We start from the raw sequence: 57,108 nt of genomic DNA, 5'->3' as shown, positions 1-57,108 counted from the left end.
GCATGACCACGCTGCGCGCCTGTTGCTGAAGTCGCTCGATGACGGCCGCGCCGGCGTCGAGCTCGACCCCCTGCTCCCGGAGCAGGCGTGCATTGCCCAGCAGCAGCTCGTCGCCTTCCCCGGTGCGCGCCGTGACGCCGCCGCCTGTCACCGACTGGAAGTCGTGAATATCGGCGGCCTCAACATTCTGCTGTTCGGTGTAGGTCAGCAGGGCGCTGGCCAGCGGATGCTCGGAGCCGCGCTCCAGCCCCGCCACCAGGGCGAGCGCGGTGGCCTCATCGCCGGCGAGGATCTCGGCTTCGGTGACCCGGGGCCTGCCCTCGGTGAGGGTGCCGGTCTTGTCGACCACCAGGGTGGTCAGCCGGCTGGCGGTCTGCAGGGCCTCGCCGCTGCGCACCAGGACGCCGTGCTCGGCGGCCTTGCCGATACCGACCATGGTCGAGATCGGTGTGGCCAGGCCCAGGGCGCAGGGGCAGGCGATGATCAGAATCGTCGTGGCGGTGACCAGCATGTGAATCACCCGTGGCTCGGGCCCCAGGTTGAACCAGATCAGAGCGCTGAGCACGGCGAGGATCATCACCGCAGGAACGAAGACGCTGGCAATGCGGTCCGCCAGCCGGCCGATGGGGGGCCGGGAGTTCTGGGCATGGGCGACCTGCTCGGTGATGCGGCCGAGGCGGGTGTCGGCGCCCACCCGCGTGGCTCGGTAGATCAGCGCGCCCTTGCCATTGAGCGTACCGGCGCTGACCTCGTCGCCAGAGGATTTGGCCACCGGGATGGGCTCGCCGGTGAGCATGGATTCGTCGACATGGCTGGAACCCTCCAGCACCTCGCCGTCCACCGCGACGCGCTCGCCGGGGCGTACCCGCAGGTGCTCGCCGGCGCCTACCGCCTCGATGTCGATCTCCTGTTCTTCGCCGTCACGAATCACCCGCGCGGTTCGGCTCTGCAGATCGAGGAGGCGTCGCAGGGACTCACTGGTCCTGCCGCGGGCGCGCAGCTCCAGGGCATTGCCCAGCAGCACCAGGCCGATGACCATCGACGAGGCCTCGAAGTAGATGCCCCGTGCCGCTTCGGGCAGGGCGCCGGCGAAGGCCACCACCGCCATCGAGTAGAGCCAGGCGGTGCCGGTGCCCATGGCGATCAGGGTATCCATGTTGGCCTGCCGGTGGCGCAGGTTCTTCCAGGCATTGGCGAAGAAATGGCGGCCGGGCAGGATCAGGACCCCCAGGGTCAGCAGGCCGACCACCAACCAGTAGAGCCTGCCGCCGCCCACCGGCTGCGGGTGGAAGAACAGCATGCTGAGCATCAGTGGCACGGCCAGGGCCAGCGCGCCGCTGGCACCGCGCATCAGGCGTCGATACTCGGCCTGGTCACGCTCGGCGCGGGTCTTCTCCGCCTGGCGCATGTCGACCACCGGCTCGGCGCCATAGCCGACGCCTGCCACGGCCGTGATCAGGTCCTCGGTGCTCGCCGTACCCGTGACCCGGGCGGTATGGGTGCCGAAGTTGACGCTGGCCGCGCTCACGCCCGGGGTCTTCTCCAGGGCGCCCTGCACGCTGCGCACACAGCCGGCGCAGGTCATGCCGGTGATCGACAGTTGCTGCGTGGTGCCGGCATCCGCGCGGTTCGTTGTCGGCGGGTGCTCGTCATCGGGGACTGTCGCCGCGTCGTCCTCACGCGGCCCGGGCGGGTAGCCCGCGTCTTCGAGGGCGGCATCCAGGGCCTCGCCGCTCAGCGCGGTGGTGACCGTCAGCCGCTTGTCGGCGGGCTCGCCGTTGACTTCGGCGTCGGCGTCCTGCGCGTGGATGGCATGACGCATGCGCTCGACGCAAGCCTGGCAGCTCATGTCGGGAATCCAGCGCTCGAACAGAGTGCTCATGAGGATGCCTCCGGCCGTGTTTCAGCGTCGCCCGAAAGCGGCTCGGGGAAGCTCTCGATCAGCCGGCACAGACTATGGCCATCCGGTGTGCCATCCGGCATCTCGGACCAGGCCGCCAGCGCCTGCTCCATGCGCGCGGCCAGCTCCTCGAGTTCACGGATGCGGGCGCGGATCTGCGGCAGGCGCTCGGCCATCAGGTCTCGCACCAGCGGGCAGGGCGAATCGCCCTGATCGGCATGCTCGAGGATCTGATGGATCTCGGCGATGCTGAAGCCCAGGGTGCGGGCCCGCTGGATGAACTGCAGACGCTCCAGATCGGTGTGATCGAAGAGGTGATAGCCGTTGTGGGGATCCCGCTGCGGGGCCAGGAGCCCCTCCCGGGTATAGTGGCGCACCGTCTCGGCGGTGACGCCGGCCTTGCGAGCCAGTTCGCTGACTTTCATCTTGCCCTCGTCAAAGGATGGCGATGTCAGCAGTGTAAAACCTTTGGGTTACACAAAGGTCAAGCAAGACCGGCGCGGAGTATCGCGGCGGGCTAGCCGTCGGCGCGCGCCTGCACTCTGACCATGTGATAGCTGAGCGGCGGCAGTCGGCCTTGCAGCTTGTCCGCTGAGGTCGTGCCTGCGATGGCCAGGCCAGCGCCCGCGCTCGGACGGACATGCGTCGGCTGGGCCTCGGTGTTGGTGGCCTTCATGTCGCTGTGGTCGAGGGTCTGATGGTCCAGGATGCGGCAGTCGCTGAAGCCCTCCAGGGCGACATCGAGGTCGAGACTGTCATGCTGGTGGCGGTTGACCATGAACAGGCTGATCACGCCTTGTGGCTCGTCATGCACGGCGGCGACATCCAGACAGGCCACGTCGCCCAGTTCGCCGGCCGGGTAGGTCGGGCTGTCCACCGCGAGTTGCAACGCCTTGCCGCGCCCGAAACGGGACGCGAAGTACAGCGGATAGAAGATGGTCTGGCGCCAGGCCTCGCCGTCGTCGCTGGTCATGATGGGCGCGATGACGTTGACCAGTTGCGCGATGCAGGCAATGCGCACGCGGTCCGAGCGGCGAATGAAGGTATTGATCACGCAGCCGATCAGCAGGGCATCCTCGACGTTATAGACGTCTTCCAGGATGGGTGGGGCAAAGGGCCAGTCGCGGCCCTGCAGCACCTGCTTGTCCTGCTCGACACTGTGATACCAGACGTTCCATTCATCGAAGCAGATGTGGACGTCCTTGCGCGAGCGCTTCTTGGCCTTGATGTAGTCGATGACGCCGGCGATGGAGCCGATGTAGCGGTCCAGCCTCTCGCTGAGGGCCAGATACTCTCCCAGGTTGTCGGCATGGTTGGTGAAGTACATGTGCAGCGAGATGTAGTCCACCGTCTCGTAGCAGTGATCGAGCACCGTCGCTTCCCACTCCGGATAGCTGGCCATGTCGGGATTGGAGGAGCCGCAGGCGACCAGTTCCAGGTCGCTGTCATAGGCTTTCAGGGCCTTGCCGGTTTCATTGGCCAGGTGGCCATATTCAGCGGCGCTCTTGTGGCCGACCTGCCAGGGGCCATCCATCTCGTTGCCCAGGCACCACATCCGCACATTCCAGGGTTGCTGGCGGCCATTCTTGATGCGCAGATCACTCCAGGCGCTGCCCCCGGGGTGGTTGACGTATTCCAGGTAGTTGCGCGCCGCATCGATGCCGCGCGAGCCCAGGTTGATGGCCAGCATCATGTCGATGCCCGCCAGTTCACACCAGTCGGCGAACTCGTGAATGCCCACCTGGTTGGATTCGCGGCTGTGCCAGGCCAGGTCGAGGCGCACCGGTCGCTCCTCCTGTGGGCCGATGCCGTCTTCCCAGTTGTAGGCCGAGACGAAGTTGCCGCCCGGGTAGCGCACGATGGGCGGCGCCAGCTCCTTGACGAGCTCGAGGACATCCCGGCGAAAGCCGTTCTCGTCCGCGTCGGCATGATCCGGTTGGTAGATGCCCTGGTAAATGGCGCGTCCCATGTGTTCCAGGAAGGCACCGTACAAGCGATCATCGATCTCGCTGATGACAAAATCGCGGTGCAGGGTGACGTTGCTGTTCATGACGGATTCCTTGTGGTCTGGGGAAGGGGAGTAAACGTCAGGTGTAGGCCGGGGACGGATCATCCGCAGAGTCGGAAGGCGTCTCGTCAGCGGGGCGGCGTGCCTGGAGGTCGCTTCTTACCTCATCCATGTCGTCGTCATTCAGGCCGAACAGGTAGGTAGCCCAGAACATCAGCAGGCAGACGGCCGCCGGAATCAGGGTCAGCAGCAGGCTGATGACGAGTAGTGCCGAGTCGCTCTGTTGATCGACATTGGCCTGATAGCCACCCCAGGAGAGGAGGAAACCGATCATGCCCCCGGAGATTGCCAGCCCCATCTTGAGAAAGAAGAGGTTGCCGGCGAAGGAGACCCCGGTATTGCGGCGGCCCGTCTTCCATTCGCCGTAGTCCTCGGCGTCGGCCATCAGTGCCCAGGAAATGGGGGCACCGATGCCGTGCATGAAGCTGACCAGCACGAACAGCAGGCTCGCCACGATGGCCCATTGCCCGGGCACCAGGAACAGCAGACAGGATGCCGCGATCAAGGCCAGGGTGCTGGCCTGAAACACCTTGCGCTTGCTGAGGTGCTGGCTTAACCGTGGCGAGAGCGCGGTGCCGGCGATGCTGGCGAGTGCACCGGCGGTGATGAATGCCGAGATCCCCATGGCGCTGAAGCCCAGCACATAGGTGGCGAAGTAGATCGCCGCCCCCTGGCGAAGGAAGAACTGCAGCGCCTGCAGGAAGGTAACGCCGAGCACGATCCGCCACTTGATGTTGACCGCGAGAGCCTTGAGCTTGACGGACAGTTTTTCCTGGGTCTGCGGCGATGGGTGTACGCGCTCGCGCACGGTCACAAAGCAGAACAGGAACATCGCGACCCCGATGACCGACATGATGGTCATGCTGTACTGGAAGCCCAGGGCTTCGTCGCCGCCGCCGATCCACTCGACCATGGGCATCAGGCCGCTGTTCAGGATCAGGTAAGCCACGCCGACCAGAATGAAGCGCCAGGATTGAAACGACACGCGTTCGCGGTGATCGTCGGTGACCACGCCACCCAGAGCGCAATACGGGATATTCACGGCGGTGTAGAGCAGCGACATGATGAAGTAGGTCGCGAAGGCGTAGGCGATCTTGGCCGTTCCCGACAGGTCGGGGGTGGTGAACATCAGCACGCAGGCCACGGCCAGCGGTACCGGCATGAATAGCAGATAGGGCCGAAAGCGGCCCCATCGGCTGCGCGTCTTGTCGGCCAGGGCTCCCATCAGAGGGTCGGTCACGGCATCCACGAAACGCATGGACAAAAAGATGGTGCCGACGACGGCGGGGGAGATGCCGTAAACGTCGGTATAGAAGTAGGAGAGGTACATGACCACGGCGGCGAATGTCATGTTGTTGCCGGCATCGCCCATGCCGAAGCCTATCTTTTCGATGATGCTGAGTCTTGCACTGCTCATGATGGGGGCTCCGAGGGTTGTTTCTTATTAAGGGAAACACTGCTTAAATGCCTGCGCATGCAAATCGCCTCGTTACGCGGTGCTGGTGCGCCAGCCCGGTCGAAAGTCGCCTAACGATCTGTTATGTCTCGCTTTCTGTGCTCCGGGCGCCTTGCGCTTCACTATGCTCGCCGATTTATTCAGTGCTTCCTTAGTGCCTCGAAGATTAAGCAGGGTTTTGTATAGCGTCTAATGCATGAGTTTTAACCTGGCGATATATATATCGTTATGTTTTTTTCCAAAATCCCCGTCGATGGCGAGCCAGGATGTTAGCTTGAGAATTAATGCCATGACGAAAGTTGCATATCCCGGCTCGTTGTGGCGTTGGCGGCAATCGGGCTGCCCTGACATGCAAGTAGGCCGCCGATATATCCGCCCCGGGAGAAGGGTTTTAACTTTCTGTTATTGAAGATATTTTAATAAGGTGTGACTAAAGTATGAGAGTGTTTTGCTTTAAAACGAACGTTTGGACTTGATCCCTGGTACGAGTTTCGCAAACACTGAGGTCACAAGACCGCCTCGCGGCTAGCGTCATAACAATCACCTACCACGTCTAGGGATGTCTGCTCATGCATAACAAGCTCAACAAACTCACCGTTGCCGTGACCCTGGGTTCCGCCCTGCTGGCAGCCAGTCAGGCTTCGGCGTCCGGTTTCCAGGTTCGTGAACAGAGTGCCAAGGCGCTGGGTAACGCCATGGCCGGTGCGGCGGCCGGTGCCGAGGATGTCAGTTACATGACCTACAACCCGGCGGCCATCGGCAATGCCGAGGGCACTCAGTTGGCTGGCGGCATCTCCTTTATCGATGCCCAGTTCGAGTTGACCGATGCCGCGGCAAGCCCCGCCGTCTCGCCCGTCAGTTATGATCGGGGTGGCTCCCGCCAGGGTGGCGAGGAGGCCTGGGTGCCGAGCTTCGCCTTCAAGACCGACCTCAATGAGCGCATGGACTTCGGGCTTTCGGTCTCGGCGCCCTATGGTCTGTCGACCAAGTACGACAAGGACTGGATCGGTCGCTATCACGCCATCGAGACGGAACTGAAGACCATCGACATCCAGCCCACCTTCAATTATCAGGCTACCGACCGGCTCGACCTGGCGTTCGGCCTGCGGGCACAGTACGCCGATGCCACCCTGTCGAATGCCATCGATCTCGGCGCGGTGGGCGTGCAAGCCAATCAGCTGCCGCAGACGGCGATCGGCAATGCCGATGGCATGGCCGAGGTGACCGGCGATGACTGGGGCTACGGCTACACCCTGGGGGCGCTGTTCCAGGCCACCGAGCGGACCCGACTGGGCATCAGCTATCGCTCGGAAGTCGATCTGGAACTGGAAGGCGACGTCCGCTACCGTTCCGACAACCCGACCGGCCAGCAGGTTCTGGCCGGGGCCCAGGCCATGGGGCAGCTGCGTGATGCCGGCGGCACGGCGGACCTGACCACGCCGGCCAACATGAACCTGGGTATCTACCATGAGGTGAGTGACCGGTTTGCGCTGATGGCCAATGCCGAGTGGACCGAATGGAGCAGCTTCGATGAGCTGGTCGTCGAGTCCGGCGGTCAGGAGCTCAGCACCACCGACGAGAACTGGAACGATACCTGGGCCTTCTCGGTCGGTGCCAACTATCAGCTCAACCGGCAGTGGCTGCTGCGTGCCGGCCTCGGGGTCGACGAGTCGCCGGTGCCGGACGCCGAGCACCGTACGCCGCGCGTGCCGGATGCGGACCGCCGGTGGGCGACCCTGGGCGCGACCTGGATGCCGACCACCGACCTCAGCGTGACCGCGGGCTATATGCGGGTCTTCGGTGATGATGGCGACATAGACCAGAACGCCACGCCCACCAACGAAAACGCCAGCCGTGGCGATCTTTCCGGCACCTATGAGGTCGATGCCAATGTCTTCGCCCTCTCGGTAGGCTATCGCTTCTGATCCCGATCGACTCTCGAATGGAGATGAGGAACCCCGGTTTGCCGGGGTTCGTTATTTTCGGGGCGCGGTAGGGTGACAGCCGCGGGCTTCGGCTCAGGCGGCATGGTCGACGAAGGCGGCGCGCATCAGCTCCCGGGTATAGGCCTCGCGCGGGTTGGCGAAGACGCTTTCGGTGGCGCCCTGTTCGACTACCGCCCCGTCCTTCATGACCAGCACGGTATCGGACAGGGCACGCACCACGGCCAGGTCGTGGCTGATGAAAACGTACGTCAGCCCGTACTTGTCCTGTAGGTGACGCAACAGCTCGATCACCGTGACCTGAACCGAGCGGTCCAGCGCCGAGGTGGGTTCATCGAGCAGCAGGAAGTCGGGCTTGAGGACCAGGGCGCGGGCGATGGCGATGCGCTGGCGCTGGCCGCCGGAAAACTCGTGCGGATAGCGCTTGCGCATCAGCGGGTCCAGGGCGACGTCCTCCAGCGCCTCGATGACGCGGCGCTCGCGTTCCCGGCGGTCCAGCTCGGGGAAGTGCACTCTCAGTCCCTCGCTGATGATCTCGCCCACGGTCAGGCGTGGCGAGAGCGAGCCGAAGGGGTCCTGAAAGACCACCTGCATGCGTGAGCGCAGCGGACGCATCAGTGCCTTGTCGAAGCCCGAGATGTCCGTGTCCTCGAAGCGCAACTGGCCCTGGCTGTCGAGCAGCCGCAGCAGGGCGCGGCCCAGGGTCGACTTGCCGGAGCCGGACTCGCCGACGATGCCGACCGTCTGGCCGCGCTGCACGTCGAGCGTGATGCCACGCACGGCCTCGAAGACGTCGTCGGCCGCGAAGAGCCGTTTGCGAGTCGTGAAGTGCACCCGCATGTCCCTGGCCTGCAGCAACAGGGGCGCGTCCGCGGCCACCGGTGGCTTGTGGCCGCGTGGCTCGGCCTCCAGCAGCATGCGCGTGTAGTCATGCCGGGGGGCGGCGAAGACCTCGGCGGTGCTGCCCGACTCGACCAGCTCGCCATGACGCATGACGCAGACGCGCCCGGCGAACTGACGCACCAGCCCCAGGTCGTGGGTGATGAAGAGGATGGCCATGCCATAGCGCCGCTGGAGGTCGCGCAGCAGCTCCAGGATCTGCGCCTGCACGGTGACGTCCAGGGCGGTGGTCGGCTCATCGGCAATCAGCAGGCGGGGCTCGCAGGCCAGCGCCATGGCGATCATCACCCGCTGGCGCTGGCCGCCGGAGAGTTCATAGGGGTAGCTGTCGATGCGGCGTTGCGCTTCGGGAATGCCCACCTGCTCGAGGAGTTCCAGCACGCGGGTGCGTGCGGCCTTGCCACTCATGCCGCGATGCTTCTTCAGCACTTCGGCGACCTGGCGGCCGATGCGCTGCAAGGGATTGAGCGAGGTCATCGGCTCCTGAAAGATCATCGAGATGTCGTTGCCGCGCAGCTGGCGAATGCGTGATGCCGATGCCTGTGCCAGGTCCTCACCGGCGAAGCGTATCTTCCCGGAGATGCGGGCCATCTCGGGCAGCAAACGCATCACGGCGGTGGAGGTGACCGACTTGCCGGAGCCGGACTCGCCGACGAGTGCCAGGGTCTGGTTTTCGCCGATTGAGAAGCTGACGTCCTTGACCGCGGTGACGGGCCCCGTGGGCAGATCGAAGTCGACCCTGAGGTTATCGATCTCGAGCAGCGGTGTGGTCATCTCGGCCTCCCCTGGCGAGTGGTGTCGAACGGTACGGCTGGCATGGGCGTGAGGCGAACGCGCGGCTCAACGGGTGCGTGGGTCGAGGGCATCGCGCAGTCCATCACCGAGAAAGTTGAGACAGAACAGGGTCACTGCCAGGAAGACCGCCGGCACGATCAGCATCCAGGGCGCGCCCTGCATGTTGGCGGTGCCCTCGCTGATCAGTACACCCCAGCTGGTCAGCGGCTCCTGTACCCCGAGCCCCAGGAAGGACAGGAAGCTTTCCAGCAGGATCACCTTGGGCACGGTCAGGGTGACATAGATGATCACCGGCCCCACGGAGTTGGGGATCAGGTGGCGCAACACGATGGTCGAATCCCTGACCCCCAGGGCATGGGCGGCCTCGATGAACTCGCGGCGCTTCAGCGAGAGCGTCTGGCCGCGCACGATGCGCGCCATGTCGAGCCATTCCACGGCGCCGATGGCGGCGTAGATCAGCAGGATGTTGCGGCCCAGCACCACCATCAGCAGGATCACCAGGAACATGAAGGGCAGCGAATACATGATGTCGACGAAGCGCATCATCAGGCTGTCCACGCGGCCGCCCATGTAGCCGGCGATGGCACCGTAGAGCACGCCGATCACCAGGCTGACCAGGGTCGCCACCAGCGCCACCGACAGCGAGATGCGGCCGCCGTACAGGGTGCGGGTCAGCAGGTCGCGGCCATTGGCGTCAGTGCCCAGGAAGTGGTTGCCCTCGAGCGTCGGCGGGACACCGAAGGCGTTCCAGTCGACCTCGGCCAGTCCCCAGGGCAGCAGCCAGGGGCCGACGACGCAGGCCAGTGTCATCACGCCCAGCATGATCAGGCTGGCCATGGCGGCGCGGTTTTGACGCAGGCGGCGCCAGGCCTCGCGGCCCAGGCTCTCGCCGGCGACGGTGGCGGTCCGGTCATCGGCAATGGCGTTGGAAGAGGACGTCATGGCGCGCTCCGGTCAGTCGTCATAGCGGATCTGTGGGTCGAACAGTGAATACAGCAGGTCGACGATCAGGTTCATCAACACGATCAGCACGCCGTAGAAGACCACCGTGCCCATCACCAGGGTGTAGTCGCGGTTGAGGGCGCCCTGTACGAAATAGCGGCCGATGCCCGGCAGGCCGAAGATCTGCTCGATGACCACCGAACCGGTGATGATGCCGGCAATGGCGGGCCCCAGGTAGGAGAGTACCGGCAGCATGGCCGGCCGCAGGGCATGGCGCAGGATCACCTCGTGCTCGCGCAGCCCCTTGGCCCGAGCGGTGCGGATGTAGTGACTGCCCAGCACCTCGATCATCGAGGCGCGCATCATGCGCGCCACATAGGCGATCTGCTGGATGGCCAGGGCCACCACCGGCAGGACCAGGTTGGGCAGGGCGCCGCCGTTCCAGCCGCCCACCGGCAGCCAGCCGAGCAGCACCCCGAACAACAGCGCCATCAGCGGGGCGATCACGAAGTTGGGGATGGCGATGCCACCCAGCGCCACGCCCATCAGGCTGTAGTCCAGGGCGGTGTTGCGCTTCAGTGCGGCCATCACGCCCATCGGCAGGCCCAGCAGCAGGGCCAGGCCGATCGCCAGGGCACCCAGCTCGAGGCTGACCGGAAAGCCCTGCATGATCAGCTCGGTGACCGAGAAGTCCTTGTACTTGAACGAAGGCCCGAAGTCGCCCTGCAACAGGTTGCCCATGTAGCGCAGGTACTGCATCCACAGGGGCTCATCCAGGTGATAGGCGGCCATCAGGTTGGCTTCGATCTCCGGCGGCAACTGGCGTTCGCCATCGAAGGGGCCGCCCGGCGCCACCCGCATCAGGAAGAACGACAGCGTGATGACGATCCACAGGGTCGGGATCGCCATGGCCAGACGTTTGGCAATGTAGTTCAGCAAGGACTCACTCCTCGAAGCTGATCCAGCGCGAGGGATGGTCATCCTCGATGTTGTTCTGCCAGCCATCCAGTGCCGGGTTGACCAGGTTGCGGCTCACATAATAGAGCAGCGGTGCCACGGCATGATCCTGCATGGCCAGCGTCTCGGCCTCTTCCAGCAGGGCCTGGCGGGCATCGGCGTCCTGGGTCCGGGCCGCTTCTGCCAGCAGCTCATCGAATTCCGGGTTGGCATAGGCGCCGTAGTTGTTGCCCACGCCGGACTTCAGCAGAGTGAGGAAGTTCTCGGCGTCATTGTAGTCGGCGACCCAGCCGGCCCGGGCGACATCGAAGTCGCCTTCGGCGATGGTCTGGTAGTGCACCGTGGCCTCGGCATTGATCAGCTCGACCTCGACCCCCAGCGGCCGCCACATGGCGGCGATGGCCACGGCAATGCGCTTGTGCTCTTCACTGGAGTTGTAGCGCAGGCGCAGCTCCAGGGGGTTGTCGGGACCATAACCGGCCTCTTGCAGCAGCTTTCTGGCCTGCGCCATGCGGGCTTCCATCTTGCCGGCGGTGGGCGCCTCATCGACCCCTTCATAGTGGTTGACACCGGGTGGCACGAAGGCGTGGGCGGGCTCGAAGGTGCCCTGCATCAACTGCTCGGCAATGACCTTGCGGCGAATCGCCAGGCTGAGGGCTTCGCGCACCCGGGCATCACTGGTCGGGTGGCCGTCGCGGTGGTTGAAGACGTAGTAATAGCTGCCCAGGTAGGGCGCCATCCGGGTGGCCTCCGGCAGGTTCTCCTGCAGCCACTGATAGCGCTCCGAGGCATATTCGCGGACGATATCCAGCTCCCCGGCACGAAAGCGCGACAGCGCGGCACTGCGGTCTTCGCTGGTGTGGTAATTGACCCGCTCGAGGCTGATCTGCTCGGCGTCATAGTACTGGCTGTTGGGCTCCACGCTGATGCGCGACTGGGAGACCCATTCCACCGGCGTGAAGGCGCCATTGGTGGCGATATGCTCGAGGTCGATCCAGTCGCTGCCGTGTGCTTCGAGCAAATGGGTGGGCAGCGGGTAGGCCGTGTAGTGGGTCAGCAGCTGCGGGAAGTAGGGGGTGGAATGTTCCAGCTCGACGCGCAGGGTGCGCCCGTCATCCAGTGCCTCGACCCCCAGCTTTTCCGGGGGCATGTCGCCGCGGTTGATGGCCTCGGCATTGACCACCGGATACAGCATGTAGGCGTACTTGGAGGCGTTGCGGGGCTTCAGCAGGTGGCGCCAGCCGGTGACGAAATCCTCGGCGGTGACGGGCTCGCCATCCGACCAGCGGGCGTCCTCGCGCAGGTGGAAGGTGTAGGTTCGGCCGTCCTCGGATACCTCGTGATCCGTCGCCATGCCCGGCAGCAGCTTGCCATCGGGAGCGAGCTTGAAGAGCCCCTCGTAGACGTCCATCAGCACCTGGGACTCCCAGACGCCGCCCGCCACCTGAGAGGTGTCGAAGGACGCCAGCTCGCCCATGACACCGATGTCCAGCGTCTGTGCCTGGGTGGCGGAAGCGAAGAGGGTCGTGGTGGCCATGGCCAGGCCGAGCGCCAGGCCGGAAGCATTCCGTTGCAGTGGTAAGGCGGACATGAAGACTCCTGATCAGTGAAGCGCAGGCACGCAGCTGCGCCCCGCAGTGGCGGGGGCGCAGGTCGGTCGGCTCAGTTGGTTTCGTCGAGCGAGACGTAACGCGACGGATGCATGTCCAGGGCGTTGTTCTCCCAGCCGCTCAGGGCCGGGTCGACCAGGTTGCGAGCACTGTAGAGATAGATGGGCGCCAGCGGATAGTCGGCCAGCGCCATGGCCTCGGCGCGTTCCATCATGTCGCGCCGCACGTCGTCGTCCGACTCGCGATCGGCCTCGCCGAGCAGGCGGTCGAATTCCGGGTTGGCGTAGTTGCCGTAATTGTTCGTGCCTTCGCTGGAGAGCAGCTGAAGGAAGTTCTGGGCGTCGTCGTAGCTGGAGATCCAGGCGGCGCGGGCGACCTGAAAGTCGGCTTCCATCAGCTCGGAGTAGTGAATATTGGCCTCGCTGGCGCGCATCTCGACCTCGACGCCCAGCGGCTCCCACATGGCGGCCACTGCCACTGCGATACGCTGGTGCTCCTCGCTGCTGTTGTAGCGCAGGGTCAGCTCCAGTGGGTTGTCCGGGCCATGGCCGGCTTCCTGCATGAGCTCGCGGGCGCGGGCCATGCGGGTTTCCATGTCCTCGTCGAGCCCCGGCTGCACGGCTGGGGTGTAGTGGTTCACGCCGGTGGGCACCAGTGACTGGGCCGGGGTGACGGCACCGTCGAGCAACTGGTTGGCGATCACCTCGCGGCGAATGGCCAGCGACAGCGCCTCGCGGATGCGCTTGTCGGCGACCGGGGAGTCCTCGGCCAGGTTGAAGGCATAGTAATAGCTGCCCAGCGAGGGCGTGATCCGGGTGGCCTCCGGCAGGTTGTCGTTGAGCCACTGATAGCGGGCCGCCGGGAAGTCGCGCAGGATATCCAGCTCGCCGGCCCGGAAGCGCGAGATGCCGGCGTTCTTGTCCTCCACCGGGAAGAAGTTGACGCCCTCCAGGCTGACGCTGTCGGCGGCGTGATACTCCGGGTTGCGGACGGTCTCCAGGCGGGTGTTGGCGACCCGGCTGACGGGCTTGAAGGCACCGTTGACGACGATATTCTCCGGGCGGCTCCAGTCATCGCCGTGCTCCGTGACCACGTGCTCGGGGAGCGGGTAGCCGAAGGGCAGGATCAGGGTCTTGAGGAAGTAGGCCGCGGGTTCCTCGAGGTGGATGACCAGGGTGCGGCCGTCATCCTGGCTTTCCACGCCGAGCGCATCCAGTGGCTTGTCGCCGGCGTTGACCGCTTCGGCGTTGACCACCGGATAGAGGCGATGGGCATAGTTGGAAGCGGTTTCCGGGTTCACCTGGCGGCGCAGGGCGAACACGAAGTCCTCGGCGGTCAGCGGTTCGCCGTCCGACCAGCGAAGCTCGTCGCGCAGGGTGAAGGTCCAGCGCTTGCCGTCCTCGCTGACGGTCCAGTCACTGGCCGCGCCGGGGATCATCTCGCCCTGGGCATTGACGGCGATCAGGCCCTCGAAGATGTCGCGCAGCACGTCTTCCTCCCAGACACCGCCGGTGATGCGCGAAGGATCCAGTGAGCTCGGGTCGCCGCTGATGCCGATGTCCAGGGTCTGCGCCGCCACGGGCGACGCCAGCAGGGCAGAAGCAAGCGCCATGGCGCTCACCAGGGGAATGCGGTTATGCATCGTGTATCTCTTCTTGGCTGATGTTGTTGTCGGCGGGCAAGGGCCTGCATGGCCTGACAGCGTGCCACCGGCCGGTCCGCAAGGCGACATGACGCCAGGCTGGCGACGGGATGACGCTGTGACGGCATTTGGCTACAATGCTCTTCCCTTCCTTGGCCGCTGGCACGCTGGAGGCCGCGGACATTCTCTGAAAATTAGGCGAGCGTCATGCAGGAAGTCAATCCTATCAATCACCTCATCAAGGACCTGTCTGAACGGACAGACGTCCTGAGGGGGTATCTTTGACTATGCCGAGAAGAAAGAACGGCTAGAAGAAGTCACTCGCGAGCTCGAGGACCCCAACGTCTGGAGCGACCCTGATCATGCCCAGAAACTGGGCAAGGAGCGGGCAACCCTCGAGATGGTGGTGGAGACCATCGATGAGCTGGAACGCGGCCTGAACGACAATCGCGACCTGCTCGAACTGGCCGAGATGGAAGAAGACGCGGATACCGTCGAGGAGGTGGGCCGCGAGCTGGAAAACCTTCAGGCCAACCTCGAGAAGCTCGAGTTCCGGCGCATGTTCTCCGGCGAGATGGACCCCAACAACGCCTATCTGGATATCCAGGCGGGCTCCGGTGGCACCGAGGCTCAGGACTGGGCCAACATGCTGCTGCGCATGTATCTGCGCTGGGCCGAGCACCACAATTTCAAGGCGGACATGATCGAGCTGTCGGCCGGTGATGTGGCCGGCATCAAGTCGGCCACCGTGCACATCCAGGGCGAGTATGCCTTCGGCTGGCTGCGCACCGAGACCGGCGTCCATCGTCTGGTGCGCAAGAGTCCGTTCGACTCCGGCGGCCGGCGTCACACTTCCTTCGCCTCGGTGTTCCTGTCGCCGGAAGTCGATGATAGCTTCGAGGTCGAGATCAATCCCTCGGACCTGCGCGTCGACACCTATCGCTCCAGTGGCGCCGGTGGCCAGCACGTCAACACCACCGACTCCGCGGTGCGTGTGACCCACGAGCCCACCGGTATCGTAGTGGCCTGCCAGAGCCAGCGCAGCCAGCACGCCAACCGCGACTTCGCCATGAAACAGCTGCGGGCGAAGCTGTGGGAGCTCGAGATGGAAAAGCGCAATGCCGCCAAGCAGGAAGCCGAGGACTCCAAGTCCGATATCGGCTGGGGCAGCCAGATCCGTTCCTATGTGCTGGATGATCAGCGCATCAAGGACCTGCGGACCGGCGTTCAGTCCAGCAGCTGCGAGAAGGTGCTGGACGGCGATCTGGACCAGTACATCATCGCCAGCTTGAAGCAGGGGCTGTGACGCGCCCCGCGAGGCGAGCTGCGAACCCCGGAGCTTGAAGCTTGAAGCTGGAAGCTGGAAGGACACCGCCCCGCAGCTCGCAACTCGCAATCCGAAGCCCGTAGACCACTTAGACAGGTAGCAATATGGCCCACCAGGAGAACTCACAGGCCTCCGCGGCGACCACCGACGAGAATCACCTGATCGCGGAGCGGCGGGCCAAGCTGGCCGAACGCCGTGAACGTGCCGCCGTCGAGGGAGGTAGTGCCTTTCCCAATGACTTCCGGCGTGACAGCCTGGCCGCGGAGCTGCAGGACGAACTGGGCGAGAAGGACAAGGCCGAGCTCGAGTCCCTGGGCCGTCCGGCGGCCGTGGCCGGGCGTATCCTGCGCAAGCGCGGGCCCTTCATCGTCATTCAGGACGTGTCCGGTCAGATCCAGCTGTATGTCGACAAGAAGGGCCTGCCGGCCGAGCTGCTCGAGGACATCAAGGGCTGGGACATCGGCGACATCGTGGCCGGCAGCGGGCCGGTGCACAAGTCCGGCAAGGGCGATCTCTACGTGATGATGGAGCAGGCGCGGCTGTTGACCAAGAGCCTGCGTCCGCTGCCCGACAAGTTCCACGGCCTGACCGACATGGAAGCCCGCTATCGTCAGCGCTATGTCGACCTGATCATGAACCCCGGCTCGCGGGATGTCTTCAAGACCCGCGCCGGTGTGATCAGCGCCATGCGTCGCTTCTTCGAGGATCACGGCTTCATGGAAGTCGAGACGCCGATGCTGCAGCAGATCCCCGGGGGCGCCACGGCACGACCCTTCATCACTCATCACAATGCGCTGGACATGGACATGTACCTGCGCGTCGCCCCGGAGCTCTACCTCAAGCGACTGGTGGTGGGCGGCTTCGAGAAGGTCTTCGAGATCAACCGCAATTTCCGCAACGAAGGGCTGTCCACGCGTCACAACCCCGAGTTCACCATGGTCGAGTACTACCAGGCCTATGCGGACTACCATGACCTGATGGACTTCACCGAGGCCATGCTGCGTCAGGTGACGCGCACGGTGTTGGGCGACTCCCTGGTGATCAATACCGTGAGGGACGCCGAGGGCGAGGTGCTGGAAACCGTCGAATACGATTTCGGCAAGCCCTTCGAGCGTCTCAGCGTCTTCGATGCCATCCTGGCCTATAACGATGACATCAGCGCCGAGTCGCTGGCCGACGCATCCGCCGCCCGCGAGATTGCAAAGCGGCTGGGTATCAAGCTCCAGGAGGGCTGGGGGCTCGGCAAGGTGCAGATCGAGATCTTCGAGGAGACCGTCGAGCATCGTCTGCAGCAGCCGACCTTCATCACCGACTACCCCACCGAGGTCAGCCCGCTGGCGCGTCGCAAGGACAGCAATCCCTTCGTCACCGAGCGCTTCGAGTTCTTCGTCGGTGGCCGCGAACTGGCCAATGGTTTCTCCGAGCTCAATGATGCCGAGGACCAGGCCGAGCGATTTGCCGCTCAGGTGGCCGAGAAGGAGGCCGGCGACGACGAGGCCATGTACTATGATGCCGACTATGTCCGGGCCCTGGAGTACGGCATGCCGCCGACGGCGGGCGAGGGCATCGGCATCGACCGGCTGGTGATGCTGCTCACGGACAGCGCTTCCATCCGTGATGTGTTGCTGTTCCCGGCCATGCGGCCCGAGGGAAGTACTGCTTAAATGCCTGCGCGCGCAAATCGCGGCGTTACGCGAAGCGCTTTGCTCAGCAACCAACCGCTGGCGCGGGGCTGATCCGGTGACAAGCCCTCTCGTAGACCTGCCGACGGATCAGCCCCGAGTGGTCCGCAATTCGGGGCGCTGCGTTGCAGAAATGTTGGTAAGAGGCGCCGCTGGCGCCCATAATGGTCAGCGTTTCGACGTCGAGGAGACCGTGATGAAACTGCTCAACCGCTCCGCCCTGAGTGTCAGACCGACCCAGCATTTCGTGGACTGGATCAATGCACTGGAACCCACCGTCGGGGATGACGATCTGGCCCTGGAGGACGTCGAACGGGAAAGTACCGTTTACCTGATTCCCGAGATGGATACCCCGGAAAATCTCGACGCCTTCGTGCGCGAACGCTACCTCGAGATTCTCGAGACCGAGCTGCGCGCCTGGGAAGAGGATGAACGCCAGTGGCCCGAGACCCTGGACTGGTCGCTCTTCCAGCGTTTCGTGCGTGTCGAGCACAGCTACCTGGCCATCGACCTGGATAACGAGGCCGCGCTGGAGATCGCCGAGGTGGATGACAGCATGCTGCTGGAAACCGACCAGGACTGATTCGGCGCGGCGCTCCACTTCGCTGACGGCCATGCCAGCGGCCGTCAGCGAGGTGTTGTGTGCCCTGCGTGGATCACGCTGAAGCCGGCTCCGTGCCGGTTTTTGCATGTTATGGACCCTGACGCATGAGCCGACTCTTTGCGACGCGCGAAGGCGATGATGGCCTGCCCGGCCCGGAACGCCGGCTGGCGGTGATGGCGCTGATCTGTGGCACGACCATGGCCGTGGTCGATGCCACCATGATCAATCTCGCGCTGCCGTCGATCGCGGCGGGGCTGGAGGTCGCGTCGTCGAGTGCCGTCTGGGTCACCAATATCTTCCAGATCGTCTGCGCCGCCTTCCTGCTGGTCTTTTCGGCACTCAGCGAGATCATCGGCCGGCGTCGACTCTATGTGGCCGGGCTGAGTCTGTTCGTGGTGGCGGCGGCCGGCAGTGCCCTGTCCCGGGATCTCGACATGCTGCTGGGCTTCCGGGCCCTGCAGGGCATGGGGGCGGCAGCTACCCTGTCGATCGGCCCGTCGCTGTATCGCAGCATCTTTCCCTCGCGGCTGCTGGGGAGTGCGCTGGGGCTGAGCTCGCTGGTCGTGGCGACCGGCTATACCGCCGGGCCGGCGATCGGCGGGCTGGTGCTGTCCGTGGCCGACTGGCCCTGGCTGTTCGCCCTGCCGGTGCCCATCGGCGTGGTCGCCGTGGTGCTGGCCTGGCGGGCCCTGCCGCGCGAGGCGGGGCGTCGCGGTGGCTTCGACTGGCCGGGCGCCTGCGGGGCGATGCTCATGCTGGGCGCGCTCTTCCTGGCCCTGGATGGGGTGGGGCATCGGACGCCGGCCTGGCAGACGCTGGGCTGGCTGGCGCTTAGCCTGGTCGTCGGCGGCGGTTTCCTGTGGCGCCAGCATCGGGCGCCATTCCCGTTGTTGCCGTTGACGCTGTTCCGCCAGCCGCGTTTCAGTCTGGCCGTGGCGTCGCAGGGGCTGGCGTTCGTCGGCCAGGGGCTGGCCTTCGTGGCCCTGTCGTTTCTCTATCAGCAGGGCATGGGGTTCTCGCCGCTGGAAACCGCCTTCCTGTTTACCCCCTGGCCGTTGATGATCATGCTGGCCGGCCCGCTGGCGGGGCGTCTCGCCGACCGACTCAACCCCAGCCTGATCGCCTGCCTGGGCCTGGTGGTGCTGATCGCGGGCATGCTGGCGCTGGGCGGCCTGGGCGCGCAGGCCGGCATACTCGACTGCCTGTGGCGCACCGCCCTCTGTGGCCTGGGCTTCGGTCTCTTTCAGCCACCCAACAATCGCGAGTTGATGACCAGCGTGCCGGCCGAGCGCAGCGCCAATGCATCGGGCGTGATGAGCACCACGCGCACCGTCGGGCAGGCCATGGGCGTGGCGATGGTCGGGGCCTGCCTGTCGGCGGGGGCGCCGGTGCAGTGGGCGCTGTGGGGCGGTGCGGCGGCCGGCGGACTGGCCCTGTTGACGAGCCTGGCACGTGTCTCGCGCGCGGAAGACGCGATGCGCGCACGTCGTCGCGGCGCTTCTGAAAGCGTACAATGAAGATTCGGATTGTGTATTCACCACTCATCATCGGGGAGCCGACATGAGCACCCAGTCGACCATCGAGGAGAAGCTCCAGGCCCTCGAACCCACCTTCCTGACGGTGGAGAACGAGAGCCATCGACACAATGTGCCGGCCAATGCCGAGACCCACTTCAAGGTCACCCTGGTGTCGTCGCGTTTCGAAGGCCTGATGCCGGTCAAGCGCCATCAGCAGATCTATGCGCTGCTGGCCGATGAGCTGGCCGGCCCGGTACACGCCCTGGCACTGCACCCCTATACGCCTCAGGAATGGCAGGCGCGGGGCGAGTCGCGACCGAACTCGCCGGATTGCCGCGGCGGAGACGGTTCGTGACCAGCGAGCCACATCGGCTGCAATACCTGGAGGCCATGGGGCTCACGGCCTGGGCGGCACGCTATCGGCTGCCCAATGCGCTGGAAACGCCGTCCTGTGAATGGGAGTCGCCAGCCCCGGAGCCCGCCACTGCCCCCAGTGAGCGTCTGCATGCCCTGCTGGGGGATGCCGGTGAAGCCAGCGCGTCGTCCTCCGAGCCGCAGGAAAGTGCCGTGCGGCCGCCGAGCGGGCCGCGCAAGGCGCGTGCCCTGCTGGGCGACCTGATGCCGGGCGAGTCGTCGTCGGACAGCGCGCCGGCGACGCCGGCGCCTGCGGCCTCGTCCGGCCCTGCGACGGAGCAGGCGACGCCCGCGTCAGCCAGCGAAACGTCCAACGAGGCCCTGCGCTTCACCTGGCAGGTAAGCTGCCTGGAGGGGCGCTGGTTGCTGGTCCTGCCGCGGGATCGGGGGCCCAGTGATACCGAGTACCGCTTGCTGGGCAACCTGATGCGTTCGGTCGGGGTGGTGCCCAGCCAGGCGCCGACCTTCGAGAGCTTTCGCTGGCCCCAGCTCGAGGGCCTGACGGTGGAGTCGCCGCTGGAGGAGGCTCAGGATGGGCTGCGCGCCTTCCTGAGCGGGCGTCGCCAGCGCGGCTGGCAGCCGGAACGCCTGCTGGTCTTCGGCGAGGCCGCGCTCACGGAACGCCTGTTGCAGCTGGCCGACGGCCACAGCGCGCTGTTGTCGTTGCCGGTCTGGCAGGGGCCGGACCTGCAGACGCTCGCCGCGAGTGCTGATGCCAAGCGGGCCTTGTGGCCGCGTCTCGCCGATTGGCCACGCCTGTGGAGCGGGGGCGATGACGACGCCTGAGGCGCGGGTGCTGGACGCCGATGCACTGGCCGACGTGGTCGAGCTGGAGCGGGTCTCGCAGCGCTTCCCGCTGGAGGCGCCCCGGCTGAAATCGGCCCTGGCGGATAACAACGAACACTTGCTGGGCATCTACCGCAACGGGCGGCTGATCGCTTATGCGCATGTATCGCGACTGCCCTTCGATGCCGAGCTGCAGTCGCTCCTGGTGGCCCCACGGGCGCGCCGGGAGGGCCTGGCGGCGACGCTCATGCAGGCCGTGGAGGCTCGGGCGAGGGGCTGGAACAGCGAGCGCCTGCTGCTGGAAGTCAGGGCCGGCAACGAGGCGGCAATACGGCTTTATCGCCGCTGGGGATTCGGCGAGGACGGGCGCCGCCGCGACTATTATCCATCGCTTGACGGCGCCGGGCGGGAGGATGCCCTCCTGATGTCACGCAGGCTGCAGCAGGCGTGACGGGGTTCAGCCTTGCTGGTGGGCCGGCTGTTCCGACTCGGAGGATGCTTGTGCGGAAGACGAGCCGGTGTCGACGTCGTCGAACTTGCCGAGCAGCGCGGACAAGCGACGCTCCCATTCCTCGCGTTCCTGCTTGAGGCGGGTGTTTTCCTCGCGCAGCTCCTCGGCTTCCATTTTCATCAACTCCAGTGCCTCGACGGCGCTGGAGACCTTCTGTTCGAGCTGGTTGAAGAGTTCGTTGCTCATCCGTTTCTCCTGGTGATGTCTAGCTGAGTCGGGCTCGGCCCGTTGAGCGCGTCCTGCAATCGGCAGCGTAACGCCGCCGGCGGGGCTCAGCAAGCGTCTTTATCGCCGCAATCGCGGTGGTCGGGCTGGCGTCGATAGAGTCGCCCCGTGCCTTCTCCCGCGCGAACTTCGCGGTGCAGTGTCCAGTTGTCGGGCACCCGTGGCTCGAGCGTCGTTTCGGTTTCCACATAGATGCTCGCCTCTTCGCTCAGCCAGCCCTGCTCCAGGGCGGCACAGCAGGGTGCGGCGAGGCCCTGATGGAAGGGCGGATCGACAAACACCAGCGAATAGGCGACCGGCTCGCCCTCGAGAAAGCGGCGGGCGTCGCGCTTGACCACCTCGGCCCGGGCGATGCCCAGGCTGGCCAGGTTGTCGCTCAGGGCGCGGCTGGCACGGGCGTCGAGCTCGACCAGGGTCGCGTCACCGGCGCCGCGTGACAGGGCTTCCAGGCCCAGGGCGCCGCTGCCGGCGAAGAGATCCAGCACGCGACGGCCGGCGAGTGTCGGCCCCAGCCAGTTGAACAGGGTTTCGCGCACCCGGTCGGGCGTGGGGCGCAGCCCGGGCAGGTCGAGGACCGGCAGCTGGCGGCGGCGGTATTCGCCGCCGATGATGCGCAGCTTGCCCTGAGGCTGGCCGGCCGGGCGGCCACGCGCGGCAGGTGGCGTGCGTCGGGAACGTCGTCGAGTCATGTGCGCGATTGTAGCGGGCCCTGTGTCCACAGTCATGATGCGCGATGGTAGGATGTGGGCATTCGTTCACCCGCGAGGCTGAATCCCCCCATGTTCGGTTTTTTCAAGCGCAAGAAGAAGCAGCAGGATCAGGCGGTCGAGACGCCTGAGCAGGAGGTCGAGCGCGACGAGTCAGCGCCGGCCGAAGAGCAGCCCGCCGCGGCGGAGCCCGAGTCGCCCCGGGAGGCCGAGGCGCAGACGCCGCCGGACGTCGAGTCTCGCCGCGAGCCGCAGACTGCCGAGCCCCTTTCCGAAGTCGAACCGGCGCCGGTGCCGGAAGGCGAGCCCGAGCCGGAGCCGATTCCCGAGCCCGAGCCGACGCCTGAACCGGAGCCGGCCCCCGAGCCCGAGCCGGCCCCCGAGCCCGAACCGGTCCCCGAGCCCGAACCGGTCCCCGAGCCCGAACCGACACCCGAGCCCGAACCGACACCCGAGCCCGAACCGACACCTGAACCGGCGCCTGAGCCGGAACCGGACCCCGCCGCCGTGGCGCCCAGGGACAAGCCGCGCAGCGAGAAGAAGGGCTGGTTTGCCCGCATCAAGCAGGGGCTGGGCAAGACCCGAGCCAATCTGGCCGATGGCCTCGCCGGTCTCTTCATGGGCCGCAAGCAGATCGACGATGACCTCATGGAGGAGATCGAGACCCAGCTGCTGATGGCGGACGTGGGCATCGAGGCCACCACCGAGATCATCGAGCGGCTGACCGAGCGCGTGTCGCGCAAGGAGCTCAAGGATCCCCAGGCCCTTTATCAGGCGCTGCAGGATGAGTTGACCGGCCTGCTGGAGGGCGTGACTCAGCCGCTGGAGCTTCCGCCCAAGGGGCAGGGGCCCTTTGTCATCCTGGTGGTCGGCGTCAACGGGGTGGGCAAGACCACCACCATCGGCAAGCTGACCCAACGCTTCCAGCGCGAGGGGCGCAGCGTGATGCTGGCCGCCGGCGATACGTTCCGGGCGGCGGCCGTCGAGCAGCTCCAGATCTGGGGCGAGCGCAACCATGTGCCGGTGGTCGCGCAGCACACCGGGGCCGACAGCGCCTCGGTGGTCTACGATGCCCTGGCGGCTGCGCAGGCGCGTGGCACCGATGTCCTGATCGCCGATACCGCCGGGCGCCTGCACAACAAGTCGCACCTGATGGAAGAGCTGAAGAAGGTGCGTCGGGTGCTGGGCAAGCTCGATGCCGAGGCACCCCATGAGGTGATGCTGGTGCTCGATGCCGGCACCGGGCAGAACGCGCTGTCCCAGGCCTCGACCTTCAACGAGGCGGTGCCGGTCACCGGTATCACCCTGACCAAGCTGGATGGTACCGCCAAGGGCGGAATCATCTTCGCCCTGGCGCAGCAGCTGGGGACGCCGATTCGTTTCATCGGGGTCGGCGAGACCCTCGACGATCTGCGGCCCTTCGCCGCTCGTGAGTTCGTGGATGCCCTCTTCGACAAGGGCGACCCCGCCGAATGATCACCTTCGAGCATGTCGGCAAGCGCTATGGAGGGCGCTTCGAGGCACTGGCCCACCTCAACTTCCGGGTCGAGCGTGGCGAGATGGCCTTTTTGACCGGACATTCCGGGGCGGGCAAGAGCTCTCTGCTGCGCCTGATCATGCGCCTGGAGCGGCCCAGCCGCGGGCGCATCCTGGTGGCCGGTCACGACATCGACCAGCTCCACTCGACGCAGGTGCCGTTCTACCGGCGCCAGATCGGCGTGGTCTTTCAGGATCACCAGCTGCTGTTCGATCGCTCGATCTATCACAATGTCGCCCTGCCACTGGAGATCCAGGGCATGGAGCCCCGCGAGGCGGCGCGTCGGGTGCGCGCTGCCCTCGACAAGGTCGGCCTGCTGCATCGCGAAAAGGCGCTGCCGGTGGAGCTGTCGGGCGGTGAGCAGCAGCGCGTGGGCATCGCCCGCGCCGTGGTCAACAAGCCGGCCCTGCTGCTGGCCGATGAGCCCACCGGTAACCTCGACCCTCAGTTGTCCGCCGATATCATGTCGCTGTTCGAGGACTTCAATCGAATCGGCACCACGGTCATGGTCGCCAGTCACGACCTGGCGCTGATCGCCAGGCTGCGGCACCGTACCCTGCGCTTGCATGATGGCCGCCTGGTCGGCGACGAGGAGGCAGAATGAGTCGGCAGTCACAGGACACTCCGCAGCGGGGGGCGCGCACCCAGCGAGCCGGTGCCGGGGGGCGCTGGCGCAGCTGGGGCCGTCACCACCGTGCCATGGCGCTGGATAGTGTGCGGCGCCTGTTGCGCTACCCGGTGGGCAGCCTGCTGACCATGCTGGCGATTGCCATTGCCCTGGTGCTGCCCGCGGCGCTGTGGTTGACGCTGGACAGCGCGCGGCTGCTCGATGCCGAGCTGGAGGAGAGTGCGACCCTGACGGCCTATCTCGAGACCCGGGTCGATGCCGCCGAGGCCGGCCGTATCGAGGAGGCGCTGGCGGCGCAGCAGGGCGTGGACAAGACGCGCCTGATCACGGCCGAGGACGGCATGGCCGAGTTTCAGGAATCGCTGGGCCTCGAGGACGCCCTGGCGCGCCTGCCGGGCAATCCATTGCCGGCGAGTGTCGTGATTTCACCGTCAGACCCGGCGCCGCAGGCAGTGCGTCGGCTGGCCGAGCGCCTCGGCGACGTCAGCGGGGTCGAGGAAGTGCGTCTCGACCTGGCCTGGCTGGAGCGATTGCGCCATCTTGCCGAGCTGGGGCAGCGCGTGACCCTGGCGCTGGGCGTACTCTTCGGTCTGGGGGTGCTGCTGGTAGTCGGCAACACCATCCGCCTGGCCGTGGAGAATCGCCGCAAGGAAATCGAGGTGGTGACCCTGATCGGCGCCACTCACCAGTTCGTGCGGCGTCCCTTCCTGTACAGCGGCGCCTGGTACGGCCTGGGCGGCGGCATCCTGGCCTGGGGCCTGCTGGCGCTGGGCGGTGACTGGCTCTCCGGGCCGGTCGCCTCGCTGGCCGCCAGCTATGGGGCCAGCTTCGTGCTGCCGACACTGGGAGTCGGGGGGTCGGCAACACTTCTCGCATGTAGTACACTGTTGGGCTGGCTGGGTGCCTGGATTGCCGTCAGTCGCCATCTGGCGCAGATCCGCCCCCGCTGATGTCATGCGTCACCGGTTTGCAACCAGGGACCAAGTGACAAATTTATCGTTAGCCGGAACCGAATCGGTCTTGTGTCGTCCAAGGCAGCAATTACCGATTCCACACATGGGTTTCGAGGAGACAATCTGCACATGAGCACCAGTCTTCTGCCGGTGGGGCACCTGTCACCGGGTCATGACCTCAATGGTTACATACAGGCGGTGAACGGGATTCCCATGCTCACCGTCGATGAAGAACGCGATCTGGCCTATCGCCTGCATGACGAGGGCGACCTCGAGGCGGCGCGGCGTCTGGTCATGTCACACCTGCGTTTCGTCGTGCACATCGCGCGCAGCTATTCCGGCTATGGTCTGGCTCAGGCCGATCTGATCCAGGAGGGCAACGTCGGCCTGATGAAGGCGGTCAAGCGCTTCGACCCCTACCAGGGCGTGCGGCTGGTGTCCTTTGCCGTGCACTGGATCAAGGCCGAGATCCACGAGTTCGTGCTGCGCAACTGGCGAATCGTCAAGGTGGCGACCACCAAGGCCCAGCGCAAGCTGTTCTTCAATCTGCGCGGCGCCAAGAAACGCCTGGCCTGGCTGAACACCAATGAGGTGGATGCCATCGCCAAGGACCTCGACGTCAAGCCCGAGGTGGTGCGCGAGATGGAAGGCCGCCTGTCGGCCCATGATGCCGGCTTCGATGCGCCGCCGGGCGGCGAGGATGAAGACTCCGCCTACCAGGCGCCGGCGCAGTTTTTGGATGACGCTTCTCAGGATCCGGCCACGCAGCTGGAGGACAGCGACTGGGAAGAAGACTCCACGCAGCGCCTGCGGGTTGCCCTGTCACAGTTGGATGAGCGGTCGCGGGACATTCTCCAGCGCCGCTGGCTGAGCGACAGCAAGTCGACCCTGCATGACCTGGCCGATGTCTACGGCGTTTCCGCCGAGCGTATTCGTCAGCTCGAGAAGAACGCCATGAAGAAGGTGCGTCAGCAAATCGGGGACGCCCTGGTGGCCTGATCACGCCCTGCGGGTGAGCGCTGACCACAGACACGAATGCCCCGGCCTGACGGCCGGGGCATTTGCGTTTCAGGGCTGGCAAGGGGGCATCAGGCGGATGGCGACGGGTCACGCAGCAGCTGGCCGGCGAGCGATTGCCACTGGTCGTCCCAGTGCAGCCTTGGCCGATGCTTGAAGTCGGAGCGCACGTATTGCGAGATGCGACCCTCGACCACGGCGACCAGCAGGTTGGCGGCCGCCGCTACCGGCAGGGCCGGGCGGCGTTGCTCGTGGATCTCGGCCTCGCGCAGGATCTGCTTGAGCTGGGTTTCCAGGCGCTCGAATAGCTGATGGATGCGCTGGCGCAGTCGCGGCGTCTCGCCGGTCAGGGCGTCGCCGCCCAGCACGCGTGACAGCCCCGGGTTCTTCTCGGCGAAGGCCAGCACCAGGGTCAGCACCTGCCCGCAGCGCGGAATCGCTTCCTGCACCTCGTCGAGAATGCGCGTGATGCGCTCGAACAGCGTCTGCTCGATGAACTCGATGAGCCCCTCGAACATGCGTGCCTTGCTCGGGAAGTGGCGGTACAGCGCGGCTTCCGAGAGGCCCACCTGGCGTGCCAGGGCGGCCGTGGTGATGCGCTTGCCGCTGTCTTCCTCGAGCATCAGCGCCAATCCCTGCAGGATATGATCGCGTCGGCTGGAAGCGGTTGCTTGCTGCGTCATGGTCTTTGTGTTGTCGCCTTGCCGGGAAGTGAAAGCGCGTTTCAAGTGCGCAAGGTGAGTGGGCGCCGGGAACACACCGGCGCGAGGGTCATCCGCCAGGGATGGCGGATGTAGCGCCCAGGGAGGGGTTTACAGCGCCCTCGCGAAGGTGTGGTGCCGGGAAAGCCCACGTGATTCAGTCTGCAGGCGTGTCAGCGGGCACGCCACTGGTGCTTGCAGCATCGGTGATCAGGGTGCCGACACCGGCATTGGTGAAGATCTCCAGCAGGGTGGCGTGGGCGACCCGGCCGTCGACGATGTGGGCACTGGCCACGCCCCCCTTCACGGCATCCAGGGCGCAGCGGATCTTGGGCAGCATGCCGCCATGGATGGTGCCGTCGGCGATCATGGCGTCGACCTGGGCGGTGCTCAGGCCGGTCATCACCTCGCCCTCGGTATTCATCAGGCCGGCCACATTGGTCAGCAGCATCAGCTTCTCGGCATCCAGCGCCTCGGCGACCTTGCCGGCCACCAGGTCGGCATTGATGTTGTAGCTGCGGCCGCTTTCATCCACGCCGATGGGTGCGATCACCGGGATGAAGTCGCGGGCGGCGAGCATCTCGATGAGGTCGGTGGAGATGCTTTCGACCTCGCCGACATGACCGATATCGATGATCTCCGAGGCGGCCATGTCGGGCGTCTGCTGTTCGACCTGAAGCTGGCGGGCGCGAATCTGGCCGCCGTCCTTGCCGGTCAGGCCGATGGCCTTGCCGCCGCACTGGTTGATGAGATTGACGATGCCCTTGTTGACCAGCCCGCCCAGCACCATCTCGACCACGTCCATGGTCTCCGCATCGGTGATGCGCATGCCATTGACGAAGCGTGACTCGATGTTGAGCTTGCCGAGCAGTTCGCCGATCTGCGGCCCGCCGCCATGCACGACCACCGGATTGATGCCGACTTCCTTCATCAGCACGATATCGCGGGCGAAGGAGTCGATCAGCGGGTCCTCGGTCATGGCGTTGCCGCCGTACTTGACCACCACCGTCTTGCCGGAAAAGCGCTGAATGTAGGGAAGTGCTTCGGACAGCACTTCCACGACCTGGCGTGGGTCACGCGTGGTGTCGTTCATGTCGAATCCCTGTGTGTCTGCAGCCGGGCTCAGAGGTTGATGTCGAGTGACGGTGCTACCTGTTGCAGGGCATCGGCGAAGCGCGCGCGAATGCGTGCCAGGGCCTCGTCACTCTTGCCCTCGAAGCGCAGTACCAGCACCGGGGTGGTGTTGGACGCGCGGCACAGTCCCCAGCCGTCCGGGTAGTCGACGCGGATGCCGTCGAGGGTCGTCTTCACGCCGTCATCGCCGAAGTCGCCATCCCGGGCCAGGCGCTCGACCAGGTCGAACTTGGTCGCGTCGGTCACCGTGACATTGATCTCGGGGGTGCCGATGTCCTGGGGATAGCGATCGAAGAAGGCATCGGCGTCGGCGTCCTGCCGCGACAGGACTTCCAGCAGGCGAGCAGCGCCATAGAGGCCGTCGTCGAAGCCGTACCAGCGCTCCTTGAAGAAGATGTGACCACTCATCTCGCCGGCCAGCAGCGCGCCGGTTTCCTTCATGCGTCCCTTGATCAGGGAGTGGCCGGTGCGCCACATCTCCGGTGTGCCGCCGGCCTTCTCGATCACCTGGGCCAGGTTGCCGGTGCACTTGACGTCGAAGATCACGCGGGCGCCGGGGTTGCGCTCGAGCATGTCCTCGGCGAAGGCCATCATCAGGTGGTCGGGATAGATCAGCTTGCCGGCAGGCGTGATCACGCCCAGGCGGTCGCCGTCGCCGTCGAAGGCCAGGCCGATGTCGGCGCCGCTGGACTGCACTTCGGCGATCAGGTCCTTGAGGTTTTCCGGCTTGCCGGGGTCGGGGTGGTGGTTGGGGAAGGTGCCGTCGATCTCGGCGAACAGCGGGATGGTCTCGGCACCCAGGCGTTCGACGAGTTTCGGGCCCAGCTCGCCGGCCACGCCGTTGCCGCAGTCGACCACGGCCTTGAGCGGGCGTGCCAGGGAGACATCGCCGAGGATGCGTTCCAGATAGGCATCGCGCAGGTCCTGCTCGCTGACCTCGCCGGCGCCCTCGGTCAGGTCGCCTTCCTGCAGGCGCCGATGCAGATCGGTGATGGTCTCGCCGGAAAGCGTCTCGCCGCCCAGCACGATCTTGAAGCCGTTGTAGTCGGGCGGGTTGTGGCTGCCCGTCACCATGACGCCCGAGGTGGTGCCTTCCACGACATGGGTGGCGAAATACAGCACCGGCGTCGGCACCATGCCGATATCGATCACGTCGCAGCCCGCCGCGGTCAGGCCGCGGGTCAGGGCCTCCAGCATGCGCGGGCCGGAAAGGCGGCCGTCACGCGCCACGATGACGCTTTCCTCTCCCTTGGCACGGGCGGCACTGCCGATGGCGCGGCCGATGCCTTCGACGCCGGGCTCGGTAAGGGTGTCGCCGACCACGCCGCGAATGTCATAGGCGCGGAAGATCGAGGCGGGGGCATGGGGTGCGTTGTCGGTGGTCATGTTGTCGGTCCTTGAGCGTCGGGAAGATATTGAGCGTGGCATGCCGTCACTGGCGGCCGGAGCTGCCGAAGCCGCCCGGGCCGCGCAGGCTGCTGTCGAAGTCGTCGACGACCTCGAGCTCGGCCTGAATGACCGGCACCAGCACATACTGGGCCAGGCGTTCGAAGGGCTCCAGGGTGAAACTCGTGCTGCCACGGTTCCAGGTCGAGATCATCAGCTCGCCCTGGTAGTCGGAGTCGATCAGTCCGACCAGATTGCCGAGCACGATGCCGTGCTTGTGGCCGAGCCCGGAGCGCGGCAGCACCATGCCGGCCAGTTGCGGGTCGGCGATGTGGATGGCCAGGCCGGTGCCGATCAGCTCGCAGTCGCCCGGCTCGAGGGTCAGGGGCGCATCGAGCAGGGCCCGCAGGTCCATGCCGGCGGAGCCGGTGGTGGCGTAGTCGGGCAGATAGTCGCGCATGCGCTCGTCGAGCAGCTTGACGGCGAGGCGAGGGCGATCACTCTTGGTCGGCATGGTGGGGCTTCCGCTGTCGTTCATTCAGGTGTTGTCGGGGTCAGGCAGGTCAGTGCCTGTCGCAGGATGGCCTCGGCCAGGTCCGCCTTGGGCTGCGGCGGCAGGTGGCGCTGGTCGACCTCGTCGCCGTGCTGCCACAGCAGCAGGGCGGCGTTGTTCTCGGACCCGAAGCCGAGGCCGGGCTGTGACACATCGTTGGCGGCCACCATGTCGAGTCGCTTGCGTGCCAGCTTGTCGCGGGCGTAGCGCTCGACGTCTTGTGTCTCGGCGGCGAAGCCGATGATGAAGGGCCGGTCGGCTCGGGCGGCGATGGTGGCGATGATATCCGGGTTTCTGACCAGCCGCAGCGTCATGCCGGCGTCGTCATCGCCTTTCTTGAGCTTGTGCTCCGCGGCGCTTGCGGCGCGGTAATCGGCCACGGCGGCACAGCCGATGAAGATATCCGCCCCGTCTGCATGCGCTTCGGCGGCGGCCAGCATCTCGCTGGCGCTTTCGACATCCACCCGGGTGGCGCCTGCCGGGGTGGCCAGCGCGACCGGGCCGCTGATCAGCGTCACCTCGGCCCCCAGGGCCACGCCGGCGGCGGCCAGGGCATAGCCCATCCTGCCGGAGCTGTGATTGGAGAGGTAGCGCACCGGGTCGATGGCCTCGCGGGTGGGACCGGCGGTGATGACCAGCCGCAGGCCGCGGGCCGGTTGCTCGCGCGGGCTGAGCAGCCGCTCCGCCAATGCCTCGGGCTCGAGCATGCGGCCGGCACCCACATCGCCGCAGGCCTGGTCGCCATGCCCCGGGCCCAGCAGTGTCCAGCCGTCTTCGGCGAGCCGGCGGGCGTTGCGGGCGGTGGCCGGGTGCGCCCACATGGCCTGGTTCATGGCCGGCGCCAGAAACTTCTCGGCGCGACTGGCCAGGCACAGGGTGGTGAGCAGGTCATCGGCCATGCCATGGGCCAGGCGTGCCATCAGGTCGGCCGTGGCCGGCGCGATGATGATGCAATCGGCCCAGCGCGCCAGTTCGATATGGCCCATGCCGGCCTCGGCCTCCGGGTCGAGCAGCGAAGTGCGCACGCTCTCGCCGGTCAGCGCCTGAAGCGTCAGGGGCGTGATGAAGGCCTGGGCACCCTCGGTCATGACCACGCGCACTTCACAGCCGGCCTGCTTGAGCAGGCGTGCCAGCTGGGCGCTCTTGTAGGCGGCGATGCCGGCGCTGATCCCGAGCAGGATGCGCCTTGCGGGTAGTGCAGACATGCTGTTGTCCAGGCGATAAATCCGTTGCCCAGCTTACCACTCGCAGCCGGGCTTGCGTAGCCGCCCGCTCGCCGGCCATGGCGACTACACTGAGCAGCGAGAGAGGAGTCGGCGTCGCCTGAGGCGTACAGCAGCGGCGCTGTCAGGGGCGGCAGGAGCACGCGGGCATGACCCGGCAAGGACGACGGGGATCGTCCGGGAGGCAAGGATGTCGATTCGTGACTGGCCCGAGGGCGAACGCCCCCGGGAGAAACTCCTGGCGCTCGGCACCGAGGCGCTATCGGATGCCGAGCTGCTGGCCATTTTTCTGCGCGTCGGGGTCAGCGGGCGCTCGGCGGTGGATCTGTCGCGGGACGTACTCTCGTCCTTCGGTGGTCTGCGACCGCTGCTGGAAGCCGACGAGACGGCCTTCTGCACCGAGCGTGGTCTGGGGCAGGCCAAGTATGTACAGCTCCAGGCGGTGCTGGAACTGGCGCGGCGCCATCTGGCCAGCCGCCTCGATCGCGAGGGTGCGCTGACCTCGCCGGGGCTGGTACGCGACTACCTGATGTCGCGACTCCGTCACCTCGGTCACGAGGAATTTGCCGCCCTCTTTCTCGACAGCCAGCACCGGGTGATCCGCTACGAGTCGCTGTTTCGCGGCACGCTGGACAGCGCCTCCGTGTATCCCCGCGAGGTGGCGCGCCGAGCCCTGGAGCTCGGTGCCGGGGCGGTGATCTTTGCCCACAACCATCCTTCCGGGGTTGCCGAGCCCAGTCAGTCCGACGAGCGCATTACCGAGCGGCTGCGTCAGGCGCTGGCGCTGTTCGAGGTGCGGGTGCTGGATCATTTCGTGGTCGGCGACGGAGAAGTGGTGTCTTTTGCCGAGCGAGGCCTGTTATAATCTCGTTTCTCGCTTGTCTGGCCCGGCCACCTCTGGTATAAAGTGCAGCCTTTGAATTCCCTTGGGTCAAATGACACGGGTCGTCCCGGTTTGCCCGACAGGTTTTGAACACTCAGGTTATATCCTGGCCAAGCGGTTGGAGGCTCTCATGTCCAAAGTATGTCAGGTTACCGGCAAGCGCCCGGTGACTGGTCACAACGTATCTCACTCTCAGCGCAGAACGCCGCGTCGTTTTGTACCGAACCTGCACACCCATCGTTTCTGGGTGGAATCCGAGAAGCGTTTCGTCAAGCTGCGCGTTTCCACCAAGGGGCTGCGCACCATCGACAAGAAGGGTATCGAAGCGGTACTGAGCGATATTCGCAAGCGCGGCGAGACGGTCTGAGACCGATCCTGCCCGCACAGCCAGCGCTCGATTGATTAGGGAGAAACGAAATGCGTGACAAGATCAGAATGGTGTCCAGCGCCGGAACCGGCCACTTCTACACCACCGACAAGAACAAGCGGAACACGCCGGACAAGCTGGAAATGAAAAAGTTTGACCCGGTGGTTCGCAAGCGTGTCACCTACAAGGAAGCCAAGATCAAGTGATCGGCTGGCCGGTACGCCCGGCATCTGCCCCGTCGGTCCCGCCCGTCTCAGCCCTTCGTTGATGGGTTGATGCGGCTTCGGTCGACCGCACGCGGCTTCCTTCCGCAGGCGAGAGCCTGTCCGCGAGAACCCGGCCCGATGGTCGGGTTCTCGCGTTTGTCATGTCGCCCCGCTGCAGGACCCTGTCATGCCCGAGCTTCCCGAGGTGGAAACGACCCGACGCGGTATCGCGCCGCATGTCGAAGGGCGCGAGATTCGCGAAGTCATCGTGCGTCAGGCGCGCCTGCGCCATGCGGTGCCCGATGACCTGGCCGAGCGTCTGGTCGGGGCCTGCATGGGGCCGCTGGGGCGACGGGCCAAGTATCTGTTGATGCCGGTCGACGGTGGTGCGGGCGGCACCCTGCTGTGCCACCTCGGCATGTCCGGAAGCCTGCGCATGGCGCGCCTGGGCGAGCTGCCCAGGAAGCACGACCATGTCGACCTGGTACTCGATGACGGTGCCATCCTGCGCTATCACGACCCGCGGCGCTTCGGTTTCATCGACTGGCTGGATGGCTCGGTCGAGCAGGACCGGCGCCTGGCGAAGCTCGGCCCGGAGCCGTTGTCGCCGGATTTCGATGGCCAGCGGCTCTACCGCTGTTCGCGCCGGCGGCGCCTCGCCGTCAAGCCATTCCTGATGGATAATGGCGTGGTGGTGGGGGTCGGCAATATCTACGCCGCCGAGGCCCTGTTCCTGGCCGGTATCGATCCGCGCCGCGAGGCGGGGCGCATTTCCCGCCAACGTTATCTGCGGCTGGCCGAGGCGATCCGCGAGGTGTTGGGCGCTGCCATTCATCAGGGCGGTACCACCCTGAGAGACTTCGTCGGCGGCACCGGCGAGCCCGGCTATTTCGCCCAGCGGCTCAATGTCTACGGCCGCGATGGCCAGCCATGCCGGCGCTGTGGCGCCGAGTTGCGCCTGGTGACCCTGGGCCAGCGCGCCAGTGTCTATTGTGCGGCCTGCCAGCGCTGACTGCCCCGACGCGCGCTGCTCCCTTTTACTTTCAAGCACGAGATTTTCGATGACCGCCCTACGCTCCCTGCGCCTCAAGAAGAACGCCGACCGCCGCCTCAAGGCGGGTCACCTCTGGTTGTATTCCAACGAGATCGATACCAAGACCACGCCGCTCAAGGATTTCGCCGCCGGCGAGCAGGCGGTGGTGGAAGCCGCCAACGGCAAGGCGATGGGGGTGGCCTATGTCAACGCCCATTCGCTGATCTGCGCGCGCATGGTGTCGCGTGATGCCGGCATGCAGCTCGACCGTTCGCTGCTGGTGCATCGCCTGAATCAGGCGCTGTCGCTGCGTCAGCGCCTCTTCGCCAGGCCCTTCTATCGCCTGGTGCACGGCGAAGGCGACCTGCTGCCGGGGCTGGTCATCGACCGCTTCGACGATGTGCTGGTGGTGCAGCTCAATACCGCCGGCATGGAAGCCCTGCGCGAGCCGTTACTGGATGCGCTGGACAAGGTGATGTCACCGCGCGCCATCGTGCTGCGCCACGATACCAGTGGGCGCCGCATGGAAGGGCTCGAGGGCGGCGTCGAGGTGCTGGGCGACGAGCCGCCCGAGCGCATCGAGCTCGAGGAAAATGGGGTGCGCTTCGTCGCGCCGCTGCTGGACGGTCAGAAGACCGGCTGGTTCTATGACCACCGGCCCAATCGGGCCTGGCTCAATGCCCAGGTGGAAGGCAAGCGCGTCCTCGACCTGTTCAGTTATGTCGGCGGCTGGGGCGTCCAGGCCGCCGCCCATGGCGCCAGCGAGGTGCTGTGTGTCGACTCCAGTGAGCGCGCCCTGCAGGGCGTCGAGGAAAACGCCGGGTTGAACGGACTCGAGGAGCGGGTTGCCGTGGGCGAGGGCGATGCCTTCGAAGCCCTGGCGGCGCTCAAGGCCGATGACGAGCGCTTCGATGTGGTCATTCTCGACCCGCCGGCCTTCATCAAGAAGCGCAAGGACATGGCCAGCGGCGAGCGTGCCTACAGCCGCCTCAACCGCGAGGCGATGCGGCTGCTGGGGCGCGATGGGCTCCTGGTCTCGGCGTCCTGTTCCATGCATCTGGGCATGGATCGTCTCACCGATGTGGTACGCGGTGCGGCGCGTCATCAGGACCGCCATGCCCAGGTGATCTACCAGGGGCATCAGGGCGCGGATCATCCGGTGCATCCGGCGATTGCCGAAACCTCCTATCTCAAGGCGTTGGGGGTGCGGGTCTTCCGCGACTGAGCCCGAACAGGGTGTCTGCGGGCGCCTGCTGTGTAGATAGAGCTGACGCCCGCCGATGTGTCAGGCAGTGTCACGGAGCGGTCATGAGGAGGAGCGTATCGTGAGTGAGTTCGACTTCGTTCGTGTCTTCGCGCACTCCAATCCGCTGCTGGTCAGTCATGTCGCCAACCTGCTCGAGTCGGCCGGCATTCCGGTCGAGCGGCGCAACATGACGCTGGGCGGCGCGTCCGGAGAACTGCCGCCCATGGAGTGCGAGCCCGAGGTATGGGTGGCGCCGCATAATCAGGCGGGTGCCGAAGCGCTGATTGCCGAGGCCCGCCAGGATGCATTGCGGCCCGACTGGGTCTGCCCGGGGTGCGGCGAATGGCTCGAGGGCGTGTTCGATCGCTGCTGGAATTGCGGCAGCGACTGCCCCTGACCACTGCCCTGGCGTACCATCTGCCCCCACCAACCTTTTGTCATGCCGGAAGGAAGCGCCATGTCCTGGGACCTGCCTGCGCCATTCGTGCTGGATCTCGAGGTCGAAGACTCGAGCATCGACCACTATGGCCACGTCAACAATGCCGAGTATCTGCGCTGGGTCGAGCGCATCAGCTGGGCGCATTCCGAGCATCTCGGCCTGAGTCTCGCGCATTATCGTCAGCTGGATCGGGCCATGGTCGTGCACCGGCACGAGCTCGACTATCTGTCACCGGCGTTTGCGGGGGATACGCTGCAGCTGGCGACCTGGATCGTCGCCTGTGATGACCGCCTGACGCTGACCCGGCGCTTCCAGCTTCAGCACGCCGGGACGCGGCGAACACTGCTGCGTGCGTGCACGCGATTCGCCTGTATCGAGCTGTCCAGCGGTCGCCCGCGACGCCTGCCCGAGGCGTTTCGCCAGTGCTATGGCGGGGCCCTGGTCAGCCAGTAGCCAGGTGGCGGAAGACTTTCTGTTTAATGTGTCTTTAACAGTCGTATTTTCGATGCCCTGGCGGTCCAGTCCGAGATTTTTTTGTTTTTCATGGCGCATCTCTGCGTGGAATCACTGTTGTGCTGTAATGGAGGTCGAATTGCTTCGACATCATCGTTCACGCATCGGAGGACCCCATGAAGATCGCCGTCCCGAAGGAAATCAAGAACCACGAGTATCGCGTCGCCCTGACGCCCAGTGGCGCCCGCGAGCTGGTCGGTCGTGGCCACGATGTCATCGTGCAGGCCTCTGCCGGTGAGGGTGCTGGCTTCAGCGACGCCGATTTCGAAGCCGCCGGTGCGCGACTGGAAAGCGATGTGGCCACCCTCTGGGCCGATGCCGAGCTGATCCTCAAGGTCAAGGAACCCCAGGCCGAGGAAGTCGCGCGGCTGAGCAGCGGCCAGACCCTCTTCACCTACCTGCACCTGGCCGCCGAGGAAGCCCTGACCAAAGGGCTGCTCGACAGCGGCGCGACCTGCATTGCCTACGAGACCATCACCGCGGCCGAGGGTGGCCTGCCGCTGCTGGCGCCGATGAGCACCGTCGCCGGCCGCATGGCGGTTCAGGCCGGCGCGCACAGCCTCGAGAAGGCCCAGGGTGGCTCCGGCATCCTCCTGCCCGGCGTACCGGGTGTCGCCCCGGCCAAGGTCACCGTCATCGGTGGCGGCGTGGTCGGCGAGAATGCCGCGCGCATGGCACTGGGCCTGGGTGCCGAGGTGACCGTGCTGGACAAGTCCATCCCGCGCCTGGAGACCCTGGATGATCGTTACCAGGGCCGCATGAAGACCGTCTTCTCCACGGCCGATGCCATGGAAGAGGCGATTCGCGAATCGGACCTGATCATCGGCGCCGTCCTGGTGCCGGGGGCGGCGGCGCCCAAGCTGATCACCCGTGACATGCTGTCCGACATGAAGCCGGGTAGCGTGCTGGTAGACGTGGCCATCGACCAGGGCGGCTGCTTCGAGACCAGCAAGCCGACCACCCATGCCGAGCCGACCTATGTGGTGGATGGCGTGGTGCACTACTGCGTGGCCAACATGCCGGGCGCGGTGGCGCGCACTTCGACGCAGGCGCTGACCAACGCCACCCTGCCGTTCGTGCTGTCGCTGGCCGACAAGGGCTGGCGCCAGGCGCTCGCCGAGGACAAGCACTTTGCGGCGGGCCTCAACGTCCATGACGGCAAGCTGACCTATCGTGCCGTGGCCGATGCCTTTGGCCTCGAGTATGTGGAGGCGGCGCAGCTGATCGGCTGACCCCCGGCGTCCCACCCGGCGTTGCGGCGCCGGTGAAAAGCGATGCGACGGGCCAGAGCCTCTCCGGAGGCTCTGGCCCTTGTGTGTCCGACATGGCGTTGGCGGCGTTGGTACCCGGGCAGGTCGCCTTGACCGGGGCCTCGCGTTACCATGGCGGGTATTCCCGAGTCAGCAGAGTCACGTCTTCATGACCGCAACATCCGACAAGACCCGTGTGCTCACGGGCATCACGACTACCGGCACCCCGCACCTGGGCAATTATGTCGGCGCCATCAAGCCGGCCATTGCGGCGAGCCAGGACCCGACCGTCCAGTCCTACTACTTCCTGGCTGACCTGCATGCCCTGATCAAGAGCCATGATCCCAAGCGCGTGCATCAATCGCGTCTGGAGATCGCCGCCACCTGGCTGGCCCTGGGGCTGGATACCGACAACGCCATCTTCTACCGGCAGTCGGATATCCCGGAGATCCCCGAGCTGACCTGGATGCTGTCCTGCGTCTGTGCCAAGGGCCTGATGAACCGTGCCCATGCCTACAAGGCGGCGGTGGCCGACAACGAAACGGCCGGTCAGTCGGACCTGGACAAGGGCGTCACCATGGGGCTGTTCGGCTATCCGGTGCTGATGGCGGCGGACATCCTGATGTTCAACGCGCAGCGCGTGCCGGTGGGGCGTGACCAGATTCAGCACATCGAGATGGCTCGCGACATGGCCGGCCGCTTCAACCATCTGTTCAAGGGCCAGTATTTCACCCTGCCGAATGCGGTGGTCGACGAACGGGTCGAGGTGCTGGGCGGGCTCGACGGGCGCAAGATGTCCAAGAGTTACGACAACACCATCCCGCTGTTCGTCTCCGAGAAGAAGCTGCTCAAGCTGGTGCGCAAGATCAAGACCAACTCCCTGGAGCCGGGCGAGCCCAAGGCCCCCGATACCTGTACGCTCTTCCAGATCTATGCGGCCTTCGCCACCGAGCAGGAAACCGCCGAGATGCGCCGCGACTACGAGAACGGCATCGGCTGGGGTGTCGCCAAGGATCGTGTCTTCGAATACCTCAATACGCAGCTGCGCGAGCCACGCGAGCGCTATCAGGCGCTGCTGGAGGATCCCGGGCACATCGAGGAGGTGCTCAGACAGGGCGCCGATCGGGCGCGCGCCGAGGCGGCTCCCTTCATGGACCAACTGCGCCAGGCCGCCGGGCTGGGGCGCTTCGTCTAGGCGTCGCGAACGGATCATGTTGACCACGCGGTGGGCTCTTTTCCCGCTGTGGTCGAGTCGCGGCCGGATCGCCACGGCGTATCAGGCCTGCCCATCAGAGACAGCGGAGACAAACCGATGACCAGCCAAGACAAGCGCCCTCTGTACATCCCGTATGCCGGCCCTCCCTTGCTCGAGATGCCGCTGCTCAACAAGGGAAGCGCCTTCTCCCGCGAGGAGCGCCTCGAGTTCAACCTGATCGGCCTGCTGCCCCAGAACGTCGAGACCATCGAGGAGCAGGTCGAACGGGCCTATCGCCAGTATCATCAGTGCCAGACCGACCTCGACCGCCATATCTATCTGCGGGCGATCCAGGACGACAACGAGACCCTGTATTTCCGCCTGGTCTCCGAGCATCTCGAGGAGATGCTGCCGATCATCTATACCCCGACGGTGGGGCAGGCCTGCGAAGAGTTTTCGAATATCTATCGCAACCATCGCGGTCTGTTCATTTCCTACCCCGACCGCGATCGCATGGACGATATCCTGCGCAGTGCCACCAAGGATCGCGTCAAGGTGATCGTGGTCACCGATGGCGAGCGGATCCTGGGACTCGGCGACCAGGGTATCGGCGGCATGGGCATCCCCATCGGCAAGCTGTCGCTGTATACCGCCTGTGGCGGGATCAGCCCGGCCAATACGCTGCCCATCACCCTGGATGTGGGGACCAACAACCAGGAGCTGCTGGATGATCCCATGTACATGGGCTGGCGGCATCCGCGTGTCTCCCAGGTCGAGTACGATGCCTTCATGGCGGAATTCATTGCCGCGGTGAAGCGTCGCTGGCCGAAGGTGCTGCTGCAGTTCGAGGATTTCGCCCAGGCCAACGCCATGCCGCTGCTGGAGCGCTATCGCGACGAACTCTGCTGCTTCAACGATGACGTCCAGGGCACGGCGGCCGTCTGCGTGGGCACTCTGCTGGCGGCCTGCAAGGCACGCGGCGAGGCTGTCGCCGACCAGCGCGTGGTGTTCGTCGGCGCCGGCTCGGCCGGCTGCGGCATCGCCGAGCAGGTGGTGGTGGCCATGCAGGAAGAGGGGCTGAGCGAGGAGGAAGCGCGAGCGCGTATCTTCATGGTCGATCGCGATGGCCTGGTCACCACGGACCAGGAGGGGCTGCGCGACTTCCAGCGTCGCCTGGCCCAGGACACTACGCTGGTCGAAGCCTGGGACGGCCAGTCGCTGCTCGAGGTGGTCAGGCAGGTGCGCCCCACGGTGCTGCTGGGGGTCTGTGGTCAGAAGGGGATGTTCACCGAAGAGGTGATCCGCACCATGCATGCGGGCTGTCCGTCCCCTCTGGTCATGCCGCTGTCCAACCCGACGTCACGTGCCGAGGCGCTGCCCGAGGACGTGATTCGCTGGACCGATGGTCAGGCCATGGTGGCAACCGGCAGTCCCTTCGCGCCGGTGGAACATGGCGGGCGTCAGTACCCGATCGCGCAGTGCAACAACGCCTATATCTTCCCGGGCATCGGCCTCGGGGTGGTGGCCTCCGGGGCCACTCGTGTCACCGATGGCATGCTGATGGCAGCCTCCCGGGCCCTGGCCGCCGCGGCGCCGGTGGCGCGGACCGGTGAAGGGGCGGTCCTGCCGGCGCTGGCGGACATTCGTGAGTTGTCCAAGGCGATCGCCTTCGAGGTCGCGCTGGAAGCACAGCGCGAGGAAGTGGCGCTGAAGAGCGACGAGCAGGCGATCCACGAGGCGATCGAGCGGCACTTCTGGTATCCGCGCTATCGCAGCTATCGGCGTCGCTCATACTGATCCCGGCAGCCCCGGATCCGGGGCTTGCAGCAGCCAGTCACACAGCAGCATGGCTCGCCCGCTCGCCCTGGCGTTGATGCGAATGTAGAAGTCGAGCGGGGAGGGGATGTCCTGCGGCACAAGCTGCACCAGCTTGCCGGTTTCGACAAGCCTGGTGGTCAACCCCTCCCAGCCGAGGATGGCGCCCATGTCGTCCTGTGCCGCCTGCAGCGCGATGATGTAGTTGTTGACGCTGAAGCCGTGAGCGCGCGGGCTCGTGTAGCCGAGCTGTGCGAACCAGTCTTGCCACCCCGTCCAACCGGTCTCTTCCGCCTCGAGATGAATCAGCGGCGCACGCTGCAGATCGTCGAGGCTCTGAATCCGCTGTTCCTCGGCAAAGCGCGGGCTGCCCAGGGCAATGATGCGGTCACGCATCAGCGCTCGACAGGCCATCGTTTCGGCATGAATGTCGCCGTACTTGATGCTGAGATCCCACTGTGAACGAGGGGTGTCGACGTCACTGACGATCTGTGCCACGGAGACATGGCCGTGATGACGCCAGAACCGCGATAGCTTGGGCGTCAGCCACAGCGAGCTGACCGCCGTGGTCGCGCTTATGGTAACGGCGGCCTGGCTCTGTTGAGTGCGCAGCTGGCCAATGCTGTCGGAGATGCCCTCGAAGCCCCTTTGCACCGCCAGGAGCAGGTAGGCACCGCTTTCCGTCAGCTCCACGCCGCGATGGTAACGTCGGAACAGCTCGCGCCCGAGCTCGACTTCGAGGCTCTTGACCTGGTGGCTGATGGCCGCCGATGTGACATGCAGCTCACTGGCAGCGGCCTTGAAGCCCTGATGGCGCGCGGCCGCTTCGAAGCATACCAGGGCATGCATCGAGGGCAGGTCATACAAACGTTTTGGCATAGTCACATTGTCGCATGGCGCCGGTGTCGGTCAGTATCCGATGCATTTTTATCAAAGGCCAGTGATGCATCAAAGCGGAATGCGCCGGTCACCGTCTGGCTAAATACAGCTAAGTCAGGAAGGGTTTTTTTGAAGTTGTGGCAGGAGGCGCCCTGGCCTAGCGTCGGAAGAGGCACCTTTTCATGCAGACAAGGACACTCGACCATGACGCCATCTACCCTTGACCTGCCGGCCATGCTGGCGCGCCGCCGTCCCGGCTACTCTCTCGAGCGCCCCTTTTATACGTCGCAGGCGCTCTTCGAGCTCGACCTCGAGAGGATCTTCTATCGCCAGTGGTTGTATGCCATTCCGGCCTGCCAACTAGCCAAGCCGGGGCACTACGTGACCCATCGCGTCGGTGCCTACAACCTCGTTCTGGTGCGCGGCCAGGATGGCAGGATTCGCGCCTTCCACAATACCTGCCGGCATCGCGGTTCCATCCTGTGCAACAAACCCCAGGGCAGCGTTGCCAAGCTGGTGTGCCCCTATCACCAGTGGACCTACGAGCTGGATGGCCGACTCCTGTGGGCACGCTCCATGGGCGACGATTTCGACCCGGCCGAGCACGGCCTGAAGCGCGTTCACTGTCGCGAGCTGTGCGGCCTGGTCTATATCTGCCTGGCCGACGAGGCGCCGGACTTCGACGCCTTTGCCGAGCTGGCGGAGCCTTACCTCGGTGTACATGAGCTCGCGGACGCCAGGGTGGCGCATGTCTCGACCATCGTCGAGCAGGCCAACTGGAAGCTGGTGTGGGAGAACAACCGCGAGTGTTACCACTGCAGTGTCTGTCACCCCTCGCTGTGCCATTCGTTCGATGTCGATCCCGATATTGCCGGTGTGCGGCCGGATGGCAGTGTAGCACCGCGCCTGCAGGCGCATTTCGAGCGCTGTGAACAGGCCGGGGTGGCAGCGCAGTTTCGCATGGATCCGGCAGGGCAATACCGGCTGGCCCGCATGCCGCTGCAGGCCGGGGCGGTCAGCTATACCCTGGATGGCCAGGTCGGGGTTCAGCGTCCGCTGGGGCGAGTCGGTATTCCCGACGCCGGCACGCTGATGAAGTTTCATTACCCGAGCACCTGGTGTCACCTGCTGCCCGACCAGGCCATGACGTTTCGCGTCAACCCGCTCGGTCCGACCTCAACCGAGGTCACCACCACCTGGCTGGTTCACAAGGACGCCGTGGAGGGCGTGGACTACGACCTCGAGCGGCTGACCCGGGTGTGGATCGACACCAACAACGAGGATCGCGAGATCGTCGAGGATAATCAGCGTGGCATCCTGTCACCGGCCTACGAACCGGGGCCCTATTCGCCGGAAGAAGAAAGCGGCGTGGCGCAGTTCGTCGAATGGTACTGCGACGCGCTGCAGGGCGCTGGGCAGGAGGATCGCCAGGCCAGGGAGTGCGCGACGCGGCGCACTCAGGCCGGGTAGGGTGTGGTGCCCGCCGGCGGCCCGGGCCTCGTTACAAAAAAGCCCCGCCGGTGTGAGCCGGCGGGGCTTTTGGCATCAGCGCAACGGGAAGTGATCAGGCGGTGCCGATCATGTTGCGCAGCACATAGTGCAGGATGCCGCCGTGCTGGTAGTACTCCATCTCGTTGGCGGTGTCGATGCGGCACAGTGCCTCGACGCGTTTTTCGCCCTTGGCGCTGCTGATGGTCACTTCGACCTTGCCGCCGGCTTCCAGCTCCGCGAGGCCGGAGATGGAGACGCGTTCGTCACCGGTCAGGCCGAGCGTTTCACGGGTGTCGCCATTGGTGAACTGCAGCGGTACCACGCCCATGCCGATCAGGTTGGAGCGGTGGATGCGCTCGTAGGACTCGGCGAGCACGGCGCGCACGCCCAGCAGGCGGGTGCCCTTGGCGGCCCAGTCACGGGAGGAGCCGGTGCCGTATTCCTTGCCGGCGACGACGACCAGGGGCGTGCCTTCCTGCTGATACTGCATGGCCGCGTCGTAGATGGCCATCTGCTCGCCACTCGGCACGTGGCGGGTCTCACCGCCGACCACGCCATCGAGCATCTCGTTCTTGATGCGGACGTTGGCGAAGGTGCCGCGCATCATGACCTCGTGGTTGCCGCGACGCGAGCCGTAGGAGTTGAAGTCGACCGGCTTGACGCCGTTCTCCTGCAGGTAGCGTCCGGCGGGGCTGTCGGGCTTGATGGCGCCGGCCGGCGAGATGTGGTCGGTGGTCACCGAGTCGCCGAGCTTGGCCAGGATGTGAGCGTCCTTGATGTCCTCGGTCGGCGCCGGCTCACGCCCCATGCCGTCGAAGAAGGGCGGGTGCTGGATGTAGGTGGAATCCTTGGACCACTTGTAGACCTGGCTTTCCGGCACCTCGATGGACTTCCAGACATCGTCGCCGTCGAAGACCTCGGCATACTCCTTGCGGTACATCTCGGTCTTGACCTTCTCGACGGCCTCGGCGATCTCGGCCTGGCTCGGCCAGATATCCTTGAGATAGACCGGCTTGCCGTCGCTCCCGGTGCCCAGCGGTTCGTTGGCCAGGTCCTTGCGCACGTTGCCGGCCAGTGCATAGGCCACTACCAGGGGCGGTGACGCCAGCCAGTTGGTCTTGACCAGCGGATGTACCCGGCCCTCGAAGTTGCGGTTGCCGGACAGCACCGAGGCCACGGTCAGGTCGCCGGTTTCGACGGCTTTCTCGATGGCTTCCGGCAGCGGCCCGGAGTTGCCGATGCAGGTGGTGCAGCCATAACCCACCAGGTTGAAGCCCAGCTCGTTCAGGTCATCCTGCACGCCGCCGGCGGCCAGATAGTCGGTGACGACCTTGGAGCCCGGTGCCAGCGAGGTCTTGACCCAGGGCTTGGTGGCCAGGCCACGGGCCAGCGCATTGCGTGCCAGCAGGCCGGCGGCCATCATCACGCTGGGGTTGGAGGTGTTGGTGCACGAGGTGATGGCGGCAATCACCACGGCGCCGGGGTCGAGACGGAAGGCCGCGTCTTCCATGTCGACATCCTGGCTGTCGTCATGCTTGAAGTGCTCATCGTCCTGGGCGCCGGCCTGGCCACCCTCGGAGATCATGCGACCCTTCTCGACGGCCTGCAGCGGCTTGCCGTCGTCTTCCATCACCTTGGCGAAAGCCGCCGGCATGTCCCGCAGGTTGACGCGGTCCTGGGGACGCTTGGGGCCGGCCAGGCTGGATTCGACTTCGTTCATGTCCAGGTGCAGGGCATCGCTGAAGACGGGCTCCTGGCCCGGCTCGCGCCACAGGCCCTGAGCCTTGCAATAGGCTTCGACCAGTTCGACCTGCTCGTCGTCGCGACCGGTCAGACGCAGATAGTTGAGCGTCTCTTCATCGACCGGGAAGAAGCCGCAGGTCGCGCCGTACTCGGGCGCCATGTTGGCGATGGTGGCGCGGTCGGCCAGTGGCAGGTCCGCCAGGCCGTCGCCGTAGAATTCGACGAACTTGCCGACCACCCCGCGCTCGCGCAGCATCTGGGTCACGGTGAGCACCAGGTCGGTGGCGGTGATGCCTTCGCGCAGCTTGCCGGTCAGCTTGAAGCCGACGACCTCGGGAATCAGCATGGAGACCGGTTGGCCCAGCATGGCGGCCTCCGCCTCGATGCCGCCGACGCCCCAGCCGAGCACGCCCAGGCCATTGATCATGGTGGTGTGGGAGTCGGTACCCACCAGGGTGTCCGGATAGGCGTAGGTCTTGCCGTCGACATTCTTGGTCCAGACGGTCTTGCCCAGGTACTCCAGGTTGACCTGGTGGCAGATGCCGGTGCCCGGCGGCACGACACGGAAGTTGTCGAATGCCTGCTGTCCCCAGCGCAGGAATTCGTAGCGCTCGCGGTTGCGCTCCATCTCGATGGCCACGTTGTCGCGGAAGGCCGTGGGGTTGCCGAACTTGTCGACCATCACGGAGTGGTCGATGACCAGGTCGACCGGCGACAGCGGGTTGATGCGCGAGGGGTCTTCGCCCAGGCGCTGAACGGCGTCGCGCATGGAGGCGAGATCGACCACGCCGGGCACGCCGGTGAAGTCCTGCATCAGGACGCGGGCCGGGCGATAACCGATTTCGCGGTCGGATGAGGCCTTCTGCTGCCAGTCGACCAGGGCCTGCAGGTCGGCGCGCTCGACGCTCGGGTCCTCGGCGAAACGTAGCTGGTTCTCGAGCAGTACTTTGAGTGTCATCGGCAGGCGAGAGATGTCGCCTAGGGCTTCGGCGGCTTTCGGCAGGCTGTAGTAATGGTAGGTCGTGCCGGCGGCCTCGAAGGTCTGCAAGGTATCCGGAGTGGATTCGTTGCTCATTGCTTTCCTCCTGTCACGGGAGTGTCGAACCATCCTGGGCTCGTGATCTTACATGGTCATGATACAGGGCCTTTTCAACCGACGCCCATGATGATGGTCTTGAAACCGCAGGCTCTACCCCCCACATCGTCAGCTTGAAGCCAACTCGGGAGCCGTTGCCATGCAGGAAGACGCTCTGGAAAGCCGGCGGGTGCATTGTCCCTATTGTGATACGCCTTTTACGCTCTGGGTGGATATCTCGCAAGGCCGGCACATGACCTGGCAGGACTGTCCGCAGTGCTGTGCACCGATTCAGATGCGCATCGAGGTGTCGGAGATCTCCGGCGAACTCGAGTCGGTCATGCTAGGCCAGGATGACGATGTGCTGTGAGGCACATGGTCTGGTGCGGGCCTGTTGTGCACGGCACAATAGGCAGCGGTCATGATCACCATAGCCTTTCGCCGATGGCTCGTCAGCGGCCATTGGCCTAATGTCTCAGAACGCGACCGCAGTGGCTTGTGCCATGCCGATGAGGGGTCGGTATCGCTCAGTCCGTTGTGTCATCCATTGCCAGAATCGTGAGGTACCCCATGAGCGAAGCACGCCACGAACGCCTGATCATCCTCGGCTCCGGGCCGGCCGGCTACACGGCGGCCGTCTATGCCGCCCGCGCCAATCTCAAGCCACTGTTGATCACGGGGCTGCAGGCGGGTGGCCAGCTGACCACCACCACCGATGTGGACAACTGGCCCGGCGATGATAGCGGGGTACAGGGACCGGAGTTGATGGAGCGCATGCAGCGCCATGCCGAACGTTTCGACACCGAGGTCCTGTTCGACCACATCAACGAGGTCGAACTGAGTGAGCGTCCTTTCACCCTCAAGGGCGACAGCGGCACCTACACCTGCGATGCGCTGATCATCTCCACCGGCGCCAGTGCCCGCTACCTGGGCCTCGAGTCCGAGAGTCGCTTCATGGGGCAGGGGGTCTCGGCCTGCGCGACCTGTGATGGCTTCTTCTATCGCAAGCAGGAAGTGGTCGTCATCGGTGGCGGCAACACCGCGGTCGAAGAGGCGCTTTACCTGTCCAACATCGCGTCGAAGGTGACCCTGGTGCATCGCCGCGACAGCCTGCGTGCCGAGAAGATCCTTCAGGACAAGCTGTTCGACAAGGTCGAGAACGGCAACATGGAAGTGATCTGGAACCATACCCTCGAGGAGGTGCTGGGGGACGGCAGCGGCGTGACCGGCGCCCGCCTGGCCTCCACCGAGGATGGCAGTCAGCGCGAGATTTCGGCCCCCGGCGTCTTCATCGCCATCGGCCACAGCCCCAACACCGGCATCTTCGAAGGCCAGCTCGACATGGCCGGCGGCTACATCAAGGTGCAGTCCGGCCTCCACGGCAACGCCACCGCGACCAGCGTGCCCGGTGTCTTCGCCGCCGGCGACGTCATGGACCATGTCTACCGCCAGGCCGTGACCTCCGCCGGCACCGGCTGCATGGCCGCCCTCGACGCCGAGAAGTATCTGGATGAAAGCTAGAAGGTGAAAGAGCGCCCGGCCTGTCGACCGGGGGAAGTGGCAAGTACGCGCCTGGCGCTTTCTAAAGAGGGAAGAACGGCGCTTCGCGCCTTAAGAGGGAAGTCAAACCCCTAGATGCCACAACCCCGGGCGCTAGCCTGGCCTCTTCCCTCTTCCCTCTTCCCTCTTCCCTCTTCCCTCTTCCCCTACCTTGAAAACCCTGCCACCAGACTCCATCTCTTCTGTCAAGACACATTGACAGGGTCAGGCGGCGCGTCCGAACGCGCCGTTACCCCGATGGAGGATTACGAATGCGTTTCGATAAATTCACTGCCAAGTTGCAGAATGCGGTGGCGGATGCCCAGTCCCTGGCCGTGGGGCAGGGGCATAACCAGCTCGAGCCGGGGCATCTGCTGATGGCCTTGCTGGATGCCAGTGATACCGGCGTCAAGGCGCTGATCCAGAAGGCCGGGGGCGATGCGACGCGGCTGCGCGATGCCTTGAAGAGCCATCTGAACGACCTGCCCAGGGTGGGGGACTTCGACGGTGAGGTGCAGCCGTCCCGCGATCTGGTCAAGCTCTTCAACCTGACGGACCGCGAGGCGCAGAAGCGCGGTGATCAGTATATCGCCAGCGAGCTGGTGCTGCTGGCGGCGCTGGACATGCGTCATGCGGTCAGCAAGGTGCTGACCCAGGCGGGGCTGTCGCGTCAGTCGCTGGAGACGGCGGTCAATAGCGTGCGCGGCGGTGCCAGGGTCGACGACCCCGATGCGGAAGGGCAGCGCGAGGCGCTGGACAAGTACACCCTGGACCTCACCGAGCGCGCGACCAGTGGCAAGATCGATCCGGTCATCGGCCGTGACGACGAGATCCGGCGCGCCATCCAGGTGCTGCAACGGCGCACCAAGAACAATCCGGTGCTGATCGGCGAGCCCGGGGTGGGCAAGACGGCCATTGTCGAGGGGCTGGCACAGCGCATCGTCGATGGCGAGGTGCCGGAAGGCCTCAAGGACAAGCGTGTCCTGTCGCTGGACATGGGCGCACTGCTGGCCGGCGCGAAGTTCCGCGGCGAGTTCGAGGAGCGTCTCAAGGCGGTGCTCAAGGAGCTGGCCGAGGAGGAAGGGCGCGTCATCCTGTTCATCGACGAGTTGCACACCATGGTCGGCGCCGGCAGGGCGGATGGTGCCATGGATGCCGGCAACATGCTCAAGCCGGCGCTGGCCCGCGGCGAGCTTCACTGTGTCGGGGCCACCACGCTGGACGAGTATCGTCGCTACATCGAGAAGGATGCGGCCCTGGAACGTCGCTTCCAGAAGGTGCAGGTCGACGAGCCCAGCGAGGCGGACACCATCGCCATCCTGCGCGGTCTCAAGGAGCGCTATGAGGTGCACCATGGCGTGGACATCACCGATGGCGCCATCATCGCCGCGGCCAAGCTGTCGACGCGTTACATTACCGATCGCCAGCTGCCCGACAAGGCCATCGACCTGATCGATGAGGCCTCTTCGCGTATCCGCATGGAGCTCGATTCCAAGCCGGAGGAGATGGATCGACTCGACCGTCGCCTGATCCAGCTCAAGATGGAGCGCGAGCACCTCAAGAAGGAGAGTGACGAGGCCTCCCGCCAGCGTCTCGCCGGCCTCGAGGAGCAGATCGGTGAGCTGGAGCGGGAGTATGCCGACCTGGACGAGATCTGGAAGGCCGAGAAGGCCAGCATCCAGGGCGCGGCACAGTTCAAGGATGAGCTCGACAAGGCGCGCATCGACCTCGAACAGGCGCGACGCCAGGGCGACCTGGGGCGGATGTCGGAGCTGCAGTACGGGGTGATCCCCGACCTGGAGCGCAAGATCGCCGAGAGCAGCGAGGAGGAAGCCGACACCTCCGAGCATCGTCTGCTGCGCTCCAATGTCACCGAGGAAGAGATCGCCGAGGTGGTGTCGCGCTGGACCGGCATTCCGGTGTCCAAGATGCTCGAGGGCGAGCGCGACAAGCTGCTGCGCATGGAAGAGGCGTTGCACGAGCGTGTGATCGGTCAGGATGAAGCGGTGCGCGCGGTCTCCAACGCCGTACGGCGCTCACGCGCCGGCCTGGCGGACCCCCATCGGCCCAATGGTTCCTTCCTGTTCCTCGGGCCGACCGGGGTCGGCAAGACCGAGCTTTGCAAGTCGCTGGCCGGTTTCCTGTTCGATACCCAGGAAGCCATGGTGCGCATCGACATGTCGGAGTTCATGGAGAAGCACTCCGTGGCCCGCTTGATCGGCGCGCCGCCGGGCTATGTGGGCTATGAAGAGGGTGGCTACCTGACCGAAGCCGTGCGCCGCAAGCCGTACTCCGTGCTGCTGCTCGACGAGGTCGAAAAGGCGCATGCGGATGTCTTCAACATCCTGCTGCAGGTGCTGGAGGATGGTCGGCTCACGGATGGCCAGGGGCGTACCGTGGACTTCCGCAACACCGTGATCGTGATGACCTCCAACCTGGGCTCCGACATCATTCAGCGCATGGGCGCCGAGGATGATTATGCGCAGATGAAGTCCCGGGTCATGGAAGTGGTCGGCACGCACTTCCGTCCCGAGCTGATCAACCGCATCGACGAGGTGGTGGTCTTCCACTCGCTGGCGCAGGCGCAGATTCAGGCCATCGCCGGTATTCAGCTCGAGCATCTGCGCTCGCGCCTGGCCGAGCATCAGCTGGGGTTGGAAGTCTCCGACGAGGCCCTGGCACAGCTGGCGGAGGCCGGGTTCGATCCAGTGTTCGGCGCGCGGCCGTTGAAGCGGGCCATTCAGAGCCGGATCGAGAACCCGCTGGCCGAGGATCTGCTGGCCGGGCACTTTGCGCCGGGCGAGACGGTACATATCGAACTCGACGGAGACCGCCTGACCTTCCGCCACTGAAACCGCGCCATCCGGCCGGTGACTGCCCCCAGGGGCGGCCCCGGCCTGCCACTGACGCCCGCCGGTCAGCCCGACCGAGCGGGCGCTCTTGTGTGTGGAGGTCAGGCCATGCGGGCTTTTCGGTGCCTTCGGCGGCCACCCGAGGTTGACACTTCGTGGCTGCTATTGGAACCTTGACGGTTCCTGATACGGGCGTGGAATTCAGCGGGCAATCCCCCACCTCCGCGCGAAGGGTAGGCCGCAGGCCTTTACCCGCCGAAGGACTTCCGGGTCAGGGCCAACCGCCCGACCTGGCCAATGCCCCCGAAGCGGTGATCCGCCGTGAGAGGGAAGGTCTGACGTACATTGCTCGATCAGCCTTCCCGACGAGAGTGCTGGCCCTAACCGGGCCTAAAAACGCCAGGGTTTGGCATCAGGTGCCGGCGTGTCCGGCAGCGGCATACCGCCGCACTCGAACTGGCGTCCGATGGACGCTTATTGCACTCGAGACCTCCAGGGGAGAAACATCTGTGGAATTGCTTTCCGGCGCGGACATGATCGCCCGCTTCCTGCAGGATGAGGGCGTCGAATACATTTACGGCTATCCGGGCGGCGCGGCGCTGCATATCTATGACGCACTGTTCCGCCAGGACAAGGTCAAGCACATCCTGGTTCGCCATGAGCAGGCCGCCACTCATGCGGCCGACGGCTATGCCCGGGCATCCGGCAAGCCGGGCACGGTACTGGTGACCTCGGGCCCCGGTGCCACCAATGCGGTGACCGGCATCGCCACGGCCTACATGGATTCCATTCCGATGGTCGTGCTCTGTGGCCAGGTGATGAGCCATCTGATCGGCGATGATGCCTTTCAGGAAACCGATATCGTCGGTGTGACCCGGCCGATCGTGAAACACAGCTTCACGATCCGTCATCCTTCCGAAATTCCGGAAGTCCTGCGCAAGGCGTACTACCTGGCGTCGACCGGTCGTCCCGGTCCGGTGGTGGTGGATATCCCCAAGGATATGACCACGCCGACCGAGCGCCATGAGTACGTCTATCCGAAAAAGGTCAAGATGCGCTCCTACAACCCGGTGGCGCGCGGTCATACCGGCCAGATCAAGAAGGCCGTCGAGCTGATGCTCAAGGCGCGTCGCCCGGTCTTCTATACCGGCGGTGGCGTGGTCACGGGACGTGCCTGCGAGGGGCTGACCGATCTCGTCAAGCGCCTCGGCCACCCGATCACCACGACCCTGATGGGCATCGGCGCCTTTCCGCAGAGCGATGACCAGTGCCTGGGCTGGCTGGGCATGCACGGCTCCTACGAGTCGAACATGGCCATGCACCATGCCGACCTGATCATCGCGGTCGGGGCGCGCTTCGATGACCGCGTGACCAACAACACCTCGAAGTTCTGCCCAACGGCCAAGATCATCCATGTGGATATCGATCCGAGCTCGGTCTCCAAGACCGTGCGCGCCGACGTGCCGATCGTGGGCCCGGCCCAGAGTGTCATCAACGAGATGATCAGCCTGCTGCAGGGCCGTGAAGTGGCCGATCCTGAGGCACTGGCCGACTGGTGGAAGACCATCGACGGCTGGCGCGAAGAGCGGCGTGGCAAGTTGTACGAAGCCTCGAAGGAAGGCGAGTTGCTCAAGCCTCAGGAAGTCATCGAGGCCATCTGTCGCCTGACGCGGGGCGAGGCCTACGTCACCACGGATGTCGGCCAGCACCAGATGTTCGCGGCGCAGTACTACAAGTTCGACAAGCCCAATCGCTTCATCACCTCGGGCGGGCTCGGCACCATGGGCTTCGGCTTCCCGGCCGCCATGGGCATCAAGCACAACTATCCCGATGAGCAGGTGGTCTGCATCACCGGCGAGGGCAGCTTCCAGATGATGATGCAGGAGCTGTCGACCTGTAAGCAGTTCGGCGGCGGGGTGAAGATCATCAACGTCAACAATGCCTCGCTCGGCATGGTGCGTCAGTGGCAGGACCTGAACTACAAGTCCCGGCATGCGCATTCCTACATGGAGTCGCTGCCCAACTTTCAGCAACTCATCGAGGCCTATGGCTTTACCGCGCTGCGGGTGGAAACCATGGAGGAGCTCGAGCCGGCGCTGGAACGGACCTTTGCCGACAAGCACGAGCTGGTGTTCCTCGACGTCATGGTCGACCCGCACGAGCACGTCTATCCGATGCAGGTGCCCCTGGGCTCCATGCGTGACATGCTGCTTTCCAAGACGGAGCGGAGCTGATGCGCCATATCATCTCGATTCTGATGGAAAACGAACCGGGCGCCCTGTCTCGCGTGGTGGGTCTGTTTTCCCAACGCAATTTCAATATCGAAACGCTCAACGTGGCACCCACCGAGGACGAGACGCTGTCGCGGCTGACGGTGACTACCGTGGGGGACGACCGCGTCATCGAGCAGATCACCAAGCACCTCAACAAGCTGATCGATGTGGTCAAGCTGGTGGATCTGACCGAGGGCAGCCATATCGAGCGCGAGCTGATGCTGGTCAAGGTCAAGGCACTGGGCGCGGCGCGCGACGAGGTCAAGCGCACCGTGGATATCTTCCGTGCGCAGATCGTCGACGTGACGCCGAGCCTGTACACGGTGCAGATTACCGGCGATGCCGAGAAGCTGGATGCCTTCCTGCAGGCCATGGCGCCGGTGGGCATTCACGAGGTGGCGCGTACCGGGGTCTCCGGAATCGCCCGCGGCGACAAGGTGCTGTCCCTCTGAGTCGCTGCGGCATTCGTTAGCATCATGCAAGCCGCCCCTTCGAGGGCGGCTTTTGCGTAGGGGCATGCACTGCGGGCGCTCAGATATCCAGGCAGATCTTGCCGAAGTGCTGCTGGGATTCCTGGTGGCGGAAGGCGTCGGCGATGTTCTCGAGCGCGAAGTGGCGGTCGATGACCGGCTCGATACCCAGTGCTTCGATGCCACGAATCATGGTCTGCTGATGGGCCCGGCTGCCGACGATAATGCCCTGCAGGCGGGCCTGCCTGGCCATCAGCTTGGCGGTGGGGATGTCGCCGCCGCGACCGGTCAGCACGCCGATCAGCGAAATATGCCCACCGATGCGGATGGCGTCGATGGATTGCACCAGGGTGGCGGGGCCACCGACCTCGACGATGTGATCGACACCGCGCCCGTCCGTCAGTGACTTGACCTCGGCGCCCCACGCCGGCGTCGTACGGTAATTGATCGTGTGATCGGCCCCCAGGGCCGCCAGTCGAGCGAGTTTCTCGTCCGACGATGAGGTCGCGATGACGGTGGCGCCCATGGCCTTGGCGAACTGCAGGGCGAAGATCGAGACGCCGCCGGTGCCGAGTACCAGCACGCTGTCGCCGGCCTTGAGACCGCCTTCCACCACCAGCGCTCGCCAGGCGGTCAGGCCGGCCGTGGTCAGCGTGGCCGCCTGAGCATGACTATAGCCGCGCGGTGCATGGGTGAACCAGGTGGCCGGGCGAATGACCTGTTCGCGGGCATAGCCCTCGACGCCGTCACCGGGCACGGTCGTGAAGTCGCCGACCTCGGCCGGGCCGGTCAGCCAGGTGGGGAAGAAGGTCGAGACCACCGAGTCGCCCACCCTGAACTCCTCGACATCCTTGCCGGTCGCTTCGACCACACCGGCGCCGTCCGACATGGGGATACGGCCGTCGGCCGTGGGCATGGCACCACTGACCACTCCGTAATCATGGAAGTTGAGCGAGCTGGCGTGGAGTCGGACGCGCACCTCGCCGGGACCGGGTTCGCCGGGGGCGTCCCGTTCCTGCAGGTGCAACTGGTCCAGTCCCCCCGGTTGAGCAAGAGAAATGACGTTCATGAGGTCGCTCCAGCGTGATTGATATTAGCCTGCTAAGTTCGTCAGTCTGACGCGCGACGGGCTTCGCCGACAAGGCGTATGAGGCCGAGCCCCTGCCACCCGGCTCAGCCGCGTTCCTCGACCTCTTCCCAGAGCGCGCTGATCAGCGGGCTGCGCAGGCGTCGATTGAGCACGCACAGGCCGACATCATAATAGGGCAGTTCCGGCTTGACCGGCAGCATGCGGACACGCTCGGCCAGCGGGCTGGCTTCGAGCACGATGCGTGGCACCACGCCGATGCCGAAGCCCAGGCTGACCATGCTGACGATGGCCTCATGGCCGGCCACCTGGGCGTAGATACGCGGCGATATGCCCAGTGCCCGGAACCAGGTATCGCTGACTTCGCGTGACAGGCCGGACTCCGACAGGATCATCGGCACCTGACGCCACTGCTCGATATCGGGTGTGCGCGGATCGTCGGGTATCCAGTCATGATCTTCCAGTGGCGCGATGAACACCAGCGGTGAACGGGTCAGCGACTTGAATGCCAGGCCCTCGGGCAAGCGTCGGGGACGTGAGGTGATGGCCATGTCCTCGTTGCCGGATTGGACGCGTGTCATGGCCTGTGCCGGATCCCCGGTATGCAGCTTCAGCTCGATGCCCGGATAGTGGTTGCGGAACTCGCTGAGCAGGTCATAGAGGAAGCTGTAACTGGCGGTGACGGAACAGTAGATGCTGATCTCGCCGGTCAAGGCGCGCGCTTCACTCATCAGTGACTGGCGCAGTTGCTCCCATTGCTCGAGCGTGTCACGGGCGAACGCATGGAAGCTGTGGCCCTGGCGGGTCAGTGCCACGTGGCGGTTGTCACGTTCGAACAATGAGACGCCGAGGCTGCTTTCCAGTTGCTGGATCGAGCGTGACAGCGTCGACGGGCTGACGTGACAGAGTTCACTGGCACGACCGAAGTGCAGTGTATCGGCCAGCGTCAGGAAGTGTTTGAGGGGGCGCATGTCCATGCGAGCATTATTGCATATCTCGGGATGTGTTATTGCAAATATAGCGTTTTACGCAACAAGAATCCTGACGTAGAGTTCATTCACCGACAGAGCCCAGGGCTCGACCGAAATCCCAGTGCCACGACAGATGGCGCGGGTGGTCATCGACGCTGACACGACCCTTCACCCTTGATCATCAGGAGCTCGACATGCAGGTGTATTACGACAAGGACTGCGACCTTTCCCTCATCCAGGGCAAGCAGGTTGCCATCATCGGCTATGGCTCTCAGGGCCACGCTCACGCCAACAACCTCAAGGAATCCGGTGTCGATGTCGTGGTCGCCCTGCGCCCCGGCTCCGCGTCGGCTGCCAAGGCAGAAGCCGCGGGCCTGAAAGTCGCCACGGTGGAAGAGGCCTGCCAGTCAGCCGATGTACTCATGCTGCTGGCGCCGGACGAATACCAGAAAGCGATCTATGAAGAGCAGATCGCGCCGAACCTCAAGCAGGGGGCGACCCTGGCGTTCGCGCACGGCTTCAACATCCATTACAACCAGATCGAGCCGCGTGCCGACCTGGACGTGATCATGATTGCCCCCAAGGCACCGGGACATACCGTGCGTTCCGAGTTCGTGCGCGGCGGCGGTATCCCGGACCTGATCGCCATCCAGCAGGACGCTTCCGGCAGTGCCAAGGAACTGGCCCTGTCCTATGCGGCCGCCATCGGCGGTGGCCGCAGCGGGATCATCGAGACGTCCTTCCAGGATGAAACCGAGACCGACCTGTTCGGCGAGCAGGCCGTGCTGTGCGGCGGCGCCGTGGAGCTGGTCAAGGCCGGCTTCGAGACCCTGACCGAGGCCGGTTATGCCCCGGAAATGGCCTACTTCGAGTGCCTGCATGAGCTCAAGTTGATCGTCGACCTGATGTACGAAGGCGGCATCGCCAACATGAACTACTCCATCTCCAACAATGCGGAGTATGGCGAGTATGTGACCGGCGGCGAAATCATCAACGAGCAGTCGCGCCAGGCTATGCGCAGCGCGCTCAAGCGCATCCAGAACGGCGAGTATGCCAAGATGTTCATCAACGAGGGCAACAGCAACTATCCCTCGATGACCGCACGTCGCCGACTCAATGCCGAGCATCCGATCGAGCAGGTCGGCGAGAAGCTGCGTGGCATGATGCCGTGGATCGCGGCCAACCAGCTGGTCGATAAGAGCAAGAACTGATCGAGCCCGCTGGCTGGTAGAAGGCATCCGTTGACGGGGGCGCGGTGATACACCGTGCCCCCGTTGCGTTCCGGGCGCTGCCGGACGTGCGATGAATCGTGAGCCATCCCGGCCGCAGTGTGTAGAATGACAAGAACCTTCAGCTGCAATGGAAGACACTGATGAGCCAAGACCCGAATAACGGCGAACAGACGGGGCGCGACACGAACGACGAGGACCTGGCGTCGACCTTCATGCGCGAGTCCGAAGTCGTCGAGGAGGCCGTCGAAGATGGCCGCAAGGTCAAGCGTCGCGGCATCTACCTGCTGCCCAACCTCTTCACCACCTCGGCGCTGTTCTCGGGTTTTTTTGCCGTGGTCGCTGCCATCAACGGGGACTTTGCCGCCGCATCCATCGCGATTTTCATTGCCATGGTGCTGGATGGCCTGGATGGCCGAGTGGCTCGCCTGACCAATACCCAGAGCGATTTCGGAGCGGAGTTCGACAGCCTCTCCGACATGCTGTCCTTCGGCGTTGCTCCCGGGCTCGTGTCATTCATCTGGATTCTGCAGGATGTCGGCAAGACCGGCTGGGTCGTGGCCTTCCTCTATGTGGCCTGCGCGGCACTGCGTCTGGCGCGCTTCAATGTGCAGATCGGTAGTGTCGACAAGAAATGGTTCATCGGCTTGCCCAGTCCCTCGGCGGCGGCCCTGGTCGCGGCAAGTGTCTGGACCTTTCACAGCTTCGAGGCGGATGCCTTCGGCTTCAAGCTGTGGATGCTGGGTGTCGTCGGCGCCGCCGGTGTGCTGATGGTCAGCAACATCCGTTACTACAGTTTCAAGGATATCGACCTCAAGGGGCCGGTGCCTTTCGTCATGCTGCTGGCCATCGTGCTCGGTTTCGTGGTGATTTCCATCGAACCCTCCGTGATGCTGTTGCTGTTGTTCGGCACCTATGTGGCATCCGGACCTGTCCTGGCCGGGGTGCGCAAGCTGCGTAAGTCCACGGTCTGACATTCATCAGGCCACGCGTACACAACGCCCGCCTCGTGCGGGCGTTCGCGTACTTGGCTCCTGGCACCCGGTTATCCACAGGCGGTCCGGCACATGAGGGCTGTGGATGATTCGGCAGGGCGCCGTGTCACGAGTCGGTAAAAATCCCTTCAAAAACTCCTTGCGTGAAGCCGACTGAGGCCATATAGTACGCATCCGCTGCCGGCGACGGGCCAACCTCGCCAGCGGTGGAAAGAGGTGGAAGCCACTGTTTTTCTTGGCGTTTTTCGGCATCACGACGAAAATCATCGATTGACAGAGCCGCGGATTTCGGTAGAATACGCACCACTTCTTGCAGGGTCCGCCAAGGGCTTGATCGGAAGCCGCCTTTCGAGGCTGCGTCGTTCGCTCGGCAACACATCGAGCTTGACGCCAGGCACCGATCCTGTAGAATACGCCTTCCTCGCCAGGCGCTGATGAC

51 protein-coding genes (1 of these 51 only partly in view) are annotated in these 57,108 nt (G+C 65.1%); 30 read left to right on the top strand and 21 right to left on the bottom strand.

All coding sequences use genetic code 11. From position 1 onward, the window contains the following. The 4 genes from QWY79_RS04125 to QWY79_RS04110 form a co-directional block, all read right to left on the bottom strand. Positions 1-1,882, bottom strand: the 5' portion of a protein-coding gene (locus QWY79_RS04125) for a heavy metal translocating P-type ATPase (protein WP_290270166.1). Its footprint begins 614 nt before the window's first position; only the first 1,882 of its 2,496 coding nucleotides appear in the window; the start codon lies at positions 1,880-1,882; the stop codon falls past the left edge of the window. Further along, positions 1,879-2,325 (bottom strand): MerR family transcriptional regulator, encoded by a 447-nt coding sequence (locus tag QWY79_RS04120; protein WP_290270164.1) that lies wholly within the window; start codon positions 2,323-2,325, stop codon positions 1,879-1,881. The genes QWY79_RS04125 and QWY79_RS04120 overlap by 4 nt, the downstream gene beginning before the upstream one ends. A 92-nt stretch (positions 2,326-2,417) precedes the next feature. Then, on the bottom strand, positions 2,418-3,950 hold the full coding sequence (gene arfA, locus QWY79_RS04115) for an arabinosylfuranosidase ArfA (protein WP_290270162.1): 1,533 nt from the start codon (positions 3,948-3,950) through the stop codon (positions 2,418-2,420). A gap of 37 nt (positions 3,951-3,987) precedes the next feature. Continuing rightward, entirely contained in the window at positions 3,988-5,385 is a 1,398-nt protein-coding gene (locus tag QWY79_RS04110; protein WP_290270160.1) for an MFS transporter, read from the bottom strand. Positions 5,386-5,993: 608 nt separating this feature from the next. Here QWY79_RS04110 and QWY79_RS04105 point away from each other — a divergent pair. Further along, the gene (locus QWY79_RS04105; RefSeq protein ID WP_290270158.1) at positions 5,994-7,349 is read left to right on the top strand and encodes an OmpP1/FadL family transporter; all 1,356 of its coding nucleotides are present in this window, start codon (positions 5,994-5,996) and stop codon (positions 7,347-7,349) included. Between the two features lie 93 nt (positions 7,350-7,442). Here QWY79_RS04105 and QWY79_RS04100 read toward each other — a convergent pair whose 3' ends face one another. From QWY79_RS04100 to QWY79_RS04080, 5 genes are all read right to left on the bottom strand, one after another. Next, positions 7,443-9,041 carry an ABC transporter ATP-binding protein gene (locus tag QWY79_RS04100; RefSeq protein WP_290270156.1) on the bottom strand — a complete coding sequence of 533 codons (1,599 nt, stop codon included), beginning with the start codon at positions 9,039-9,041 and terminating at the stop codon, positions 7,443-7,445. A gap of 66 nt (positions 9,042-9,107) precedes the next feature. Further along, positions 9,108-10,004, bottom strand: coding sequence for an ABC transporter permease subunit (locus QWY79_RS04095; protein WP_290270154.1), 897 nt, complete (start codon positions 10,002-10,004; stop codon positions 9,108-9,110). 12 nt (positions 10,005-10,016) lie between these two features. Continuing rightward, positions 10,017-10,943, bottom strand: a complete 927-nt coding sequence (gene oppB / locus QWY79_RS04090) for an oligopeptide ABC transporter permease OppB (RefSeq protein ID WP_290270152.1) — start codon at positions 10,941-10,943, stop codon at positions 10,017-10,019. Between the two features lie 4 nt (positions 10,944-10,947). Next, positions 10,948-12,552: a peptide ABC transporter substrate-binding protein gene (locus QWY79_RS04085; RefSeq protein ID WP_290270149.1), complete on the bottom strand. Its 1,605-nt coding sequence runs from the start codon at positions 12,550-12,552 to the stop codon at positions 10,948-10,950. A 71-nt stretch (positions 12,553-12,623) separates the two neighbouring features. Then, positions 12,624-14,213, bottom strand: a complete 1,590-nt coding sequence (locus QWY79_RS04080) for a peptide ABC transporter substrate-binding protein (RefSeq protein ID WP_290270148.1) — start codon at positions 14,211-14,213, stop codon at positions 12,624-12,626. A 207-nt stretch (positions 14,214-14,420) separates the two neighbouring features. Between QWY79_RS04080 and prfB the strand changes: the two genes are divergently transcribed. The 7 genes from prfB (at position 14,421) to rimI (ending at position 20,994) form a co-directional block, all read left to right on the top strand. Further along, positions 14,421-15,519 (top strand): peptide chain release factor 2 gene (gene prfB / locus QWY79_RS04075; RefSeq protein WP_141321188.1). Its coding sequence is split into 2 segments (ribosomal slippage): positions 14,421-14,495 and positions 14,497-15,519, totalling 1,098 coding nucleotides; the frame shifts between segments, so codons are not numbered across the junction. 125 nt (positions 15,520-15,644) lie between these two features. Further along, the gene (lysS, locus tag QWY79_RS04070; RefSeq protein ID WP_290270144.1) at positions 15,645-17,204 is read left to right on the top strand and encodes a lysine--tRNA ligase; all 1,560 of its coding nucleotides are present in this window, start codon (positions 15,645-15,647) and stop codon (positions 17,202-17,204) included. A gap of 214 nt (positions 17,205-17,418) precedes the next feature. Beyond that, positions 17,419-17,805 (top strand): hypothetical protein, encoded by a 387-nt coding sequence (locus tag QWY79_RS04065; protein ID WP_141321184.1) that lies wholly within the window; start codon positions 17,419-17,421, stop codon positions 17,803-17,805. Positions 17,806-17,930: 125 nt separating this feature from the next. Further along, on the top strand, positions 17,931-19,343 hold the full coding sequence (locus QWY79_RS04060; RefSeq protein ID WP_290270141.1) for an MFS transporter: 1,413 nt from the start codon (positions 17,931-17,933) through the stop codon (positions 19,341-19,343). A gap of 43 nt (positions 19,344-19,386) precedes the next feature. Continuing rightward, a complete protein-coding gene (locus QWY79_RS04055; protein WP_141321180.1) occupies positions 19,387-19,698 on the top strand; it encodes a BolA family protein in 312 nt (103 codons plus the stop codon). Beyond that, complete coding sequence (locus QWY79_RS04050; RefSeq protein ID WP_290270137.1) at positions 19,695-20,543, top strand: hypothetical protein; 849 nt, start codon at positions 19,695-19,697, stop codon at positions 20,541-20,543. Before QWY79_RS04055 ends, QWY79_RS04050 begins: the two co-directional genes overlap by 4 nt. Next, positions 20,530-20,994: a ribosomal protein S18-alanine N-acetyltransferase gene (gene rimI, locus QWY79_RS04045; protein ID WP_290270135.1), complete on the top strand. Its 465-nt coding sequence runs from the start codon at positions 20,530-20,532 to the stop codon at positions 20,992-20,994. The genes QWY79_RS04050 and rimI overlap by 14 nt, the downstream gene beginning before the upstream one ends. Before the next feature lie 6 nt (positions 20,995-21,000). Here the strand turns inward: rimI and QWY79_RS04040 are convergent, their stop codons facing one another. Together QWY79_RS04040 and rsmD are read right to left on the bottom strand one after the other, a co-directional pair. Beyond that, a complete protein-coding gene (locus tag QWY79_RS04040; RefSeq protein ID WP_290270132.1) occupies positions 21,001-21,240 on the bottom strand; it encodes a cell division protein ZapB in 240 nt (79 codons plus the stop codon). A gap of 86 nt (positions 21,241-21,326) precedes the next feature. Continuing rightward, on the bottom strand, positions 21,327-21,968 hold the full coding sequence (rsmD, locus tag QWY79_RS04035; protein ID WP_290270130.1) for a 16S rRNA (guanine(966)-N(2))-methyltransferase RsmD: 642 nt from the start codon (positions 21,966-21,968) through the stop codon (positions 21,327-21,329). A 90-nt stretch (positions 21,969-22,058) separates the two neighbouring features. Here rsmD and ftsY point away from each other — a divergent pair, with 90 nt between their 5' ends. From ftsY to rpoH, 4 genes are all read left to right on the top strand, one after another. Then, the gene (ftsY, locus tag QWY79_RS04030) at positions 22,059-23,462 is read left to right on the top strand and encodes a signal recognition particle-docking protein FtsY (RefSeq protein ID WP_290270128.1); all 1,404 of its coding nucleotides are present in this window, start codon (positions 22,059-22,061) and stop codon (positions 23,460-23,462) included. Then, positions 23,459-24,127, top strand: a complete 669-nt coding sequence (ftsE, locus tag QWY79_RS04025; RefSeq protein WP_290270126.1) for a cell division ATP-binding protein FtsE — start codon at positions 23,459-23,461, stop codon at positions 24,125-24,127. Before ftsY ends, ftsE begins: the two co-directional genes overlap by 4 nt. Further along, complete coding sequence (gene ftsX / locus QWY79_RS04020; RefSeq protein ID WP_290270124.1) at positions 24,124-25,101, top strand: permease-like cell division protein FtsX; 978 nt, start codon at positions 24,124-24,126, stop codon at positions 25,099-25,101. Before ftsE ends, ftsX begins: the two co-directional genes overlap by 4 nt. A 132-nt stretch (positions 25,102-25,233) precedes the next feature. Then, a complete protein-coding gene (gene rpoH / locus QWY79_RS04015) occupies positions 25,234-26,103 on the top strand; it encodes an RNA polymerase sigma factor RpoH (protein ID WP_141321164.1) in 870 nt (289 codons plus the stop codon). Between the two features lie 89 nt (positions 26,104-26,192). On the opposite strand, the gene slmA is transcribed toward rpoH, so the two are convergent. The 5 genes from slmA to coaBC all read right to left on the bottom strand — a co-directional run bounded on the left by slmA (position 26,193) and on the right by coaBC (position 31,100). Beyond that, positions 26,193-26,804, bottom strand: coding sequence for a nucleoid occlusion factor SlmA (gene slmA / locus QWY79_RS04010; RefSeq protein WP_290270120.1), 612 nt, complete (start codon positions 26,802-26,804; stop codon positions 26,193-26,195). 175 nt (positions 26,805-26,979) lie between these two features. After that, positions 26,980-27,915, bottom strand: a complete 936-nt coding sequence (gene argB / locus QWY79_RS04005; RefSeq protein WP_290270118.1) for an acetylglutamate kinase — start codon at positions 27,913-27,915, stop codon at positions 26,980-26,982. Between the two features lie 29 nt (positions 27,916-27,944). After that, the gene (locus QWY79_RS04000) at positions 27,945-29,342 is read right to left on the bottom strand and encodes a phosphomannomutase/phosphoglucomutase (protein WP_290270117.1); all 1,398 of its coding nucleotides are present in this window, start codon (positions 29,340-29,342) and stop codon (positions 27,945-27,947) included. Between the two features lie 46 nt (positions 29,343-29,388). Further along, complete coding sequence (dut, locus tag QWY79_RS03995) at positions 29,389-29,856, bottom strand: dUTP diphosphatase (protein WP_290270115.1); 468 nt, start codon at positions 29,854-29,856, stop codon at positions 29,389-29,391. A 20-nt stretch (positions 29,857-29,876) separates the two neighbouring features. Continuing rightward, positions 29,877-31,100, bottom strand: a complete 1,224-nt coding sequence (gene coaBC, locus QWY79_RS03990; protein WP_290270114.1) for a bifunctional phosphopantothenoylcysteine decarboxylase/phosphopantothenate--cysteine ligase CoaBC — start codon at positions 31,098-31,100, stop codon at positions 29,877-29,879. Between the two features lie 208 nt (positions 31,101-31,308). On the opposite strand from coaBC, the gene radC reads away from it, so the two are divergent. The 10 genes from radC to QWY79_RS03940 all read left to right on the top strand — a co-directional run bounded on the left by radC (position 31,309) and on the right by QWY79_RS03940 (position 40,047). Then, positions 31,309-31,983, top strand: coding sequence for a RadC family protein (radC, locus tag QWY79_RS03985; protein WP_290270113.1), 675 nt, complete (start codon positions 31,309-31,311; stop codon positions 31,981-31,983). Between the two features lie 148 nt (positions 31,984-32,131). Continuing rightward, entirely contained in the window at positions 32,132-32,368 is a 237-nt protein-coding gene (gene rpmB / locus QWY79_RS03980; RefSeq protein ID WP_141321150.1) for a 50S ribosomal protein L28, read from the top strand. Positions 32,369-32,418: 50 nt separating this feature from the next. Then, positions 32,419-32,574: a 50S ribosomal protein L33 gene (gene rpmG / locus QWY79_RS03975; protein ID WP_141321147.1), complete on the top strand. Its 156-nt coding sequence runs from the start codon at positions 32,419-32,421 to the stop codon at positions 32,572-32,574. 187 nt (positions 32,575-32,761) lie between these two features. Then, a complete protein-coding gene (gene mutM, locus QWY79_RS03970; RefSeq protein ID WP_290270110.1) occupies positions 32,762-33,586 on the top strand; it encodes a bifunctional DNA-formamidopyrimidine glycosylase/DNA-(apurinic or apyrimidinic site) lyase in 825 nt (274 codons plus the stop codon). Positions 33,587-33,635: 49 nt separating this feature from the next. Next, positions 33,636-34,832 (top strand): class I SAM-dependent rRNA methyltransferase, encoded by a 1,197-nt coding sequence (locus QWY79_RS03965; protein ID WP_290270109.1) that lies wholly within the window; start codon positions 33,636-33,638, stop codon positions 34,830-34,832. A gap of 100 nt (positions 34,833-34,932) precedes the next feature. Then, complete coding sequence (locus tag QWY79_RS03960) at positions 34,933-35,250, top strand: putative signal transducing protein (RefSeq protein WP_290270108.1); 318 nt, start codon at positions 34,933-34,935, stop codon at positions 35,248-35,250. A 60-nt stretch (positions 35,251-35,310) separates the two neighbouring features. After that, positions 35,311-35,745 carry an acyl-CoA thioesterase gene (locus QWY79_RS03955; protein WP_290270106.1) on the top strand — a complete coding sequence of 145 codons (435 nt, stop codon included), beginning with the start codon at positions 35,311-35,313 and terminating at the stop codon, positions 35,743-35,745. A gap of 176 nt (positions 35,746-35,921) precedes the next feature. Continuing rightward, positions 35,922-37,037, top strand: a complete 1,116-nt coding sequence (gene ald, locus QWY79_RS03950; RefSeq protein ID WP_141321137.1) for an alanine dehydrogenase — start codon at positions 35,922-35,924, stop codon at positions 37,035-37,037. Positions 37,038-37,224: 187 nt separating this feature from the next. Further along, on the top strand, positions 37,225-38,250 hold the full coding sequence (trpS, locus tag QWY79_RS03945; RefSeq protein ID WP_290270102.1) for a tryptophan--tRNA ligase: 1,026 nt from the start codon (positions 37,225-37,227) through the stop codon (positions 38,248-38,250). A 117-nt stretch (positions 38,251-38,367) separates the two neighbouring features. Then, the gene (locus tag QWY79_RS03940) at positions 38,368-40,047 is read left to right on the top strand and encodes an NAD-dependent malic enzyme (RefSeq protein WP_141321947.1); all 1,680 of its coding nucleotides are present in this window, start codon (positions 38,368-38,370) and stop codon (positions 40,045-40,047) included. Here the strand turns inward: QWY79_RS03940 and QWY79_RS03935 are convergent. Continuing rightward, complete coding sequence (locus QWY79_RS03935; RefSeq protein ID WP_290270099.1) at positions 40,039-40,944, bottom strand: LysR substrate-binding domain-containing protein; 906 nt, start codon at positions 40,942-40,944, stop codon at positions 40,039-40,041. The genes QWY79_RS03940 and QWY79_RS03935 overlap by 9 nt on opposite strands. A 204-nt stretch (positions 40,945-41,148) precedes the next feature. Between QWY79_RS03935 and QWY79_RS03930 the strand changes: the two genes are divergently transcribed. Continuing rightward, a complete protein-coding gene (locus tag QWY79_RS03930) occupies positions 41,149-42,414 on the top strand; it encodes an aromatic ring-hydroxylating oxygenase subunit alpha (protein WP_290270097.1) in 1,266 nt (421 codons plus the stop codon). 94 nt (positions 42,415-42,508) lie between these two features. Here QWY79_RS03930 and acnA read toward each other — a convergent pair whose 3' ends face one another. Beyond that, complete coding sequence (acnA, locus tag QWY79_RS03925) at positions 42,509-45,253, bottom strand: aconitate hydratase AcnA (RefSeq protein WP_290270095.1); 2,745 nt, start codon at positions 45,251-45,253, stop codon at positions 42,509-42,511. Positions 45,254-45,413: 160 nt separating this feature from the next. On the opposite strand from acnA, the gene QWY79_RS03920 reads away from it, so the two are divergent. The 5 genes from QWY79_RS03920 (at position 45,414) to ilvN (ending at position 52,369) form a co-directional block, all read left to right on the top strand. Next, complete coding sequence (locus tag QWY79_RS03920; RefSeq protein ID WP_141322043.1) at positions 45,414-45,623, top strand: zinc ribbon domain-containing protein; 210 nt, start codon at positions 45,414-45,416, stop codon at positions 45,621-45,623. Between the two features lie 200 nt (positions 45,624-45,823). After that, positions 45,824-46,774 (top strand): thioredoxin-disulfide reductase, encoded by a 951-nt coding sequence (gene trxB / locus QWY79_RS03915; RefSeq protein WP_290270091.1) that lies wholly within the window; start codon positions 45,824-45,826, stop codon positions 46,772-46,774. Between the two features lie 290 nt (positions 46,775-47,064). Beyond that, positions 47,065-49,644 carry an ATP-dependent chaperone ClpB gene (clpB, locus tag QWY79_RS03910; protein ID WP_290270090.1) on the top strand — a complete coding sequence of 860 codons (2,580 nt, stop codon included), beginning with the start codon at positions 47,065-47,067 and terminating at the stop codon, positions 49,642-49,644. Positions 49,645-50,153: 509 nt separating this feature from the next. Then, complete coding sequence (locus QWY79_RS03905; RefSeq protein WP_141321939.1) at positions 50,154-51,878, top strand: acetolactate synthase 3 large subunit; 1,725 nt, start codon at positions 50,154-50,156, stop codon at positions 51,876-51,878. Then, positions 51,878-52,369 carry an acetolactate synthase small subunit gene (gene ilvN / locus QWY79_RS03900; protein WP_013331089.1) on the top strand — a complete coding sequence of 164 codons (492 nt, stop codon included), beginning with the start codon at positions 51,878-51,880 and terminating at the stop codon, positions 52,367-52,369. The genes QWY79_RS03905 and ilvN overlap by 1 nt, the downstream gene beginning before the upstream one ends. A gap of 79 nt (positions 52,370-52,448) precedes the next feature. Here ilvN and QWY79_RS03895 read toward each other — a convergent pair whose 3' ends face one another. Beyond that, positions 52,449-53,456 (bottom strand): zinc-dependent alcohol dehydrogenase family protein, encoded by a 1,008-nt coding sequence (locus QWY79_RS03895; protein ID WP_290270082.1) that lies wholly within the window; start codon positions 53,454-53,456, stop codon positions 52,449-52,451. A gap of 104 nt (positions 53,457-53,560) precedes the next feature. Beyond that, complete coding sequence (gene ilvY, locus QWY79_RS03890; RefSeq protein WP_290270080.1) at positions 53,561-54,451, bottom strand: HTH-type transcriptional activator IlvY; 891 nt, start codon at positions 54,449-54,451, stop codon at positions 53,561-53,563. A 149-nt stretch (positions 54,452-54,600) separates the two neighbouring features. Here ilvY and ilvC point away from each other — a divergent pair, with 149 nt between their 5' ends. Beyond that, positions 54,601-55,656 carry a ketol-acid reductoisomerase gene (gene ilvC, locus QWY79_RS03885; protein ID WP_281285708.1) on the top strand — a complete coding sequence of 352 codons (1,056 nt, stop codon included), beginning with the start codon at positions 54,601-54,603 and terminating at the stop codon, positions 55,654-55,656. A gap of 161 nt (positions 55,657-55,817) precedes the next feature. Next, positions 55,818-56,648, top strand: coding sequence for a CDP-diacylglycerol--serine O-phosphatidyltransferase (gene pssA / locus QWY79_RS03880; protein WP_290270078.1), 831 nt, complete (start codon positions 55,818-55,820; stop codon positions 56,646-56,648). A 127-nt stretch (positions 56,649-56,775) separates the two neighbouring features. Here the strand turns inward: pssA and QWY79_RS03875 are convergent. Continuing rightward, positions 56,776-57,108, bottom strand: a 333-nt coding sequence (locus tag QWY79_RS03875; RefSeq protein ID WP_290270076.1) for a hypothetical protein, incomplete at its 5' end; no start/stop codon positions are given.

Source organism: Halomonas sabkhae (assembly GCF_030409265.1).
GTDB classification, from domain to species: Bacteria; Pseudomonadota; Gammaproteobacteria; order Pseudomonadales; family Halomonadaceae; genus Halomonas; species Halomonas halmophila.
The sequence above is the reverse complement of the archived record's forward strand: the minus strand, read 5'-3'. Positions and strand labels throughout refer to the sequence as shown.

Excerpts from the sequence above, each read along its gene's own strand:
- QWY79_RS04120 (WP_290270164.1), bottom strand. The coding sequence starts at position 2,325 with ATGAAAGTCAGCGAACTGGCTCGCAAGGCCGGCGTCACCGCCGAGACG.
- arfA (WP_290270162.1), bottom strand. The coding sequence starts at position 3,950 with ATGAACAGCAACGTCACCCTGCACCGCGATTTTGTCATCAGCGAGATC.
- QWY79_RS04110 (WP_290270160.1), bottom strand. The coding sequence starts at position 5,385 with ATGAGCAGTGCAAGACTCAGCATCATCGAAAAGATAGGCTTCGGCATG.
- QWY79_RS04105 (WP_290270158.1), top strand. The coding sequence starts at position 5,994 with ATGCATAACAAGCTCAACAAACTCACCGTTGCCGTGACCCTGGGTTCC.
- QWY79_RS04100 (WP_290270156.1), bottom strand. The coding sequence starts at position 9,041 with ATGACCACACCGCTGCTCGAGATCGATAACCTCAGGGTCGACTTCGAT.
- QWY79_RS04095 (WP_290270154.1), bottom strand. The coding sequence starts at position 10,004 with ATGACGTCCTCTTCCAACGCCATTGCCGATGACCGGACCGCCACCGTC.
- QWY79_RS04085 (WP_290270149.1), bottom strand. The coding sequence starts at position 12,552 with ATGTCCGCCTTACCACTGCAACGGAATGCTTCCGGCCTGGCGCTCGGC.
- QWY79_RS04080 (WP_290270148.1), bottom strand. The coding sequence starts at position 14,213 with ATGCATAACCGCATTCCCCTGGTGAGCGCCATGGCGCTTGCTTCTGCC.
- lysS (WP_290270144.1), top strand. The coding sequence starts at position 15,645 with ATGGCCCACCAGGAGAACTCACAGGCCTCCGCGGCGACCACCGACGAG.
- QWY79_RS04065 (WP_141321184.1), top strand. The coding sequence starts at position 17,419 with ATGAAACTGCTCAACCGCTCCGCCCTGAGTGTCAGACCGACCCAGCAT.
- QWY79_RS04060 (WP_290270141.1), top strand. The coding sequence starts at position 17,931 with ATGAGCCGACTCTTTGCGACGCGCGAAGGCGATGATGGCCTGCCCGGC.
- QWY79_RS04055 (WP_141321180.1), top strand. The coding sequence starts at position 19,387 with ATGAGCACCCAGTCGACCATCGAGGAGAAGCTCCAGGCCCTCGAACCC.
- rimI (WP_290270135.1), top strand. The coding sequence starts at position 20,530 with ATGACGACGCCTGAGGCGCGGGTGCTGGACGCCGATGCACTGGCCGAC.
- QWY79_RS04040 (WP_290270132.1), bottom strand. The coding sequence starts at position 21,240 with ATGAGCAACGAACTCTTCAACCAGCTCGAACAGAAGGTCTCCAGCGCC.
- rsmD (WP_290270130.1), bottom strand. The coding sequence starts at position 21,968 with ATGACTCGACGACGTTCCCGACGCACGCCACCTGCCGCGCGTGGCCGC.
- ftsY (WP_290270128.1), top strand. The coding sequence starts at position 22,059 with ATGTTCGGTTTTTTCAAGCGCAAGAAGAAGCAGCAGGATCAGGCGGTC.
- ftsE (WP_290270126.1), top strand. The coding sequence starts at position 23,459 with ATGATCACCTTCGAGCATGTCGGCAAGCGCTATGGAGGGCGCTTCGAG.
- ftsX (WP_290270124.1), top strand. The coding sequence starts at position 24,124 with ATGAGTCGGCAGTCACAGGACACTCCGCAGCGGGGGGCGCGCACCCAG.
- rpoH (WP_141321164.1), top strand. The coding sequence starts at position 25,234 with ATGAGCACCAGTCTTCTGCCGGTGGGGCACCTGTCACCGGGTCATGAC.
- slmA (WP_290270120.1), bottom strand. The coding sequence starts at position 26,804 with ATGACGCAGCAAGCAACCGCTTCCAGCCGACGCGATCATATCCTGCAG.
- argB (WP_290270118.1), bottom strand. The coding sequence starts at position 27,915 with ATGAACGACACCACGCGTGACCCACGCCAGGTCGTGGAAGTGCTGTCC.
- QWY79_RS04000 (WP_290270117.1), bottom strand. The coding sequence starts at position 29,342 with ATGACCACCGACAACGCACCCCATGCCCCCGCCTCGATCTTCCGCGCC.
- dut (WP_290270115.1), bottom strand. The coding sequence starts at position 29,856 with ATGCCGACCAAGAGTGATCGCCCTCGCCTCGCCGTCAAGCTGCTCGAC.
- coaBC (WP_290270114.1), bottom strand. The coding sequence starts at position 31,100 with ATGTCTGCACTACCCGCAAGGCGCATCCTGCTCGGGATCAGCGCCGGC.
- radC (WP_290270113.1), top strand. The coding sequence starts at position 31,309 with ATGTCGATTCGTGACTGGCCCGAGGGCGAACGCCCCCGGGAGAAACTC.
- rpmB (WP_141321150.1), top strand. The coding sequence starts at position 32,132 with ATGTCCAAAGTATGTCAGGTTACCGGCAAGCGCCCGGTGACTGGTCAC.
- rpmG (WP_141321147.1), top strand. The coding sequence starts at position 32,419 with ATGCGTGACAAGATCAGAATGGTGTCCAGCGCCGGAACCGGCCACTTC.
- mutM (WP_290270110.1), top strand. The coding sequence starts at position 32,762 with ATGCCCGAGCTTCCCGAGGTGGAAACGACCCGACGCGGTATCGCGCCG.
- QWY79_RS03965 (WP_290270109.1), top strand. The coding sequence starts at position 33,636 with ATGACCGCCCTACGCTCCCTGCGCCTCAAGAAGAACGCCGACCGCCGC.
- QWY79_RS03955 (WP_290270106.1), top strand. The coding sequence starts at position 35,311 with ATGTCCTGGGACCTGCCTGCGCCATTCGTGCTGGATCTCGAGGTCGAA.
- ald (WP_141321137.1), top strand. The coding sequence starts at position 35,922 with ATGAAGATCGCCGTCCCGAAGGAAATCAAGAACCACGAGTATCGCGTC.
- trpS (WP_290270102.1), top strand. The coding sequence starts at position 37,225 with ATGACCGCAACATCCGACAAGACCCGTGTGCTCACGGGCATCACGACT.
- QWY79_RS03940 (WP_141321947.1), top strand. The coding sequence starts at position 38,368 with ATGACCAGCCAAGACAAGCGCCCTCTGTACATCCCGTATGCCGGCCCT.
- QWY79_RS03935 (WP_290270099.1), bottom strand. The coding sequence starts at position 40,944 with ATGCCAAAACGTTTGTATGACCTGCCCTCGATGCATGCCCTGGTATGC.
- QWY79_RS03930 (WP_290270097.1), top strand. The coding sequence starts at position 41,149 with ATGACGCCATCTACCCTTGACCTGCCGGCCATGCTGGCGCGCCGCCGT.
- acnA (WP_290270095.1), bottom strand. The coding sequence starts at position 45,253 with ATGAGCAACGAATCCACTCCGGATACCTTGCAGACCTTCGAGGCCGCC.
- QWY79_RS03920 (WP_141322043.1), top strand. The coding sequence starts at position 45,414 with ATGCAGGAAGACGCTCTGGAAAGCCGGCGGGTGCATTGTCCCTATTGT.
- trxB (WP_290270091.1), top strand. The coding sequence starts at position 45,824 with ATGAGCGAAGCACGCCACGAACGCCTGATCATCCTCGGCTCCGGGCCG.
- clpB (WP_290270090.1), top strand. The coding sequence starts at position 47,065 with ATGCGTTTCGATAAATTCACTGCCAAGTTGCAGAATGCGGTGGCGGAT.
- ilvN (WP_013331089.1), top strand. The coding sequence starts at position 51,878 with ATGCGCCATATCATCTCGATTCTGATGGAAAACGAACCGGGCGCCCTG.
- QWY79_RS03895 (WP_290270082.1), bottom strand. The coding sequence starts at position 53,456 with ATGAACGTCATTTCTCTTGCTCAACCGGGGGGACTGGACCAGTTGCAC.
- ilvY (WP_290270080.1), bottom strand. The coding sequence starts at position 54,451 with ATGGACATGCGCCCCCTCAAACACTTCCTGACGCTGGCCGATACACTG.
- pssA (WP_290270078.1), top strand. The coding sequence starts at position 55,818 with ATGAGCCAAGACCCGAATAACGGCGAACAGACGGGGCGCGACACGAAC.